The 53,338-nt window shown below is 29.4% G+C and carries 50 protein-coding genes and 1 other RNA gene; 43 read left to right on the top strand and 8 right to left on the bottom strand.

The window, feature by feature from the left end:
• Positions 1-867: cell wall-binding repeat-containing protein (locus C0982_RS06575; RefSeq protein WP_145994503.1), on the top strand; the 867-nt coding region annotated here is incomplete at its 5' end.
• 141 nt (positions 868-1,008) lie between these two features.
• Here C0982_RS06575 and C0982_RS06570 read toward each other — a convergent pair.
• The gene (locus C0982_RS06570; RefSeq protein ID WP_180946894.1) at positions 1,009-3,204 is read right to left on the bottom strand and encodes a cell wall-binding repeat-containing protein; all 2,196 of its coding nucleotides are present in this window, start codon (positions 3,202-3,204) and stop codon (positions 1,009-1,011) included.
• Between the two features lie 505 nt (positions 3,205-3,709).
• On the opposite strand from C0982_RS06570, the gene C0982_RS06565 reads away from it, so the two are divergent.
• The 10 genes from C0982_RS06565 to C0982_RS06525 all read left to right on the top strand — a co-directional run bounded on the left by C0982_RS06565 (position 3,710) and on the right by C0982_RS06525 (position 12,865).
• Positions 3,710-4,450: a CPBP family intramembrane glutamic endopeptidase gene (locus tag C0982_RS06565; protein ID WP_101773424.1), complete on the top strand. Its 741-nt coding sequence runs from the start codon at positions 3,710-3,712 to the stop codon at positions 4,448-4,450.
• Between the two features lie 104 nt (positions 4,451-4,554).
• Positions 4,555-5,229, top strand: coding sequence for a CPBP family intramembrane glutamic endopeptidase (locus tag C0982_RS06560; protein ID WP_180946893.1), 675 nt, complete (start codon positions 4,555-4,557; stop codon positions 5,227-5,229).
• Positions 5,230-5,495: 266 nt separating this feature from the next.
• Positions 5,496-5,672 (top strand): hypothetical protein, encoded by a 177-nt coding sequence (locus C0982_RS10535; RefSeq protein WP_180946898.1) that lies wholly within the window; start codon positions 5,496-5,498, stop codon positions 5,670-5,672.
• A gap of 265 nt (positions 5,673-5,937) precedes the next feature.
• Positions 5,938-6,807 (top strand): SPL family radical SAM protein, encoded by an 870-nt coding sequence (locus tag C0982_RS06555; RefSeq protein WP_101773422.1) that lies wholly within the window; start codon positions 5,938-5,940, stop codon positions 6,805-6,807.
• Between the two features lie 261 nt (positions 6,808-7,068).
• Positions 7,069-7,935 carry a GNAT family N-acetyltransferase gene (locus tag C0982_RS06550; RefSeq protein WP_101773421.1) on the top strand — a complete coding sequence of 289 codons (867 nt, stop codon included), beginning with the start codon at positions 7,069-7,071 and terminating at the stop codon, positions 7,933-7,935.
• A 286-nt stretch (positions 7,936-8,221) separates the two neighbouring features.
• A complete protein-coding gene (locus tag C0982_RS06545) occupies positions 8,222-8,716 on the top strand; it encodes an FUSC family protein (protein WP_101773420.1) in 495 nt (164 codons plus the stop codon).
• Positions 8,717-8,935: 219 nt separating this feature from the next.
• The gene (locus C0982_RS06540; protein WP_101773419.1) at positions 8,936-9,169 is read left to right on the top strand and encodes a hypothetical protein; all 234 of its coding nucleotides are present in this window, start codon (positions 8,936-8,938) and stop codon (positions 9,167-9,169) included.
• 718 nt (positions 9,170-9,887) lie between these two features.
• Positions 9,888-11,441 (top strand): hypothetical protein, encoded by a 1,554-nt coding sequence (locus C0982_RS06535; protein ID WP_101773418.1) that lies wholly within the window; start codon positions 9,888-9,890, stop codon positions 11,439-11,441.
• 42 nt (positions 11,442-11,483) lie between these two features.
• On the top strand, positions 11,484-11,939 hold the full coding sequence (locus tag C0982_RS06530; RefSeq protein WP_101773417.1) for a cell wall-binding repeat-containing protein: 456 nt from the start codon (positions 11,484-11,486) through the stop codon (positions 11,937-11,939).
• Complete coding sequence (locus tag C0982_RS06525; RefSeq protein WP_101773416.1) at positions 11,882-12,865, top strand: cell wall-binding repeat-containing protein; 984 nt, start codon at positions 11,882-11,884, stop codon at positions 12,863-12,865. The genes C0982_RS06530 and C0982_RS06525 overlap by 58 nt, the downstream gene beginning before the upstream one ends.
• Before the next feature lie 111 nt (positions 12,866-12,976).
• Here the strand turns inward: C0982_RS06525 and ppk1 are convergent, their stop codons facing one another.
• Positions 12,977-15,106 carry a polyphosphate kinase 1 gene (gene ppk1, locus C0982_RS06520; RefSeq protein ID WP_207653236.1) on the bottom strand — a complete coding sequence of 710 codons (2,130 nt, stop codon included), beginning with the start codon at positions 15,104-15,106 and terminating at the stop codon, positions 12,977-12,979.
• A gap of 44 nt (positions 15,107-15,150) precedes the next feature.
• A complete protein-coding gene (locus C0982_RS06515) occupies positions 15,151-16,104 on the bottom strand; it encodes a Ppx/GppA phosphatase family protein (protein WP_145994502.1) in 954 nt (317 codons plus the stop codon).
• A gap of 293 nt (positions 16,105-16,397) precedes the next feature.
• Here C0982_RS06515 and C0982_RS06510 point away from each other — a divergent pair, with 293 nt between their 5' ends.
• The gene (locus C0982_RS06510) at positions 16,398-17,003 is read left to right on the top strand and encodes a hypothetical protein (RefSeq protein ID WP_101773369.1); all 606 of its coding nucleotides are present in this window, start codon (positions 16,398-16,400) and stop codon (positions 17,001-17,003) included.
• Between the two features lie 53 nt (positions 17,004-17,056).
• Here C0982_RS06510 and C0982_RS06505 read toward each other — a convergent pair whose 3' ends face one another.
• From C0982_RS06505 to C0982_RS06495, 3 genes are read right to left on the bottom strand one after another with little or no spacing between them, the layout of a single operon-like run.
• Positions 17,057-17,560 carry a hypothetical protein gene (locus tag C0982_RS06505; RefSeq protein WP_101773368.1) on the bottom strand — a complete coding sequence of 168 codons (504 nt, stop codon included), beginning with the start codon at positions 17,558-17,560 and terminating at the stop codon, positions 17,057-17,059.
• Between the two features lie 15 nt (positions 17,561-17,575).
• Positions 17,576-17,986 (bottom strand): tetratricopeptide repeat protein, encoded by a 411-nt coding sequence (locus tag C0982_RS06500; protein ID WP_101773367.1) that lies wholly within the window; start codon positions 17,984-17,986, stop codon positions 17,576-17,578.
• Between the two features lie 56 nt (positions 17,987-18,042).
• Positions 18,043-18,780: an HAD family hydrolase gene (locus C0982_RS06495; protein WP_101773366.1), complete on the bottom strand. Its 738-nt coding sequence runs from the start codon at positions 18,778-18,780 to the stop codon at positions 18,043-18,045.
• Positions 18,781-19,049: 269 nt separating this feature from the next.
• On the opposite strand from C0982_RS06495, the gene C0982_RS06490 reads away from it, so the two are divergent.
• The 6 genes from C0982_RS06490 (at position 19,050) to C0982_RS06465 (ending at position 25,811) form a co-directional block, all read left to right on the top strand.
• Positions 19,050-20,186 (top strand): hypothetical protein, encoded by a 1,137-nt coding sequence (locus tag C0982_RS06490; RefSeq protein WP_101773415.1) that lies wholly within the window; start codon positions 19,050-19,052, stop codon positions 20,184-20,186.
• Positions 20,187-20,520: 334 nt separating this feature from the next.
• Positions 20,521-22,308, top strand: coding sequence for an indolepyruvate ferredoxin oxidoreductase subunit alpha (iorA, locus tag C0982_RS06485; RefSeq protein ID WP_101773364.1), 1,788 nt, complete (start codon positions 20,521-20,523; stop codon positions 22,306-22,308).
• 1 nt (position 22,309) lies between these two features.
• On the top strand, positions 22,310-22,882 hold the full coding sequence (locus tag C0982_RS06480; RefSeq protein WP_101773363.1) for an indolepyruvate oxidoreductase subunit beta: 573 nt from the start codon (positions 22,310-22,312) through the stop codon (positions 22,880-22,882).
• Positions 22,883-23,041: 159 nt separating this feature from the next.
• Positions 23,042-23,938 carry a bifunctional enoyl-CoA hydratase/phosphate acetyltransferase gene (locus C0982_RS06475; RefSeq protein WP_101773362.1) on the top strand — a complete coding sequence of 299 codons (897 nt, stop codon included), beginning with the start codon at positions 23,042-23,044 and terminating at the stop codon, positions 23,936-23,938.
• Positions 23,939-23,974: 36 nt separating this feature from the next.
• Positions 23,975-25,030 (top strand): butyrate kinase, encoded by a 1,056-nt coding sequence (gene buk / locus C0982_RS06470; RefSeq protein ID WP_101773361.1) that lies wholly within the window; start codon positions 23,975-23,977, stop codon positions 25,028-25,030.
• Positions 25,031-25,145: 115 nt separating this feature from the next.
• The gene (locus C0982_RS06465) at positions 25,146-25,811 is read left to right on the top strand and encodes a helix-turn-helix transcriptional regulator (protein WP_101773360.1); all 666 of its coding nucleotides are present in this window, start codon (positions 25,146-25,148) and stop codon (positions 25,809-25,811) included.
• 150 nt (positions 25,812-25,961) lie between these two features.
• On the opposite strand, the gene C0982_RS06460 is transcribed toward C0982_RS06465, so the two are convergent.
• A complete protein-coding gene (locus tag C0982_RS06460) occupies positions 25,962-26,213 on the bottom strand; it encodes a hypothetical protein (protein WP_101773359.1) in 252 nt (83 codons plus the stop codon).
• 158 nt (positions 26,214-26,371) lie between these two features.
• Here C0982_RS06460 and C0982_RS06455 point away from each other — a divergent pair, with 158 nt between their 5' ends.
• The 3 genes from C0982_RS06455 (at position 26,372) to C0982_RS06445 (ending at position 28,716) form a co-directional block, all read left to right on the top strand.
• Positions 26,372-27,334: an MBL fold metallo-hydrolase gene (locus tag C0982_RS06455; RefSeq protein WP_101773358.1), complete on the top strand. Its 963-nt coding sequence runs from the start codon at positions 26,372-26,374 to the stop codon at positions 27,332-27,334.
• Between the two features lie 26 nt (positions 27,335-27,360).
• The gene (locus C0982_RS06450; RefSeq protein ID WP_101773357.1) at positions 27,361-28,059 is read left to right on the top strand and encodes a metallophosphoesterase; all 699 of its coding nucleotides are present in this window, start codon (positions 27,361-27,363) and stop codon (positions 28,057-28,059) included.
• A 99-nt stretch (positions 28,060-28,158) separates the two neighbouring features.
• Complete coding sequence (locus C0982_RS06445; protein ID WP_242961517.1) at positions 28,159-28,716, top strand: 5' nucleotidase, NT5C type; 558 nt, start codon at positions 28,159-28,161, stop codon at positions 28,714-28,716.
• A 44-nt stretch (positions 28,717-28,760) separates the two neighbouring features.
• On the opposite strand, the gene fba is transcribed toward C0982_RS06445, so the two are convergent.
• Complete coding sequence (gene fba / locus C0982_RS06440; protein ID WP_101773355.1) at positions 28,761-29,684, bottom strand: class II fructose-1,6-bisphosphate aldolase; 924 nt, start codon at positions 29,682-29,684, stop codon at positions 28,761-28,763.
• A gap of 274 nt (positions 29,685-29,958) precedes the next feature.
• On the opposite strand from fba, the gene C0982_RS06435 reads away from it, so the two are divergent.
• The 22 genes from C0982_RS06435 (at position 29,959) to C0982_RS06330 (ending at position 53,315) form a co-directional block, all read left to right on the top strand.
• Complete coding sequence (locus C0982_RS06435) at positions 29,959-31,062, top strand: MGDG synthase family glycosyltransferase (RefSeq protein WP_101773354.1); 1,104 nt, start codon at positions 29,959-29,961, stop codon at positions 31,060-31,062.
• Between the two features lie 278 nt (positions 31,063-31,340).
• The gene (locus C0982_RS06430; RefSeq protein WP_101773353.1) at positions 31,341-32,033 is read left to right on the top strand and encodes a polysaccharide deacetylase family protein; all 693 of its coding nucleotides are present in this window, start codon (positions 31,341-31,343) and stop codon (positions 32,031-32,033) included.
• Between the two features lie 43 nt (positions 32,034-32,076).
• Complete coding sequence (locus C0982_RS06425; protein WP_101773352.1) at positions 32,077-33,144, top strand: lysylphosphatidylglycerol synthase transmembrane domain-containing protein; 1,068 nt, start codon at positions 32,077-32,079, stop codon at positions 33,142-33,144.
• Positions 33,145-33,186: 42 nt separating this feature from the next.
• Positions 33,187-34,530, top strand: coding sequence for an RNA polymerase factor sigma-54 (gene rpoN, locus C0982_RS06420; protein ID WP_101773351.1), 1,344 nt, complete (start codon positions 33,187-33,189; stop codon positions 34,528-34,530).
• A 231-nt stretch (positions 34,531-34,761) separates the two neighbouring features.
• Positions 34,762-35,790 (top strand): sugar-binding transcriptional regulator, encoded by a 1,029-nt coding sequence (locus C0982_RS06415; protein ID WP_101773350.1) that lies wholly within the window; start codon positions 34,762-34,764, stop codon positions 35,788-35,790.
• A gap of 77 nt (positions 35,791-35,867) precedes the next feature.
• Positions 35,868-36,875 (top strand): type I glyceraldehyde-3-phosphate dehydrogenase, encoded by a 1,008-nt coding sequence (gene gap, locus C0982_RS06410; protein WP_101773349.1) that lies wholly within the window; start codon positions 35,868-35,870, stop codon positions 36,873-36,875.
• Between the two features lie 333 nt (positions 36,876-37,208).
• Positions 37,209-38,408, top strand: coding sequence for a phosphoglycerate kinase (locus C0982_RS06405; protein ID WP_101773348.1), 1,200 nt, complete (start codon positions 37,209-37,211; stop codon positions 38,406-38,408).
• Between the two features lie 19 nt (positions 38,409-38,427).
• The gene (gene tpiA / locus C0982_RS06400) at positions 38,428-39,168 is read left to right on the top strand and encodes a triose-phosphate isomerase (protein ID WP_101773347.1); all 741 of its coding nucleotides are present in this window, start codon (positions 38,428-38,430) and stop codon (positions 39,166-39,168) included.
• 19 nt (positions 39,169-39,187) lie between these two features.
• Positions 39,188-40,717: a 2,3-bisphosphoglycerate-independent phosphoglycerate mutase gene (gpmI, locus tag C0982_RS06395; protein WP_101773346.1), complete on the top strand. Its 1,530-nt coding sequence runs from the start codon at positions 39,188-39,190 to the stop codon at positions 40,715-40,717.
• A 115-nt stretch (positions 40,718-40,832) separates the two neighbouring features.
• Positions 40,833-42,125, top strand: coding sequence for a phosphopyruvate hydratase (gene eno, locus C0982_RS06390; protein ID WP_101773345.1), 1,293 nt, complete (start codon positions 40,833-40,835; stop codon positions 42,123-42,125).
• A 224-nt stretch (positions 42,126-42,349) separates the two neighbouring features.
• Positions 42,350-42,580, top strand: coding sequence for a preprotein translocase subunit SecG (gene secG, locus C0982_RS06385; RefSeq protein WP_101773344.1), 231 nt, complete (start codon positions 42,350-42,352; stop codon positions 42,578-42,580).
• A gap of 178 nt (positions 42,581-42,758) precedes the next feature.
• Positions 42,759-44,879, top strand: coding sequence for a ribonuclease R (gene rnr / locus C0982_RS06380; protein ID WP_101773343.1), 2,121 nt, complete (start codon positions 42,759-42,761; stop codon positions 44,877-44,879).
• Positions 44,880-44,899: 20 nt separating this feature from the next.
• Complete coding sequence (locus C0982_RS06375; RefSeq protein WP_101773342.1) at positions 44,900-47,509, top strand: YfhO family protein; 2,610 nt, start codon at positions 44,900-44,902, stop codon at positions 47,507-47,509.
• Positions 47,510-47,965: an SsrA-binding protein SmpB gene (gene smpB, locus C0982_RS06370; RefSeq protein WP_101773341.1), complete on the top strand. Its 456-nt coding sequence runs from the start codon at positions 47,510-47,512 to the stop codon at positions 47,963-47,965.
• 118 nt (positions 47,966-48,083) lie between these two features.
• Positions 48,084-48,438, top strand: a transfer-messenger RNA (tmRNA) gene (ssrA, locus tag C0982_RS06365).
• 143 nt (positions 48,439-48,581) lie between these two features.
• Complete coding sequence (locus C0982_RS06360) at positions 48,582-48,956, top strand: hypothetical protein (protein ID WP_101773340.1); 375 nt, start codon at positions 48,582-48,584, stop codon at positions 48,954-48,956.
• A gap of 191 nt (positions 48,957-49,147) precedes the next feature.
• On the top strand, positions 49,148-49,900 hold the full coding sequence (locus tag C0982_RS06355; protein WP_101773414.1) for a CPBP family intramembrane glutamic endopeptidase: 753 nt from the start codon (positions 49,148-49,150) through the stop codon (positions 49,898-49,900).
• A gap of 93 nt (positions 49,901-49,993) precedes the next feature.
• On the top strand, positions 49,994-50,578 hold the full coding sequence (locus C0982_RS06350) for a hypothetical protein (protein WP_101773338.1): 585 nt from the start codon (positions 49,994-49,996) through the stop codon (positions 50,576-50,578).
• A 333-nt stretch (positions 50,579-50,911) separates the two neighbouring features.
• Positions 50,912-51,166 (top strand): hypothetical protein, encoded by a 255-nt coding sequence (locus C0982_RS06345; RefSeq protein WP_101773337.1) that lies wholly within the window; start codon positions 50,912-50,914, stop codon positions 51,164-51,166.
• Positions 51,167-51,175: 9 nt separating this feature from the next.
• Positions 51,176-51,568: a hypothetical protein gene (locus C0982_RS06340; protein ID WP_101773336.1), complete on the top strand. Its 393-nt coding sequence runs from the start codon at positions 51,176-51,178 to the stop codon at positions 51,566-51,568.
• A gap of 456 nt (positions 51,569-52,024) precedes the next feature.
• Positions 52,025-52,411, top strand: a complete 387-nt coding sequence (locus tag C0982_RS06335) for a hypothetical protein (RefSeq protein ID WP_101773335.1) — start codon at positions 52,025-52,027, stop codon at positions 52,409-52,411.
• 385 nt (positions 52,412-52,796) lie between these two features.
• On the top strand, positions 52,797-53,315 hold the full coding sequence (locus C0982_RS06330; protein ID WP_101773334.1) for a GNAT family N-acetyltransferase: 519 nt from the start codon (positions 52,797-52,799) through the stop codon (positions 53,313-53,315).
• Positions 53,316-53,338: the final 23 nt, after the last annotated feature.

Below are 53,338 nucleotides of genomic sequence, written 5' to 3'. Positions count from 1 at the left end.
ACAGTACTTGCAAATGAAAGAAACTGCCCAATTCTACTAACTGGAACAGATAGTATATCTACGGAAACACTAAACGAATTAAAAAGACGTGGAACAGGAGATATAATAATATCTGGTGGTGTGGATTCAGTGTCTAAAAAAGTAGAAGAACAATTAAAAGACTTCAATATTATTAGATATGCAGGAAATGATAGATACGAAACTGCAAAAGAAATTGGAAAAGCAATAAGATCTTTGACTGGAAAGACTGAGGGAGCATTTTTGGTGGATGGTACTAACTTCCCTGATGTAATCACAATATCATCATTAGCAGTAAACAAGAGACTTCCAATACTTCTTACTAATCCTAAAAAACTAACAGCAACTACTGAAAAGACGATAAAAGACTGGAATATAAAAAATATAACAATAGGTGGTCAAGATAATTCAGTAGGAAATAATATTGAAACAAAATTAAAAAATGAAATAAAAATATCTACCTCAAGAATAGGTGGAGCAGATAGATATGAGACAGCTTCACTAATAGGAAAAGAAGTAAGAGAATCTACAGGAAATACTAAAGATATGATACTAGTAGATGGAACAAACTTCCCTGATGGAATCACAATCAACTCTCTAGCAGCGAAGTTCAAAGCTCCAATACATTTAACAAGACCATCTAGTCTAACTGATATTACAGCAAATGATATATCAGACTGGAAAATAGAGAATATAATTGTAGGTGGAGGGGAAAATTCAGTTTCTAAATCAATCTATGACGGACTGAAAGTCGCTAACAAGGAAAGAATATCAGGTGCTGATAGATATTCTACAGCAGTTAAGATATCTCAAAGACTTGATAGAATTTCAACACCTATAGGGAAATAAGTTAATACAATTGAGTTATATAGATACAATTACACAACTCAATTGTATTTGGAAATAATTTAAAATAATAGAACGCTGATACAACAAAGAATTAAAAAGCACCCAAACTATTGTTTGGGCGCTTTTTTGTAATTATATTTTTTACTTAGAAAACTTTTCTTCAGAGTATTTTTGAGATATTTTAACTGCTGTGTCATATCTATCGTCTCCAGATACTCTCTCTTTGTTTTTAATCTTTAGGCTATCTTCTATAGTTTTAGATACTGAATTATATCCTCCACCTATAAGTATGTTTTCAATTGTCCAGTTATTTACTGCATTTTCTGTTGTTTTATTTAGGTTAGTTGGCGTTGTTAAAAGAATAGGAGCTTTAAATTTAGAAGCTACCGAACTAATTGTGATTCCATCAGGGAAGTTTGTTCCATCTACTAATATCATGTTAGTCTTATTATTAGTGATATTTCTAAATTTTTCTGCTACCTTATATGCAGTTTCATACCTATCTGCTCCACCAATTCTTTCTACACTTGTTAGAGTTGTTTTTAATTCGTTTTCTATTTCATTAGAAACTGAATTATTTTCTCCACCTATTGTTACGTTTTTTATATTCCAATCTTTTAAAGCTTTGTTAGTAGTGCTATTAAGCTTGCTAGGGTTAGTTAAAATTATTGGAGCTCTTTTTTCATTTGCTATAGTAGAAAGGGTGATTACGTCAGGGAAGTTAGTTCCATCAACTAAAATAGCATCAGTCTTATTATTAGTAGAAAGTCTTACTTCTTCGCCTATTTTTTTAGCAGTTTCGTATCTATCTTGTCCGTAAATTCTTCTAACTTTATAACCTTCTTTTTCTAATTGTTTTACAACTTCTTCAGATACTGAATCTGGACCACCAGAGATTATTACTTCATCAGCACTAAGTCGTTTAATTTCATTTAAAGTATTTTTAGATACTAAATCTTTACTTGAAAGAAGAATAGGACTATTTTTCTCATTCCCAAGAACCGTAGCAGTTAGTACGTCCGTATACTTGTTACCACTCGCCAAGATAATACTTTTTTTGGATTCAGTTCCGTTTCCACTGTTATTTCCGTTTTCACTTCCGCCGGTGTTACCGCCTTCGCCATCACCGCCAGTGGAGTCATTGTCTAAAAATATATCAACGATTTTATCGTATTCCTTATCTTGAGGGTTATAGTAAAATTCTTTATTGGTACCATCTTTGTTCATGACGGCATATGCAGTATATACATAAGGTTTAAAACTAATCTTTTTTCCTTTATAATCATCAGGAATTTTATATTCTATTTGTTGCTGTAAACTTTCTCCTTGCTTTAAATTTATGTTTTTATTATCAGAAGTAGTTTTTATTTCTTGGTTTCCAATCTTATTTCCTTGTTCATCTAAAATGTCATATCCCATTACTAAAAAAGAGTTCGGAATATTTTTAGATGTGTTTTTAAGGTCTAAATTTAGGTTTATAGATTCGCCAGGTTTTATATTTTCAGCTTTATTAGGAGTTATTTCTAATGTAGAAGTTTCATAATAAAGGTCTTTAGTTTTTAATGAAAGAGTTGTCCTGTCATTAGTATCTTTTGTATACCAACTGAGATCACCTTGAAGTCTATGTATTCCCCAATTTTCATAAGTAGGATTATCAATAGCCGTATAGTGATATTCTAATGGTCTTTCCATTTCAAATTTGGTTGTCCCAGCATAATATAATTCTTTTTTATTTTTGTCTAAGCTAGTAAAGTATAGGCTGAATGTATGAGGCATTTCAGCTGTTTCTGGGTCTACTCCTCTTCTAATTAATTCTTCATCAATTTCTTTTCTCGTAAATACAATATCTTCTTTTGATGAATTTATGTCATAATCAAAGTCTTTTTCTAAAGTAAATTTAAAGCTTCCATCAAAACCTACTAGTGTTATTCTAACCCCATATAATTCTTCATAAGTATCATCTTTTAATTTATTTTCTATTTGAGTCCATGGAACAACAAGCTTTTCAAATCTAGCAGCCTTATCATATGCTTCCCAAATGTCAATACTAAGCATGTAATTACGCAATCCTAAAGGATTTCCACCGGATTCATCATAGTTTTCAAAGTTTAATCCATCCACATAATGTATTATTTCTTTGCCTATCCTAGATGTTTTGTAGTTTAGGGAATCTTTTATGTCTGGATATTCCGGAAGATTGCTTTCAGATTTCACATTTTGTTTAATTTGATAATTAGTTTCACTTATAGAGTCATAAGCAAAAGCAGGGATAAAATTTGACGAGATTAAGCTTAAAGTTAAACTTAACAAAGCAATTTTTTTAATTTTTGTATTCATATTTACCTCCATGTTATTTATAGAATTTATTTTTCATTATTCGGTTGCCTGCTGTAATTTATTTTGTTACATTTAGGTTGTCTATTACTTATAAAAAATAGGTCATTCAAACTAAATATAGAAAATAAAAAGGTTTTCCTTGTTTCCATTTTTTATAATATTAGTGGAATTTAATATATAAAAGTGTGAATTACCTAATTATACCCTGCTTTATGTTTAAAAAACATTTTGTGTCTTAAAATAATAAATTTTAAACAGAAAAAAACTATAATAAGTATTTGCTATTATGATTATGATGATTAGTAATACGTATTAAACAATTATAAATTAAAATATATTATATAATATACAAAAAATATACCTTGATAATACTTATTAAAAAATTTATCATTTTATTAGAAGTATTTTTAAAAAATATAACAATTTAAACATATTAATAAGTATAATTTTATAACAATGAGTCGATGCTTGTTAATAAAAATAAAAAGAGGAGTTTAATAAACAAATGAGTGATGGATCAAACAAATTGAAAAAATTTTCGGATGGAATGGATAAGTATTTAGAAAAAACAATTATTACAATTGGGAGAGTATTTATAGGATTATTGGCAATAATGACTTCTTCTTTACCATCATTTATAGAGGAAATAGTTAATTGCATATTTACAGAAATTGGAACATCTGACATATATTCATTTATAGATGTAAATACTCTTATATCCTCGGCAACATATGTAGTGTTTATAATAATATTTGTTTTTATTGCAAGAAAATATAATATAGCAAAACTAAGTTTTAATTTTATAAATAAAAAAAATATACTTATAGTTATTGGAGGATTTGTATTATATAGAATAGTTGTAATAGTAGGGTATATTCTTTTACATATTCAAGGTATAGAAAGTACTGCAAATGATACAGCTATACAAGAATTATTTGAAAATCAAAGTATAGTCTTAATGTTTATAACCATGTCTTTGTATGCACCTATAGTTGAAGAACTTGTATTTAGAGCTTTTTTAATGGGAACATTATTTAAAAACTATAAAGCAGTAGTCGGAATATTAGTGAGTTCAACTTTATTTGGAATTTTCCATGGTCCAGCAGATATAGTTAGCTTTTTGATATATTTCGGCGGAGGCCTTATTTTTGCAATTACATATTACAAGACAAAACGAATTGAGGTTACGATGTGTATTCATTTTATAAATAACTTATTAGCATGGGTCTTTACATATATTCAATAGTAGATATTAAATAAAAATATTAGTTTAATATAAAGTCTTTATGGTATACTATCAAATAAGTATAAAGAGATAGTTATAATTTAATGTATAGAAAGGAAATAAAAATGGAAAACAAAAATTATATTAAAACATTTATAACATTAATAATAATTCCATTGCAATTATTATTAGGAGAATTAATTGTAAAAATACCATCAATAAATTCTGATATGAATATGAGAGGCGTTTTGACTCTAAGCATAGCATTTATAGGATTTTTGATTGTCGTTTTATTGAATAAAAATCTATTGAAAAGGGATTTTAAGGTATTTAAAAAAAGTCTTTGGAAAAATATAGGAATTTCTATTATCTGTGTAATATTAATGCATTTGCTATTATATATAGTTAGATTACCTTTAGATAATTTAAGTGCAAGCAAAGAAATGGATGTAATGTCTCTTCCTTTGATGCTGTCAATTCCTCTTTCATTAATTCCTTTAATGGCACCATTTGTAGAAGAAATAGTGTTTAGACATCACTTGTTTTATAGATTTGAGAAAAAATCAGTTAGAATATTTATGTTTTTTGTATCTGCAATATTGTTTGGATTAATTCATTTCAATAATTTTAATGGAGATATAATACAAACTATTCCATATATGTTTATGGCAATGTTTTTTAACTTGATTTATTTGTACTCAAAAAATATTTGGAACTCTATAACAGTACATTTTATATTCAATGGTATGAATGTATTTATGGGTATTCTTGGGTTAATATTATTAAAGATTGTAGGATAGTGGTATAAATATGTATCAATATGTATGAGTAAAAATATACTGTTAAAAAGGTATTTTTATAGAAATTATAGTAAGTAGTAATAAAATATAGCATATTGAAATGAGAAATATGCAAAATCATAAAAAATAAAATTTAGTACTTGATTTTACTTTTAAATTAGTGTAGAATAGTAGAGTAAATAAAAGGCGTAAAATTGTTCAGCTGAGTTAAGACTTAACTCAGCTGTTTTTTTTTTGCGATAATACTTAAAAGGAGGGAGTTTAGTATGGATTTTTATATGAAGTTACCAAGAAATAAAAAAGAATTTGCGATATTTATGATAATAATTTCTATTATATCAGTTAATATTATAGCACCATTAATAACGTGTTTTGAAATGGGGTTTAGTATTTCGACGTGGGTAAATACTCATACAGTATGCCCATGGAAGACATATTCCTAGTGTTACTATAGTTATAGCCGCTCCTAGTATGTACCATCCCAAAAACTGAAGCAAGCCTCCATCAAAATATGATTTATTCATTTATTACCTCCAAATTAGTTTATTATAAAAGAATGATACCACATCATATTAATATAAAACAATAATATAGAAGTATTTTAACTAATAGAAAATCTACATTAAAAGTTTAAAACTTAAAATAAAATATGACACGATGTTTCAAGTTAATTTTGGTATAATATAAGGAAAGAAGAGGGGTGGGAAGATGCATTATGTAAAATCAAAAGGGATTTTGTCTTCTAGAAATGGTATGAACTTATATAGAGGATGTTCACATGGATGCATATACTGTGATTCAAGGAGTCATTGTTATCAAATGGAACATGATTTTGAAGATATAGAAGTTAAAGAAAATGCAATCGAGCTATTAGAAAATATTCTCAGTCGAAAGCGCAAAAAGTGTATGCTTGGCACAGGATCAATGACAGATCCATATATTCCTATTGAAAAAGACTTGAAATATGTGAAAAAAGCATTGTTATTATCATGTAAATACGGATTTGGTTTTACTTTAATAACAAAATCAAACCTAATATTGAGAGATTTAGATATATTAGAAAAAATAAATAAAAAAACTAAATGTGTAGTTCAAATGACTCTGACAACACATGATGAAAAACTTTGTAAGATAATTGAACCTAATGTATGCACAACTAAAGAAAGGGTAGCAGTTTTAAAAAAGTTAAATGAAAGAGGGATACCAACTGCAGTATGGATTTCACCAATTCTCCCATTTATAAATGATACAAAAGAAAACTTAAATGGAATCTTGGATGAGTGCATAGAAGCGAACGTTTTTGGAATTATATGTTTTGGAATGGGATTGACACTTAGGGAAGGAAATCGTGAATATTTTTATAAACAATTAGATGAAAAATTTCCAGGAGTTAAAGAAAAGTACATACAGAATTATGGAAATAAATATATTATAAATAGTCCGAAAAATAATGAATTGATGGATTTTTTTCATAAAAAGTGTGAGGAAAATGGAATTTTGCACAATAATGATATGATATTTGAATATTTAAGTACATTTGAAAATAAAGACGAAGGGATTCAATTGAGTTTATTTTAGAATTTTTTTTGCAAATTGTGAGATGTATTAAAAAAATAAATATTTTAATAATAGATATAATATTATATGCAAAAAAATAGTATATAAAAAGTATTATGTAGAAAAATTATTATTAAAAAATAGTATATAAAAAGTATTATGTAGAAAAATTATTATTAAAAAATAGTATATAAAAAAGTTATATACATAAATTGTGTATAAAAAAAGAGATAGAGGTGTCTACATATAAATAATATTAATGTAAAAAGAAAGTAGGATAATATGAGTAAAATAATAAAAAATGTGAGAGAGAATGATATTTTAAGAGAGAGCTTTTTTAAATTGGCAAAAGAAACATATGGAATACCTTTTAAAGAGTGGTATGAGCAGGGGTATTGGACTGATAAATACATGCCATATGCAATTGTCGAGGGAAATGAAATCGTAGCAAATGCTTCTGTAAATAGAATAAAATTTAATCATAATGGCAAAATAAAAAACTGTGTACAAGTAGGAACTGTAATGACAAAGCCATCACACAGAAACAAAGGACTTTCTAGAATGTTAATGAAAGAAATAATAGCTGATTGGCGTGATAAATCTGATTTGATATACCTTTTTGCAAATGATTCAGTTGTTGAATTTTATCCTAAATTTGGATTTGAAAAGAGAATAGAAGAGCAGTATTTATTTTCTGTTGATACACAAAAAAGTGATTTTATAAAATTGGATGTTGACAATGAAATTGATAAAAAATGTTTATTTGAATGCTATAAAAAAGGGAATCCATTTTCAAAATTTGAAATGATAGATAATATTGAACTAGTGATGTTTTATTGCAGTTCAGTTATGAAAGAAAGTATATATTATTCTAAGAAACATAATACAGCTGTAATAGGAGTCCAAGAAAATGAAGAATTTATTTGCTATGATGTTTTCGGTGACTCAAAAGCTTCGTTGACTGACTTATTAGCAGAGGTGGTAAATTCAAATGTTAAAAGGGTGGTTTTAGGATTTACTCCAAAAGATATAACAGGAATGGAATCATCTATTTTTGAGATGGAAGATACAACTCTATTTGAACTAAAAAATGATAGCTCGTCAAAATTTAAAGAAAATGAAATGTTTCCGCTTTTATCTTATGCATAGTAGAAGAAAATATGATTTTAAATAAAAATATCTTTTTTAATTAATCTATAAATGGAATATCTATAATATTATTAATTTTGTTGTATTGAACAAACCTTGAAATAAAGTGGCTCTTGATATAAAATACAATAAAACAAGGGATATATTATTGGTCATGATCTGATGCTTATTTTAAGTAATATTATATAAAAAAACATCTTAAATAAACACAGATAACTGAAACAGATATATGACGGATTGAATAGAATACACAAAAGTAATGTAATCATTGGAGATGAAAATAATTATGGCAAAAAAATTTACGAAAGTAGGTCTTAGAACAAAAAAGACTGCTTTAGCAGTTTTTATATGCTTTATGATTGAGAGTATCGTAAAAACTGGAAGTCCATTTTATGCAGCTATAGCCACCATTTTATGTATACAAAATGATATGAGTAATAGCTTTAGAGTTGCAAAAAATAGAGAAATTGCTACAATTGTAGGAGCAATTTGGGGTGTAGTATTTATTTATTTTGAACAACGATTTATGGGAGATTATTCGGAAATAATAAGGTATTTGGTATTATCACTTATGTTAGTGCCGATAATACAGAGTTCACTTATAATAAAAAAACAAGAATGTACATATTTAATGTGCGTGGTATTTTTATGTATTACAATAATGCATGGAGCGGATGAAAATCCTATGATATTTGCCTGGTGTAGAGTATTAGAAACGTCTATAGGTATAATAGTTTCATTAGCAGTTAACAGTATACCATTTCACAGGTTGACAGAATAAAAAATAGAACAAAAAATAAAAGGAGACTCTATATCTAATAGCAATTGCGACTAGGTATAGAGTCTTTACTTGTTTTTTGATAGATGAAAACTTTATAATCTTTGTTAGTGATAATATTGAAATTTAACGATACATTATGAAATATTTTTGTAAAAATAATACTGTTAAGGGGAAATTTAGAAATATATGCGATTATATGTATCAAGGAGGGGATATCAAATGTTAGAAAAAACTTATAGAATGATCATAAACAAAGAAAAAAAAGGGTATCATGTCTATATCCCGGATTTTGGAGTAGAAAGTACTACAGAAAGCTTGAAGAATGCAGTAAAAGTAGGTAAAAGTATGATAAAGCGTATGATAAAGCATTATAACTTTTATGGAATTTCTTTTCCAAAACCGTGTTCCAGAGATTATATGTCCGGTGATTACAATATAGTTATACCGGTTTAATAAAATTAAGAAGGCTAACTTACTACTAGTTAGTCTTTTTAGTATAAAAAGTGATATTAGAATAAAAATTATACAAAAATAATATAATAATAAAAATAATAATGATGTTTAAAATAAAATATATGTAAGCTTGTGTAATATTAATATAATATTAATTAATTCAAATCTTGTTAATATTATTAAAGTTATGTAAATTGAATTGATTATAAATATAATTAGTCTATAATGTAATTAGGACATAAAATAAATGCTCTAAAAGAGGATGTGACTCAAAATGCATATACCTCTAAAAAATGGAAATAGCAATTAAAGCGCTATGACCAATTAACCCTGAGTACTGATTAAAAAGTTCGGGTTAAAAAACTACTATCAATGCTAACTTAGTATAAGTTAGTTTTTTTTTATGTTAGCATAGGTACATTAAAATTTTAAGCACATACTTTCAAATAGAATAGATTTTATAATTACTTATTATAAATAAAAAAAATATAAAAGATGAAAAATAAAACTTTAAAAAATGAAAATACATTCATAAAATATTTAAGAAAAACAAGAAAAATAACATTTATAATGTTTTTTTCTTACGAATATTTTAATTATAAAAACATAGTTTTTTTATAATTGTTTTTAAGTGAAAACTTTGGTTATAAAAACATAATTTGTGGGTATAGAGTCGATTATATACCCAAAAACAAAATAAGAAGAAAAGGAGCAAGAAATGAAGATGAAAGCAAAAAAAATAAAAAATTTAAGAAGGAGAATTCCTTTAAAGCTATGTCTTTCGGTGACATTGCTGATATTGTTAGGAAATATATCAGATGGAGCTACAAAAGAAGTACATAATGTAACTGAATTGCAAAGTTCTATAGAAAATTCAAGTGAAGGTGATGAAATAGTAATTGCAAACGATTTTACATATGGAGATTTAATTATTAAAATGCCTACCTCTTCTGTAACGATTGATGGGAATAACAACGTCTGGAATAAAGGTTCAATTACTATAGAAGGTGGAAGTAATGCGAAACTTACGATTAAAAATTTAAATATCGATGGTAGTAGTATAAATAAGGAACTTATTACAAATTATGCTGCAAAAGGAAGACTAGTTTTAGACAATGTTAAACTATATAATGCAAGATTTACCCCTTTGAATATACTTACAGATGGAGAGTTTAAGACTGAAATAAAAAATAGTAAAATATATAATAATAAGGCGAATAATTCAGCACCTGCTATATGGTTGGGAACTGCGGCTTTTGTAGATATTAATTATTCTACAATTGAAAGCAACGAAGGCACTGGTGGTGGATATGAAACGGGTGCTATATCTTCAAAACATTATGAAGCAGAGTTAAATATAAATAATTCTGTATTTAGAAAAAATAAAAATAGCAGCGTCAATACCGGAATCTTTGGTGGAGGCGGAGGTGCTATGGCAATGCACTATTTTAAAGGAATTATAAATATAAGTGAGTCAATATTTGATCAGAATCAGACTAGCGGAGAAGGTACAGAAGTAAATAGCACTTACGATGGTGGAGCAATATATATTTTTGATGGAAGAGACGGAGCTGTATTTAATATAGATAGAAGTACTTTTTCGAATAACTTAGCATATGATGATGGTGGAGCAATATTATTACAAGGAACTGGTAATCCAGGACTTACGACTAGTATAACAAACTCTACATTTTTTAATAACAAAGCATATGGATTAGATGGAGCAGGTTATTCAGGAGGCGCAATTCAGTATTTTAAAAATGGTGGATCTTCAAAAATGACGAATAATATACTTAGCTCGACATTTGTAGGAAATCAATCTGGAAATGAAAGTACAACTGCTGAACAGAAGGGTGGAGCGATAGGTCTTTCTGGAGCAGGATTATTTGCTACTGCAACTGTAACTAGAAATGACTCTCTATTTATAGGGAATCAGGTATATGGAGCAGATGGTAAAATAAATGAAGTGTCTAATTATAAAGACCTATCAAATTACGCGACGGCTCAAGCGGGAACTACAAATGTTATTAATGTAGACAAAGGAGAAACACCTGCATATACACTAAAGGATGTTCTTGGCATTAAAAATGTGATGCTATCAAAGAATTTATCAGAAGTTCAAGCAGGAGTAGATAAGGAGTATGTAAAAACAATTCCTATAAAACCTGAAGGTATAGCAGATAATACTTACAGTGGGACTACGACGATACCAAATATAGATCAGAGAAATCACAGCAGATATAAAGATCAAGGTGCAGTTGAAATATCTTGAGTAAAATATGATGCTAATGGAGGAGTATTTGATATAGCAGAGATGACTGCCTATGATGGAACAGAGTATTACGAATTGGATGAAAGTGGTAAAATAACTACATATTTCGACATAGGTAAAAATAAGGGGTCTAAGCTTATTGTTGATGGAGGATCAAAGTTAAACGCTACATTGGAAGGAAAAGAATTTAAAGGGTGGTCGACTAATAAAGACGCAACTACGCCAGACGAAAACTATGCAGTTGGTAAAAATATTAATTTTACAGAGGATAATATGACTTTATATGCTATATGGGGTGAAAAAGAAGACACTCCAGGTGGTGGATCAGGTAGCGGAGGAAATGGAGGAGGAACTCCATCTAAAAAAGCTACAGCAGTACTAGCAAACGGGAAAAAATACACTGATGTATTGACAGCCACAGTACTAGCAAATGAAAGAAATTGTCCGATACTTCTAACTGGAACAGATTCAATCTCCACAGAAACACAAACGAATTAAAAAGACGTGGAACAGGAGATGTAATAATATCTGGTGGTCTAGACTCAGTATCTAAGAAAGTTGAAGAACAGTTAAAAGACTTTAATATAATTAGATATGCTGGAGCTGACAGATATGAAACTGCAAGAGAGATAGGTAAGGCTGTAAGATCACTTACTGGAAAGACTGATGGATCAATGTTAGTAGATGGAACTAACTTCCCTGACGTAATTACAATATCAGCCTTTGCAACTCAGAAAAGAGTGCCTATATTACTTACAAATCCTAATAAACTTACTTCTACTACTGAAAGTGTAATAAAAGACTGGAAACTAAGCAATATAGTAATCGGTGGAAGTACAAATTCAGTAGCAAAGAACATACAAGATAGGTTAAATGCTGATTTAAAGATATCCTCTGTATCTAGAATAGGTGGAGCAGACAGATATGAAACAGCTTCACTAATAGGAAAAGAAGTAAGAGCACTTACAGGAAATATGACTGATATGATACTAGTAGATGGAANTAGGTTAAACGCTGATTTAAAGATATCCTCTGTATCTAGAATAGGTGGAGCAGACAGATATGAAACAGCTTCACTAATAGGAAAAGAAGTAAGAGCACTTACAGGAAATATGACTGATATGATACTAGTAGATGGAACAGACTTCCCAGACGGAATTACAATCAACTCACTAGCAGCTAAGTTTAAGTGCCCAATTCACTTAACAAGACCAGATAAACTAACTGACATTACAGCAAAAGATATAGCTGACTGGAAGGTAGATAGTATACTTGTAGGTGGAGGAGAAAATTCAGTATCTAAATCAATATATGACGGACTGAAAGTTACTAACAAAGAAAGAATATCAGGAGCTGATAGGTACTCTACAGCAGTGAAGATATCTCAAAGACTTGATAGAATATCAACACCTATAGGAAAATAAATTTAACAAACTATAAAAAACTCCTCTAATGATTATGTTTAGAGGAGTTTTTTATAGTTTGTTTACTGATTAATAAAAAATATTTAATTTCAATTAAGTATTTATAACTAGTTATTTTTTGAAAAAACTTCTTAGTTTATCCATAGAAAATATTTTTTTATTTTCATTTAAATTGCTCTTGTCAAGTTGGATATTTCTTTTTTCAACAGCTTGTTGTATGAAATAATCTTGTGAAGAAAACTTATCATTATTATCTACGACAAATTCGAACTCACCATTAGAATTCATTATTCTACCTTTTACGTTATCATGTAATTGTTTTGAAATATAATTTTGTATTACTTTTTGTATATCTTCATCCAGTACTGGACAGGCTATTTCAACCCTTTGTTCAGTGTTTCTTGTCATTAAATCTGCTGATCCAATATATAGTTTAGCATCATTTCCTTTTCCAAACTGGAATACTCTTGCATGTTCAAGAAATCTTCCTACAATAGATCGAACCTCTACATTATCAGTATATCCTTTAACATTAGGCAAAATACAACAAATTCCACGTATTATTAAATATACTTTAACACCATTTTGAGAGGCCTCAGATATTTTTTGTATAAAGTCTTTATCTGTAAAAGAATTCATTTTGAAAAATAAGAATCCATCATCTCCTTTTTTTATCTCTTCATCAATCAATTTTAAAAATTTGTCTTTTAAAGAAGATGGAGATTGAACAAGATGTTCGTATTTTCCATTTAGGTTGCCTACAGACATATGATTAAAAAAGTCTAGAGTATCTAGTCCGATTTCCCTATTTCCGGTAATTAGTGAAAAATCAGCATATATTTCTGAAGTAGATTCATTGTAATTACCTGTACCAATTTGAGTTATGTACATATATTCATCTCGCTTGTTTTTATATGTAATTTGCAGAACTTTTGAGTGAACTTTAAAGCGTTCAAATCCGTATATTATCTTACATCCAGCTTGGTATAAAATATTAGCATAGTTGATATTATTCTCTTCATCAAATCTAGCTTTTAGCTCCATAAAGACAGTTACATCTTTTCCATTTTCGGCAGCTCTACTAAGATATTTTGCTATCTGCGAGTTTTTTGCAAGCCTGTAAATTGTTATTTTTATTGATAAAACTCTGCTGTCATAAGCAGCTTCTTTTAATAAATCTATAAAAGTTTGCATATCATCATATGGATATGACAACAGAAGATCTTTTTTTTCAAATTTATCTATAAGGCTATTGCTCTTTGGAAAGTTGAGGTAGTAAGGGTAGAACTTAGGATACAATATTTTTTCTTTTTTAGCAGAAGGAATTATATCTAATAGTTCATGTACATACTTCATCTTTAAAGGTGAGTCTACAAAAAAGTAAGATTCATTACTTAATTCTAAGTTTTCAAGTAAGAAATTTTTCATATTTTTTGTAAGCTTTTGATTTGACTCAAGTCTTACAGCAGCCTGTCTTTTTCTTTTCTTTAAAACCATCTTCATCTTATCTTTATAATCTTCAAGCTCATCTTCAAATTCTGCATCTGCATCTAAATCAAAATTTCTTGTAACACAAATGATGGCTTTTGACTTTACGCTATAGCCTTCAAATAAGTTATCTACGTAATGATATATTATTTTTTCTGGTAGTATAAAGTCTATCGATTCTCCAGGAAAAAGAAGGAATTTTTTAATAGTATCTGGAATCGGAACAACTCCAAAGTATGTTTTTTCTTCTCTTTCAAATTCAATAAAAATTTTTAAAGCAAGATTTTCCAGAAAAGGAAATGGATGCTGTTTATCAATTATTTGAGGAGACAAAATTGGTTTTATATTTTCAAGATAATAGTCGTGTACGTATTTTTTTTGTTTTGAGTTTAATTGTAAAAAATTGTATTCATTTATATTATATGTGCTTAATTCTCTGGTGATTTTTTTGTATAACTCATCTTTTCTGCTATACATTTTTGGTAGCATATTTAGAACTTCGTTTATCTGTTCTTGTGGCAACATGCCTGTTTTTGAGTCAGGATGTGGCTTTTTTAAAAGTGATAAGTCATGCAAACTACCAATTCTAATCATAAAGAATTCATCGAGGTTGCTGGTAAATATACTTACAAATTTGTATCGCTCATACACTTCAACATCTTCTTGGTCGGCTTCAGCTAGAACTCTGTCATTAAATCGAAGCCAGGAAACTTCTCTATTTTGCATATATTCTGGTTTTATTTTTTCAGACATATTCAACAACCTCCATTTTTAAGTAATTTACTTTATTGTAAAATTTATTTATCGCATTCATTCAACTGATTTATTACATAACCTTCTCTCAATCCGTAGCTTGAAGCATTCACTTGCTTGATATCGAATAATTCACAAATTCTTTTTAAAATTACAAGACCACAAAGTAATGTATGGGATCTATCAGGAACCACTTTCAATAAAGCGTCATATGCTTCAGAATCTTTTTCTAAAAGCATATGGTATAATTTATTCATGGATACAATATCGTAGCATCTTTTGTTATCAGCTAGATCTAATTCTTTTAGTACTTTTCCAACGGATCGTATAGTACCACCTATTCCAGAAATGGTATCTATTTCTCCTGTACTATCTCCAAATCCCCATGTTTTATCTTCAATATAAGATGTCATTTTCAAGATCTCGTCTTTTTCAGGTATTACACCATTACAAAACTTTTTATGGAGAGAAAGACAACCCTCATCAATACCAAAGACAACTCTGATTTCTTTATCTTTAAAAAGTACTATTTCTGTAGAACCACCACCAATATCAACACTCATTCCGGTTTTAAGGTGATGAAAAGACGTAGATATTCCTAAAAAACCTAGATTTGCTTCTTCTTGAGAATCCAGTAAATCTATTTTTAATTTTAACTCATTTTTCACTTTTTTTATAATTGAAGAAGAGTTTATTACATTTCTAAGTGATGCAGTTGCAAAAACAAAAGTTTGATCAACTGGATAATATGACAAAATATTTTTGTATTTTTCAAGTACAGATATTAATGTTTCGATACCTGCTTTATTTAAATATCCATCATCATTGTAGTTTGCTAGACCAGCAGTTTGCTTTTTATTAAAAAGCAGAACTGGAAGAGATTTATCTATGGCAAAAATACTTAAACGTATTGTATTCGCTCCTATATCTATTACGGCACAGTTCATAAAATCACGTGTAATTTCGATAAAAATAAAACTACACTTACCTCCTATCAATATTTAAATTTATACATAAAATTGTTTATTTTAAATAATACCTTAAGTATTTACTTATATATTTTATGGCAAAATCATATAACAATTCATCTTCTATAAATGTATATATAATAAATTATACAATAAAATATTTTAAAAGAGTATAGTATAGTCAAAAGTTTAATGGAAGTACTTTGAGATTATTTTTTAATTAAAAAAAATTATATTTATCTAAGCTGTGGATAAGAAATAAAAACTGTTGTATAATATAGTAGTGAGTATCTGTTCTAAATTAGTATTAAAGAGGTGTTTTCATGTATAAAAAAGACAAGAAATTATTGGAATTTGAAGAAGATTTAGAAAAGACTAGGGCTATAAAAGACATAGGCAAGAAAGCTATGAAGGAAGACATAGATGAAGAAGATTTCGGGTATGATTTAGATGATTCAGGAATGATTCCAAAGCTTGAAGAATTAAAGGCAGTTGGTAAGGATGAAACTGAAGAAGGTATAAGGAATTTATTAGAAGAAGATTTTTTAGAAGAAACAGATATTTATAATGAATTTGAAGATGAAAATAAAACTAAGGGATATGATTTAGACAGTGATTTTTTTGAGGAAGATTTTTTAGAAGAAAATGAATATGAAAAAGAATTAGATGATCTAGAAGACTATGAGCAAAGTGAAATACCGCTGGGTGATGATTATTTAGATGATGGCTATATGGAAGAAAATGATCAACTTTTAGATAAAAAGAAACTTTTTAAAGAGGATGATTTTCTTGATGATGGCATGGATGAATTGAGCGATTTAAAAGTTAAATTTTACGATGAAGAAGACGATGATTCAAATATAAATGATTCTTTAACTAGAATAGCAGATGCATTAGAACGAATAGCAGATAGCTTAGAAAATAAATAATAAAAAAACATCTTTATTTAGTTAGGATAAAGATGTTTTTTTTGTTTAAATTATTATAATTTAAATCGTTTTTTTAATTTATCATTATAAAAATAAATAAATTGAGTGTACACAAAATCATATACAAAAAAAGCAACTTCAAATGCTAGTATGTATAAAATATTAAAATCAATTTTTATAAACATTATCGCAACATAGTATAACACAAAAAACGCTATACTTGAATATATAAATTTTACTAACAGTTGTAAACTATTTTTGAAATTCATTTCAATAATAGCTTTTACGACTCCATATGTGCCAAAAGTTAGCAGATATGTCAAAAAGTGTAGTTTATTACTCAAAATCAGTAACGCCATTAAAACAGAAGCAATTGTATATATACATCCGTATTTTAATCCAAATTCAATTATCACAATAGCTGCGAAAAAAGAAGCTAAAGCTAGAAAAGCAATTGTATTTGTAGGTATATAATTAACTAATATAAAAACAAGTGTATTTAACGCAAGAAGCATCCCAGATATAGAAACTCTTCTTGCAACTGTATTTCTATTCATAATATTAAGCTCCTGTTAACAACAGCTGATTAAATCGCCACCCATTGATTCACATAGACAGTCACAGCACCATAGTGTACAACAAGTATCACAACAGTTACTTCCACAGCAACAGCAGCCAGGGTTATCTAGTCCATTGCTTCTTCTGTTGTTATAATATTGAGCTCTATTATTGTAGTTATTTCTATAATTTATATATTTATCATATGCATTTTGATACTCTTGATTAGAAGGTTCCATAAATTTTGCTCTTTTTATATAGTCTTCACCTTCTTCATAAAAGCCTAAATTCATTGCAGATACACCTCTAAGGTAATACCATTCAGAATCTTTATCCGTATAATTATTCAATGTATCGTAACATCTTCTAAAATCGCCTTGATTTAGTAAATTTCTAGCATAAGTATAATCATTATAAGTTGACATATTTGTACCCCCCTTTAAGATTTTAATATACTGTTAAAATCTTTATTAAACCATAATTATTTACAGCCTGCTTCAATATGTTCTACGTCAGGATTAACCTGATAAATCACATCTTTTCTTTCAATTATTATCTTAGCTGTAGAACGTAGATAAGAATCTTCTTTAATACGCCTTAGAAACTCTCTAGAAGGATTAATTGCTACTGGATGTCCAACTCTTCTTAACATTGCTAAATCGCCAGCAGTATCTCCATATGCGTAAGATTTCAACATATCTATATCATATTTTTCTACAAAAGAATCAATAGCCTTATCTTTGCTATTAGAATCCCACATTGGAATGACCTCTCCAGTAAGTAAACCATCTTTTACAATATATGAACTCCCTATATTATCAGTGACCTCATATTTTTTAGCCATTCTACTAACCAAAAAATCAGGAGATCCTGATATAAATATTACAGTATGTCCTTGGGACTTATGCCAGTTAATTCTAGATCTAGTGAATTTATATACTCTGTCTGCCTTTAGTTTTATTACTTGGTCGCTTACAAAATCCATATTAGACTTGCTAAGGCCACTAATAGCTTCTAAATACTGATCAGAAATTTCATACAAGTAGTCATCATAGTTTCCTTGTCTTTTATCCCAGTTCATGTATGTAGCCTTTAAGTGATCAGACCACTCTTTTTCGTCTATTATTTCATATTTAATTAATTTTCTAAAATGCTCAATTAGCAAAGAATCTCTATATAGAGTTCCGTCAATATCGAAAAAAGCTGCTATTTTGCTCATAATTCACCACCTTTAAAAACTCTTAACAACATTATATCAAATATATTTAAAATATTCAGCTTTTTTATTGCATATCAGCACAGATAAAAGCACTGTAGGTGTATAACAAGAAATAAATTAGTAGGAAATTCTTGAGTGCTAACTCTAGTTAACATCAAAGTAATATAATTTTTTATTGTATAATTTATATATTATCAAAAAGAAAACCTTTACATAGATAGAAATATTATATAATATTATAATTATATAAAGTTATAGGAGGAAAAACAATGAGATTTAAGAAGTCTTTTTGTACGAACACGAGGCTAATGGGTACAATGATGTTAGCTATAGAGTGGATCAATGATGTTGAAGATGAAATTTATCATGTGTTTATGCTAGATGATGAAGGTCTTGGTATTTCCGATTTCTATCCTTTAGAAAATATTTCGAGGGAAGAAAAGGAATTATTCTATAAAAAAAAATATGGAGGGCTAGGTGGAAGTAAGATTGCTTTAGATGAAGAAGAAGCAATTTTTATGGTAAATTGTTACCTAGAGAAAAATGAATATTATAATAAACCAGTTCCAGAAAATTTAAAAGAAGAAGACTTAGAAATTTATAAAAAAAACAAAAATGAAAATATAAGTATATATAATTTAATGGACAAGCTTTGCAAGGAAATTGACACAGAAAATGAATTTGTAAATTATATGGTTATGAGATTTATTGCAAGGGATAAAAAAGCATTACTATATTTTTCTGGAAGCGAAGAAGTGGCAAATCAGCATATTACAAAGATAAATGGAGCTCTCCTATATAATGAAATTGAAAAAAAGAGTGAAGATAGATTTATTTGTAATTGTGTTTATGAAGATATAGATGGATATTATGAAGGTAAAATAGTAGTAAATATAGAAAAGTTTGAGTTGGAAGATGATGGCCTTGCATATGATGATGCATATGACTTTAGGCTTAGATCTATATTTATAATAAGTACTAATGCAATATATGATTTTGAGGTATTTGATATAATTTCAAAAAGGGAAGTTCTAGATATATATAAATTAAATAGTGAAACAAAAATAGACGACTTAGAAAAACTCATCTTTAATACTTATCCAATGATACAAAAAGTAAAATATGAAAATGGAAACCTATATACACAGTATTTCTTTGATAATTCACACGTAGATAGAGATATATATGTTATAAATAATGACATTATGTTTAATATATATGTAAATGAAAATAATATGTTTTTAGCGACATATGATTTAGAATCTCGCAACTTTATAGAATCTACTGTTCAGTCATTTATACCAAAGTTTATTGAAAAAGAACATGTATATGAATTTGAACAAAATGTGTTGTTTGATTTTATCGAATCGGGAAATGACGATTTTTATGATTTTATTGATGAATAAGATGTGAAAATTTGATTAATATTTTTAAGTGAATTGTCTTTTCAATTAAAAAAATGACTATAAAAATTTATAGTCATTTTTTTTTATTAGTTTATTATATCTAATAGTCAGTATTTATTAAACCTAAACTATAATTGTAAAAATTATAATAAATAATAATCAGAAAATTTAAACATATTATTAAATGTTTAAAAAAATGATGAATTATACAATATGTTGACATACAAAACATAAGTGATATAATTAGGTTAATGAAGGTAAATCATTAAAATTGTAGTTAGTCTATAGAGTGAATTATTTTAAGTAATTTATATGTATCTAGGAGGTTTTAAACATGAAAAAACTTATGACAGGCGATGAAGCAATCGCTAGAGGTGTTTTTGAAGCCGGCGTTAAATTTGCCGCTGCATACCCAGGAACTCCAAGTACGGAAATACTAGAAAATCTATCAGAATACGATAGAAAAGATTTAGTAGCAGAGTGGGCACCAAATGAAAAAGTTGCATTAGAATCATCCATCGGTGCGTCTGTTGCTGGTGCCAGATCTTTTGCATCTATGAAGCACGTTGGATTAAACGTAGCTGCGGATCCATTTTTCACAGCTGCCTATTCAGGCGTAAATGGTGGGTTAGTTCTTGTAACTGCCGATGAGCCTGGACAGTTCTCTTCACAAAATGAGCAGGATAATAGAAACTTAGCTAAGGCTGCATTTGTTCCAGTATTCGAACCAGCAGATAGCCAGGAATGTAAGGCTATGGTAGTTGAAGCCTACGATTTGAGTGAAAAACATGATACTCCAATAATTATAAGAATGACTACTCGTGTCTGTCACTCTAAGGGTCTAGTTGAAATCGAAGATAGAAATGAAGTTGGTATTAAAAAATGGGAAAAACAACCACAAAAATATGTAATGGTACCAGCTAATGCAAAGGTTAGAAAGCAATTTATATTCAAGAGAATGGACGACTTATATGAATACTCAAATAATTGCAAATGGAACTTTGCTGAATATAATGACACAAAAATAGGGGTAATTACATCTGGAGATTGTTATCTTTACGCTCAAGAAGTTTTTGGTAAAGATGCATCTTACTTAAAGATAGGATTTAGTAATCCAATGCCAGATGAATTAATTAGAGAATTTGCTTCTAAGGTAGATAAAATCTACATAATAGAAGAAAACGATCCAGTTATGGAAACTCATATAAAAGCTATGGGTATCGAATGTCACGGAAAGGACGTATTCCCAAGATATGGTGAAATGATACCAGAAGTAATTAGAAACTCGGTATTTGGTACAGAAATTGCAATCGATCAAGATGCCAAAGATGTAATGATTAACAGAGCACCAACTTTCTGTGCAGGATGTCCACATAGAGGATTTTTCTACACATTAGGAAAGAAAAAGAATATAATGATTTCTGGAGATATAGGATGTTACACTCTAGGATTTGGACCTCCATACAACGCAATGGATATGACTTTATGTATGGGTGCCAGCGTGAGTATGGGACATGGTGCTGCACAAGTGTTCTCAATGGATGAAAATCAGGATACAAAGGTTGTATCTGTACTAGGAGATTCTACTTTCTTCCATTCAGGAATAAACTCATTACTTGATGTAGTATATAATAACAGTAGTACACTTACTTGCATACTAGATAACAGAATCACAGGTATGACTGGACAGCAGGAAAACCCAGGAACAGGATTAACTGCTCAGGGTGTTGAGAGTAACGAAGTTGATATTGAAACTGTTGTAAGAGCTATAGGTGTAAAAAATATTAGAAGAATAAATCCAAATGATTTGAAGGAAGTTGAAGAAGCTCTTGAATGGGGGCTATCACTTGATGAACCAGCTGTTATAATTACTTGGTGGCCATGTGCATTGAAGAAACAATCTGAAGAAGATAAGGCTAATTTCCCTAACTCTTTCCAAGATAAGTATACAGTTGATGAAAGCGTATGTATTGGATGTAGAAAGTGTACAAAAACTGGATGTCCAGCAATTTCTTTCCAAACAGAAAAGAAAAAATCTTCAATTGATATAAACAAGTGCGTTGGATGTAGTGTATGTGCACAAGTATGTCCTGTAAAGGCAATTGGAAAGGTGGTAAAGTAATATGACTAAAAATGTACTGTTGACTGGAATAGGTGGTCAGGGAACTATAACTGCTAGTAAATTATTGACAATAGGACTAATGAGTGCTGGATACGATGTTAAGATGAGCGAAGTTCACGGTATGAGTCAAAGAGAGGGCCCTGTACTAACACATTTAAGATATGGAGAAAAAGTATTTTCACCTGTTGTTCCGCTAGGTGAAGCAGATATAATAATGGGATTTGAAGAACTAGAAGTTTTAAGAAATATTGACTATTTAAAGAGTGATGGCGTAGTTGTATTAAATACTGCTAGATTTAATCCTATAGGTGTGTTGAGTGGTAAGGATAAATATCCAGAAAACACAAAAGAATTAATTGAAGCTAGAGCAGGAAAGTTATTCTCTTTTGATGCTACAGCTGAAGCTGAAAAACTAGGTAATCCAAGAGTTATGAATATAATTTTACTTGGAACAATAGTTAAGAGTATGAATCTTGAAGAAATAGACTGGGATAAGATTATTGAAGAAAACGTAAAGCCACAGTTTGTTGAACTTAACAAAAAAGCTTTAAGAGTCGGAATGGAACTATTGTAAAAAAATACAATAATCCTGATTAATTTGTTATAATAAAATTAAATATTAAATAAGATATTTAATTGAATTATATTCAAACAAAATCTTTTAAAAAGAAGAAGGTGAAGATATTGTGAGGATATCTTTACCTTCTTTTGTATTAAATTAATGGAGGCAAACATGATTAGAAGTTTTGATGAAGTTATAGAAAGAGTAAAAGCATTTCCAGATATGAAGCGTTGTGGTGTATGTATGGCAGACCACGCAGCGATTGGTGGAGCTCTAGAAGCAGAGAATATTGGACTTGCAAAACCTGTATTTATAGGGTTTGAAGATGAAATAAAAGAAGTGTTAAATGAATTAGGAGCAAAAAAAGAGTATCCTATTATAAATGTAGCTTCGCCTGAAGAAGCTGCAGAAAAGGTAGTTGAGTTAGTTAGAGAAGGTGAAGTTGACTTTATACTAAAAGGTCATATAGAAACTGCTGTTTTGATGAGAGCCGTAGTTGATAAAGAAAAGGGACTTAGAACTGACAGATTAATGTCCCATATGTCATTTGAAGAAGTACCTACATACCATAAATTGATTACAATTACAGATGGTGGTATGTGTACCTATCCAGATGTAGAAGAAAAACAAAAAATAATAGAAAACGCTGTAGAAATTTATCACAAGTTAGGATATGAAAAACCAAAAATAGCGTGTCTTTCAGCAATAGAAAAGGTAAATCCTAAAATGCAGTGTACAGTAGATGCAGGTGAGTTGAAAGCTAGAAATCAAAGAGGAGAAATAACAGGATGTATAGTTGAAGGTCCTATATCTTTTGATTTAGCTTATAGCAAAAAGGCATCCGAAGTAAAAGAATACAAGAGCGAAGTAGCTGGTGATCCAGATATATTACTTGCTCCAGATATACATGCTGGGAATATATTGGATAAGACATTCAATTTTGCAGCTGGAGGAAAAATGGCAGGATTTATAGTAGGGGCTAAGTGTTTGATTGTATTGACATCTCGTAGTGCATCTGCTGAAGAAAAATACTTGTCAATCGCTATGGCTGCACTAGCACAGCATTAATTAAATCAAGTGAATTTATGTGGAGGAACACAAAATATGAAAATACTTATTATAAACCCAGGATCGACTTCTACAAAAGTTGGAATATATGAAGATTTAGAAGAAAAAATAATAGAGAATATAACTATAGATGCGGATGTTTTAAAGCAATATAAAGGTCTATATGATCAGACTGATATGAGATTAAAACAAGTGTATGACTTTTTAGATAAAAACTCAATTTCCCCTAGTGAAATTGATGTAATTGTATCTAGAGGTGGGATGTTGCCACCAGTTCATACAGGTGCGTACGTTATTGACGATGAATTATGTGATATAGCAAGAAACCATCCAGCTCAATTGCATGCATCGAACTTAGGTGCTTTGGTAGCAAGAGAAATATCAAAGAAAAATGATATTCCAGCGTATATATACGATGCAGTATCAGTTGATGAATTGACTGATTTATCAAGATTATCAGGTGTTAAAAAATATCCAAGAAGAAGTTTTTCCCACGCTCTAAACACAAGAGCTGTAGCGATGAGATATTGTGAAGAAAATGGACTTGATTACAAAAATTCATCAATAATCGTTGCTCATTTGGGTGGTGGAATATCTTTAAATATTCAAAAAAATGGTCACCTAATTGATATTACATCTTCTGATGAAGGCCCTTTTTCAACAAATAGAGCAGGTTTTATACCAATTTACAGTTGTATAAATATTGTTAAAGAAGAAGGTGGAGATGCTCTTCAGAAATATGAAGACAGCGTAGGTGGATTAGTTTCACATCTAGGAACAAATGATGCTAGAGAAGTAGAAAAAATGATAGCAAATGGAGATGAAAATGCAAAGCATGTGTATGAAGCTATGGCATATCAAATTTCAAAGTCTATAGGAGCATTATCTGTAGTAGAAAATGGGAAGATAGATGCGATATTATTGACAGGTGGAATGTCACATTCTAAAATGTTGACAGACTGGATAATAGAAAGAGTATCTTTCATTGCTCCAGTAAAGTTGTATCCAGGAGAATTTGAAATGAAAGCATTAGCTGCTGGTGGATATAGAATTATGAAAGGTCAAGAAAAAGCTGACAAGCTTAGATTATAAAACTATATTAAACAAATTCTGCACCGAAATAAAATCATTATAACTCAAAGACGATGTAATGAAATCTAAGGGATAGGAGGAATACAACAAAGAAATTCTGTTGTATGAATGATTTATGAATATTGATAAATATGAAGGTGTAGTAGAGGACTTCGGCTCTTTTATGTCATTTATAGACACATTGGCAATGATTATATCAGAAATGTTTGGAAACAACTGTGAAGTCGTTATATCTGATCTGGATAATCCAGAAAAGTCAATATTGGCGATATATAATGGCCATGTGACTGGAAGAGAAGTTGGAGATGCACTGACAACTAGATCTGAAGAGTTGATAGAAAGAAGTAAGGGCGGACATACTATAAACTATAAAAAAGCGAGTAAAAAGGTAAAAAAAGAAATAAAGTCATCAACCATTGTTACAAAGGCATTTGGAAAAAACTTATCATTTTGTATTAATTATGATTGTGATGATTTAGTAGGTTTAGATATGAAAATCAAGAGCTTTTTGTCAATGGGATCAGAAGTATATGATGAGTTTGACACTTATGATAGCGGGGAGTTAGTTCAGAGAAAATTTTTGGCTGAAGTGGAAAAAATGAAAAAACCAATAGTGGGTATGAACAAGCAAGATAGGATATTGTTGATTAAAAATTTGAAAAATGCAGGAGTTTTTAATATACAAAAATCAGTTCCATATATAGCTGAACAGATTGGTGTATCAAGGTATACTATATATAACTACCTTAATGAAATTGAAAAAAATGAAAAAAATAAATAAAACTTTTGAAAATTATGTTTAAAAAGCATTAAAATGTGATAAATATATAGTGTAACGTAATTTAGAATACTCAATCTCCCCTAATGAGAATCTTATCCCCCTAAGATTCTCATTTTTTTTGATTCAAATTTTAATTTATATGGAAGACTATTATCTTTTTTTATTTATAAAAGAAGAACCTAAATATTTTTTTATATCTTCATATGAAGAAAAATCGTCAATTAGAATTTCTTTACCAGTATCTTCAAATACTACTAAAACTTCACAGTTACCTTGTAAGAAGAACTTTCTTACAGTTTCTTCTTTTACTTCTCTAACTTTTATAATATTTTTTTTATCTTTTTCGAAGTCTTTAGTATAATAACTTCCCATGATATTTATTATTTTTGTGTATCTATTCATAGCTATTACTCCTTAAAATTTAAATTAATTTATGTATATTATACAATGTAATATATTTAGGTTCAAGGTGATTGCTCAATAAAAGGATTCTGACTGATGATATACTTTCTTAAATATGATAAAATATAGTGTAGATTACTAAGTACAGGTGGTGTGAGATGAAATTAAATCAGATAAAAGGTAATACTTATTGGATACGAGGTGGAACTAACACCGGAGTATATATATTCGAAGATAATACTGTACTTCTAATAGATACTGGTATTGGCGGAAGTAGAATAAATAAAATGGTTGAAATTTTACAAGAAAATAAAATGGATGTTAAATATATAATGACTACACATGAACACGAAGATCACTGTGGAGGGAATTATCAGATAAGAGAAATATATCCAGATGTTATAATATATGCACCTAAGAGAGCAAAGATATACATGGAAAATCCTGATGTATATGTAGATTTTTTAATAGGTGGAAGACATTCACAAAATATAAAAAGCGAAATCGAAAAGCACTTTCAAGGATCAACAAAAGTAGATAATACTGTATATCCAGGCGAAAAAATAAATATTAAGAATCATATATTTGAAATAGTGGATTGCTCTGGGCATACAAGCGATGGAGTTGGTATAAAAACGGATGACGATGTTGTATTTTTAGCGGATTTAATGGTAACAAAAAATTCACTGGCTAAGTTTGATTTCTTATTTATGTATGACTATCCGAGTCAAATAAGATCTTTAGAAAATGTAAAAAATATTGATTTTAAATACAGCATATTGGGTCATTCTAGAGGAGTATATTCAAAATCGGAAACTATAGAAATAGCAGACTATAACTACAAGGCTTTGGTTAGATTAGTAGAATTTGTTATGGATACACTAAAAGAGCCAAAGACAATAGACGAAATAATAAAGAATTTTATAGATATAAAAAAATTACCATCATACTATATGGCATATTTAGAGTATAGAAACTCATTAAATGCTACACTGGCATTTTTACATGATCTTAAATTAATTGAAGTTGCCCTTGAAGATAACATACTAAAATATGTAGCAATTGAAAAATATGATGCGGATAAAATTAAAGATGCAATTATGAAAAAACGCGAAAAGTAAAACTATGTAATATTGGAGGTAAAATAATGAAGCTGTTTGCAATAGGTGATTTACACTTATCTGGAGCTGTAGATAAGCCGATGAATATATTTGGTGATAACTGGATAGGACACGACAAGATTATATTTGATGATTGGAAAGAAAAAGTATCAAATGAGGACGTAGTTTTAATCGTAGGAGATATTTCATGGGCTTCAAAACTTCAAGATGCTAGAGTGGACTTGGATAGAATTTCTGAGTGTCCTGGTAAAAAATATTTGATAAGAGGAAATCATGATTATTGGTGGGGTACAGCTACAGCATTAAATAAATTGTACGAAGATGATATGAATTTTATGAATACAAAATATGAAACATTAGGAGAATATGCAATATGTGGTAGCAGAGGGTGGATTTGTCCTAATGAACATTGCTTTGAAGAAAAAGATTTTGAAATATATAAAAGAGAAGCAAATAGATTAAAAATATCTCTAGAAAGTGCAAGAAAAGATGGTTTTGATAAATTTATAGTAATTATGCATTATCCTCCAACTAATGAAAAGTTTGAAAACTCCTTTTTTATGGATATTATAAACGAATACAAACCTGAGCATGTTATATATGGGCACATTCATGGAAAGGAAAACTTTAAGTATGGACTTCAAGGAGAATTAAATGGTGTAAATTTTCATTTGGTATCGTGTGATTATTTAGATTTTAAATTGAAAGAAATTTTTATTAAATAAAATTTAGTATAAATTTAAATGAAAAAATAAATACTAAATTAAAATTTAACAATTTTTGGAACTCAAAATAATTAATAGAAGATGCAGCGGAGGTAGATGGTGAGTAGAAATATATGCATTGATATAGATGGGACAATGATTGATCCATACTTTTTTGTTCCCTATTTAAATAAACTAACGGGCAAAGAAATTACAAATGATCAGTTTATATCTACTAACTGGAATGATGTCTACGGTACTGAATATGATTGGATATATGAAAATTTTGATATAAATTATTCTTATATATACGAAGAGATGAATATATTGGATAATGTCACAAATGTGATAAATCAATTAGAACGTAGTGGTGATAAAGTTTTTTTTGTGACTGCTAGGAGCAGTGAAATCGATGATATAACGAAAAAATGGATATCAAACAATGGACTTGATCCTGATTTGGTATACTCACTTAGCGGAAATGGCGGGAAAGTAAGTATGGCAAAAAAGCTAAGGTGTGATATATTTATTGAAGATGATCCAGAGAATGCAATAAATTTAGATAAAGCTGGAATAAAAGTTATTTTATTAGATTGTGCATATAATCAAAATATAGACGGTCAAAATATAATAAGGGTAAAAAACTGGAAAGAAATTCAAAAAATATTACTTAAATAAAAAATCTCCTCAGTAAGAGGAGATTTTTTATTTAAGTATGTGGATTAAAGAGAATCTTTAGATCCTAAAACAATGTCTATTTTTTCTGATACAACTGCCTGTATAGCATCTCTTCCAGCACCTAGATATTTTCTAGGGTCAAACTGTGATGGGTTTTCAGCCATGAACTTTCTCATAGAAGCAGTCATTGCTAGTCTTAAATCTGTATCCATGTTGATTTTGCAAACAGCCATTGATGATGCTTTTCTAAGCATTTCAACTGGAATACCCTTAGCTCCGGCGATATCTCCACCAAATTTATTAGCAGTAGCAACAATTTCCTGATCTACAGCAGACGCTCCGTGAAGAACGATTGGGTAGTTTGGAAGCTTTGCCTGAATTGATTCAAGTATGTCAAATCTTAACTTAGCTTCTCCCTTGAACTTGAATGCTCCGTGAGAAGTACCTATAGCTATAGCAAGTGAATCAACGCCTGTTCTGTTTACAAAGTCAACTGCCTGATCAGGATCAGTAAACTTGTGTACATCAGAAGTAACATCATCTTCTGTTCCAGCTAGAACACCTAATTCAGCTTCTACTGATACATTTTTAGAGTGTGCATATTCTACAACTTCCTTAGTAATAGCAACATTTTCTTCGTAATCAAGATGAGAACCATCAATCATAACTGATGTAAATCCAGCATCTATACACTTCTTAGCCATTTCAAAATTTGGACCATGGTCAAGGTGTAGAGCACAATCTACTCCTATTTCATCTGATGCAGCCTTTACCATAGCTACTAATGTATTTATGCCTGCATATTCAATAGCTGACTTTGAAGCCTGAATAATAACTGCAGAATTTTTTTCCTTACAAGCTCTAAGAACTCCTTGTAGTTGTTCTAAATCACTTATATTAAAAGCTCCAATTGAGTATCCACCCTTGTATGCTTTTTCGAACATTTTTTTAGTGTTTATTAACGACATAATATCCTCCTTACAAATATATAATTATATTAGACAAAAATTTAAATTTTTATTATTGTCAAGTCCTATTATATCAAAAAAAAAAAAAAATGATAGCTAAAATAATAATAATTTTTTTAAACTTGCGTAAATTTCATTGTGTAAACTATTTAATATTATATTTTAATACAGAAAATCTTAAAGAAAAATTAAGAAATATATGCACTTTTATTTTAGTTTTAGATCGTATAATGAATATAAAGAAAGATAAGAGGCTATAAGGAGGTGGCATAAAATGAAAATAGTTATTTTGACAGCAAAATATGGTATGGGGCATGTGTCAGCAGCCAATTCTATAAAACAGGATATATTAAAATTTAATAGTGAAGCAGATGTTGAAATAATTGACTATTTTGAGTATACTATGCCGACACTATCAAAATTCCTATACAAAGCATTTAATGTCACACTAAAATATGCTAAGGAATTATATAGTCTGTACTATTTAAGAAATGATAGAAAAACAAGCGGAAGAGATGTATTTACTAGAAGATTTGCAAACATGGCTGAAAAGTTGATATTAGAAAAACAAGCAGATGTAATTGTATCTACTTTCCCACTAATATCTCAAGGTATTGGGCTTTATAAAAAAGAAAGCGGATCTAAAATATCTTTAGTAACTTGTATTACAGATGTAAGCAGTCACTATGAATGGATAAATGATTATACAAATAGATATTTAGTTCCTTCTGATTCAATAATGAATGAATTAGTAGAAAAGGGAGTAAAAAAAGATATAATAATATCTTCAGGAATACCAGTTTCTATGAATTTTAGAAAGATATCTATGAATAATACTTTTGGTAAGAATAAAACTATAAAGATAAATAAAAATAAAGAACTCTTAATAATGGGAGGTGGATTTGGTATACTTCCTGAAGAAGATTCTTTTTATAAAAAATTAAACTCATTGAATAATATACATACTACAATAGTAACAGGTAATAATAAAAAGGCATATGAAATGCTACATGGTAAGTATGATAATATAACAGTAGTTGGATTTACAAATAAAGTTTATGAACTACTAGAAAAAGCAGATTGTATTATCACTAAGCCAGGTGGAATAACAGTGTTTGAGTCGATTTATTCGTTGACACCAATTATTTCACTACCTACTACTTTACCAAATGAAGTTAAAAATGTGGATTTTATATATTCTAATAATTTTGGATTCATGCTTGATGGAACATCTGAAAAAGATTTAGATATAGTCGAAAGATTATTGAATGATAATGCTAGTATGTCTAAAATTAAAAAGTCGATGTCAAGATTTGTTGATGGGTTAAATAAAAATTACTATAATGCATCTTGTATGGATGCAGAGTCAATAATATAATTTCAGAAGAATTGACAATTATAACAAAGAGATAATGTTTAATTAAATAATAAATGATTAGTAATAAGTGATAAGAATAAGGTTGTCTCGGTAAGATAAGGCAGCCTTATTTTTATTTATAAATTGATTAAAAGGCTAATTCACTTTTCAAGTGGATTAGCCTGTATTTAAAGATATAACGACAACAAAAAAATAGAAAAAAGGATATAGGCTAGTAAAAAATATTATGCTTAGTTATAATTAAAATATACATAAATATTACATACTAGGAGGTAGAGATGATATTGATAAAGATTTTACTTGTATTGGTATTAGTATTTATAGTTCATTCTATAATACCAACATACTACAATAAGATATTTAATAAAAATGCAATAAGAAAAACGGATACGGATAATAATATAATGCTGACATTTGATGATGGTCCAGATAAAAGATATATTAATCAGTTGTTAGCGGTACTAGAAAAAAATGATGTGAAAGCTATATTTTTTATGGTTGCCAAAAATGCACAAAATAATTCAGAAATAGTGAAAAAAATAGAAAATAAAGGTCATAAAATAGCTCTTCATTCTTGGGAACACAAAAATGCAATGCTTTATAGCTATTTTTATACAAAGAAGGATTTTGAAAATAGCAAGCAAATAATGAGTAGTTTAGGAGTTAAAGACTTTATATATAGACCACCATGGGGTCATACCAATATATTTTCTAATCACTTTGTTAAAAAGCACAATATGAAACTGATGTATTGGGATGTAATGGCAGAAGATTGGAGTGCAAGTAGTACACCGGAGTCTATTAGTGAAAAATTATTAAAAAGGACAACTAAAAACAGTATTATTTGCTTACATGATGCAGGAGAAAACTCTGGAGGAGCAAAAGATGCACCACTTAATACTATAGAAGGTCTTGATATAGCAATACCTAAGTTAAAAGAGAAGGGGTATAATTTTGTATTGCCACAGTAATAAATAAAATAATTTTAAAATTATATACCGAAAAGGAGTGAAAATGGAAGGATTAAAGAGTAAAAAGAGCCAGTTTCTAGGAATTGGTATAATGGTAGTGATAATGGTTGGATACATCGCATATGTATTGAAAGATGAATCTCCAACAGAAATAATAAATGCTATAAAAAATGTGAAGCCTACATTCATGCTAATTGCATTGGGACTTATGGCTTTTTATATAATCTGTGAAGGAATAAATATATGGATAATGATGAAAGCCCTTAATAAAAAAACAAATATAAAAAATTGCTTGGGGTATGGATTTGTAGGATTTTATTTTAGTTCAATAACGCCATCAGCTTCAGGAGGGCAACCTGCTCAAATTTTCTTTATGAAAAGGGATGGAATATCTATGACATCATCTTCACTTGGATTGATGGTAGTGTTTGTAGCACATCAGCTAGTTGTAATTGCTTACGGAATAGCGGCTTTTTTTTCACCAATAAGTGATAATATAACTCAAATGACTGGGGTTAAATTGCTTTTGCTGTACGGATTTTTATCAAATGCAGTGATCTTGTTAGCTATTGCACTTTTAATTTTTTCACCTAAGACTGTGTTTAAAATTTTAAATGTATCGGTTTTATTTCTTTACAAGATAAAATTGGTAAAGAACTTAGATAAAATGAAAAATAAGATATCAGTATCTATACAGGAGTATGAAGCGGGTGCGATTTATATGAAAAATAATCCTAAAGTTATATTACATGTAACACTTGTAACTATGATTCAAATTGCAGCTTTATTTATAATTCCATATTTTATATATAAGGGGTTTGGATTAAGTGGATTCTCTATGTGGGATTTGATGTTTGCTCAAGCAATATTAAATATTGCTGTATCAGCACTTCCGTTGCCAGGAGCAGTAGGTGCTAGTGAAAGCGTCTTTGTTGGATTATTTAGAATATTTTTCGGAAGTGGTCTTGTTATACCAGCAATGTTGCTTACAAGAATTGCAAATTTCTACTCAGTATTAATAATTAGTGGTATAATATCATTAGTGATGTATATAACAACAACGAAAAATATCAGTGCTAACAAAGAAATTAAAGAAAAAGAAAATGCTTAAAATATAAAGGCTGAGTCAGTATTTAAATAAGGAGGTTGGTTTATGTCCATTCAAAATAAAATAGAACAAAAACAGACCCAAAAAATAATTATTTCAAATAAATTGGTTCAGTCTTTAAATATACTGAATTTAGGTCGACAGGAGTTAGAAAATAAGTTAGAAATTGAATATGAAAGCAATCCAGCATTAGAAGTAAAGATTGAAAAAAACGAAATAGATTGGGAAGAGTATATAAAAAACGACATTAAGACACATAGAGTTGATAGAAATGAAACTGTATTTACGGATACTTCGGATTATGACTTTGAAAATATGACCGTGGATAGAGATACTATTTACGATAAATTGCATGCGCAAATAAACATAATGAAAATTTCTAATAAACATAAAGGAATATGTAACTACTTGATTGATAGCCTTGATAAGGATGGCTATTTAAGAGAGGAAAATGATATTATATCTAAAAAATTAAAGGTAAGTAAAAGCAAAGTTGAAGAATGTATAGAGATAGTTCAGAGTTTAGAGCCTACTGGTATTTGTGCTAGAAATTTAAAGGAATGTATCATTTTACAACTTCGTCAACGAGGTATATTTGATGATGTACTAGAGAAGATGATAAAAGAAAATTTAAACGCCATAGCGAATTCAAATATTAAAATACTATCATCCACATATAAAATAAAAAAAGATGATGTAATTTCATATATTGAATTAATAAAATCATTAAATCCAAAACCAGTAGAAGCCTGTAGTGACGATACAATAGTATATGCGTATCCAGATGTAGTTGTTGAGTTAGAAGAGGGGAGATATATTGCTAAGCCGTATGATGAAAAAAAGGTAAGGATAGGAATAAATGAATATTATAAAAATCTATTTATAAATACTGACGATAAAGAGGTAAAGCTTTTCTTAAAAGAAAAATTAAATTCTGCAAAAAAAATAATGGATGATGTATACGAAAGAAATTCTACGATAGTAAAAATTGCAAACGCTATTATAGAATTACAATACGGTTTTTTTGAAAGTAATGCACAGTTAAAACCAATGACTCTAAACGATATATCAGATATAGTTGGTTGCCATGTATCTACAGTGAGTAGGGGCGTGAATGATAAATATATGTTGACATCTAAAGGATTGTTAGAATTTAAACATTTTTTTTCCAATTCATATGAACTAGACAATGGAAATGTAATTTCTTCATCGGAAATAAAAAAGTGCATAAAAGAAATTATTGATAATGAAGAAAAAAGGAAGCCTTTAAGCGATAAAAAGATAGAGGATATTCTAAAAGAAAAGGGATATGACGTTGCGAGACGAACTATATCAAAGTATAGGGAAGAATTAGGCTTTTTAAATTCGTCTAAGAGAAAAATATTATAAATATATAAGAACAAAGGTACTATCTTGCTATTAGTAACATATCAAGATAGTACCTTTGTCCTTATGCGAGATTAAATTTGTAGAGAATAAAAAAATTAAAAATAAATAAATAAATTTTATAAATTAGATTGATTTTTTTAAAAGGAGGGTATATAATAATCCATGTGGGACAGAAAGTAACATCATAGGACGACAAACAGCCCACTTCTTTTAAAACAGGAGGAAAATAAAATGGACGAGTTGATAGAAGTTCAAAAAAAAATAATTCCTCATGCTATTGAACTGATGGAAAAGAGATATGCGATTTTAAGACAAATCTCAATTAGTCAGCCAATTGGCAGAAGAATGCTATCTGTTCTATTAGACATTAGTGAGAGGACAACTAGAACGGAGATAGATTTCTTGAAGGAACAAAATTTGATAGAAATTGCTGGATCTGGTATGACAATCACTGAAGAAGGCAAAGATGTTTTGAAAAAACTAGACCAAGTAATGATTGAAGTAATGGGAATTTCAGTATTACAGCAAAGTCTAAAGGAAAAGCTAGGAATAAAAAATATAGCAATATCTAAAAATATAAATGAAACAAAAGAAGGCATATCAAAGGGAGTTGCGAAATGTGCAGCTGATTATATACTTAAGGTTTTAAAACCTGAAGATATAGTAGCTATAGCTGGAGGAACTACTATGAGAGATATTGCAGAAAATATCAAGTCAGAAACTCGCTATGGTGAAGTTACAGTATTGCCAACAAGAGGAAGTGTAGGTCTAGATATTGACATTCAGGCAAATAATATAGCAGCTTTACTTGCTAAAAACTTGGGAGCAAAGGTAGAATTTTTATATGTTCCAGATCAAGTTGAAGATAGTGCAAGGGAAACAATTATGAATATACCTGATGTGAAAAATACGATAGAAGACTTAAAATTAGCTGACAAAATGATACTTAGTGTTGGAAGAGCTGATGTAATGGCTAAAAGACGAGCGATGTCTCAAGAAGATATCAAAAAACTAAAAGACGGAGGCGCAATTGCTGAAGCTTTTGGATATTATTTCGATAAAGATGGAAATATAGTTATGAAGTTAAATACTATTGGAATAGACATAGAAATGTATAAAAACTCAAAAAACCCAATAGTCGTGTTTTCAGGTCAAGACAAAGTAGATTCATTCTTGGCAATGTATAAAATAAACAAAAACTTAACTTTAATAACTGATGAAAACAGCGCAAGAGAAATATTGAATAAAATAAGTAATTAATCTATAAACTTAGTTTAAATATAGATAATATAAATTGAAAAATAAAAGAACCCTATGAAATAGGTTGGAGGTAAAAAATGGTTAAAGTAGCAATTAATGGATTTGGTAGAATAGGTAGATTAGCATTAAGACAGATGGTTGAACAGTCAGATAAGTTTGAAGTAGTAGCAATAAATGATTTAACAGATTCTCACATGTTAGCTCATCTTTTTAAATATGATACAGCACAGGGCAGATTCAATGGAGAAATAATTGAAGAAAAAGATGCTTTTATTGTAAATGGAAAAGAAATAAAGATATTATCAGAAAGAAATCCTGAAAATCTTACTTGGAAGGAAATGGATGTTGATATAGTTTTAGAATGTACTGGATTTTTCACTTCAAAGGAAAAAGCAGAAGCGCACATAAAGGCAGGAGCAAAGAAAGTTCTAATTTCTGCACCAGCTACAGGTGATGTAAAGACAATAGTATACAATGTAAACTCAGATATATTAGATGGTAGTGAAACAGTAGTTTCAGGAGCATCTTGTACAACAAACTGCCTTGCACCAATGGCTAAGGTATTACAGGATAAGTTTGGAATAGTAGAAGGATTAATGACTACTATACATGCATATACAAATGACCAAAATACTCTTGATGCACCTCATGCAAAGGGAGATTTAAGAAGAGCTAGAGCTGCTTCAGAAAATATTGTACCTAACACAACAGGTGCAGCAAAGGCTATAGGTCTTGTAATACCAGAATTAGTTGGTAAGCTTGATGGAGCTGCACAGAGAGTTCCAGTAGCAACAGGATCAATTACTGAATTAGTTTGTGTACTTGAAAAGAACACATCAGTAGAAGAAGTAAATGCTGCTATGAAGGCTGCTTCAAATGAATCTTTTGGATACACTGAAGATGAAATAGTATCAAGTGATATAATAGGAATACATTACGGATCATTATTTGATGCGACTCTAACAAAGGTAATGGATGTAAACGGACATCAGTTAGTTAAGACTGTATCTTGGTATGATAATGAAATGTCTTATGTATCACAGTTAATTAGAACACTATCTTTAGTAGGAAGCATGACAAAATAATAAAAAATAAACTGGTTTTGAAGAAAAGTCTTTAATAGGCCTCGAAGGCGCCAGAAATTTAAAGTCCGAGGGTAAGTTTCTTTAACCCTCGGACTTTTATTATGTGATTCTCAATGAATTGTATATAATAATTATTTTGTTTTAGTAAATTAAATTTAGCAAAATATCATAATATAGTATATATTATATTCAAAAAAAACTTTAATATGTGATATAATTATGGGGTAATATTGAATTATGGACGGAAAAAAATTTATAAACTAATAGAGTATACTACATTTAGTGTACTAAAATTAGTGCAAAAAAGTACAATGAGATAAAAGGAGAATTTTTATGACAATGCTTAGTAAAAAAACTATTGAAGATATCGAGGTAAAGGGAAGAAGATGTTTAGTAAGATGCGATTTCAATGTGCCTTTAAAAGATGGTGAAATTACAGATGATAACAGATTAGTTGGAGCTTTACCTACAATAAAATACTTAATAGAAAATGGTGCGAAAGTAATTTTATGCTCACACCTTGGAAAGCCAAAAGGAGAAGCAAAGCCAGAACTTTCATTAGAGCCAGTAGCAAATAAATTGTCTGAAATGTTAAATAAAAATGTGGTTTTTGCAGCTGATGATAATGTTGTCGGTGATAATGCAAAAAAAGCAGTTTCTAATATGAATGATGGAGATGTAGTACTACTTCAGAATACTAGATATAGAATAGAAGAAACAAAAAATGAAAAGAATTTTTCACAAGAACTAGCTTCACTTGCAGATGTATTTGTGAATGATGCCTTTGGAACAGCTCATAGAGCACACTGCTCAACAGTAGGGGGAGGAGAATTTCTTGAAGAAAGAGTTTGTGGATATTTAATACAAAAAGAACTTGATTTCCTTGGAAAATCAGTAGAAAATCCTGACAGACCACTTCTTGCAATATTAGGTGGTGCTAAAGTCAGCGATAAATTAGGTGTAATAAATAATCTTTTAGAAAAAGTGGATACACTTATAATAGGTGGAGGAATGGCATACACTTTTATTAAGTCTATGGGTCATGAAATAGGAACATCTCTTTTAGAAGAAGATAAAATGGATTATGCAAAAGAAATGATGGAAAAGGCAAAAGAAAATGGAGTAAAATTATTACTTCCTTTAGATTTTATATATGCAGATAGATTTGCGGAAGATGCTGAGCCTCATGTAACAGAAGGAAGGGATATACCAGCTGATTGCATGGGTCTAGATATTGGACCAAAGACAATAGCTCTATTTACAGAAGCTGTTGAAAACTCTAAAACTATTGTTTGGAATGGACCTATGGGTGTCTTTGAATTTGAAAACTTTGCTAAGGGAACAAGAGCTATAGCAAAAGCTATGTCAGAAGTTGATGCGATTACAATAATAGGTGGAGGAGACTCTGCAGCAGCTGTAAATCAAATGGGGTATGGAGATAAAATGAGCCATATTTCAACAGGTGGAGGGGCTTCACTTGAATTTTTAGAAGGTAAAGAATTACCTGGAATAGCTGCACTTGACAATAAATAATAAATTAAGGAGATATACAATGAGAAAGCCTATAATAGCAGGAAATTGGAAAATGAATAAGACTATAAAAGAAGGTCTTGAATTTGTTGAAAGTATAAAGGGAAAAACTGACGATAACGTAGAAACTTTAATTTGCGCTCCTTTCACTTTGCTAAAAGATTTAAAGGAAGCGACAAAGGGAACTAATATAAAAATTGGTGCTCAGAATATGCATTTTGAAAACTCTGGAGCATTTACAGGAGAAGTAGCACCTGCAAACCTAGTAGAAATTGAAATGGATTATGTAATAATAGGACATTCAGAAAGAAGAGAAATGTTCAATGAAACAGATGAATCTTGTAATAAAAAGGTTCTAAAAGCAATAGAAGTTGGAATCAACCCAATTCTTTGTTGTGGAGAAACTCTTGAAGAAAGAGAAGCAAATGAAACTATGAAAAAAGTTGAATCACAAGTTAGCAAAGGTCTTTTAAATGTAGATCCAAAAGATTTAGAAAAGGTAGTAATAGCTTATGAACCTATTTGGGCTATAGGAACTGGAAAGACTGCAACTGCACAGCAAGCTAATGAAGTGATATCTTATATAAGATCAGTAGTAAGAAATATGTTTGGCGATTTAGCAGATAGTGTAAGAATTCAATATGGTGGAAGTGTAAAGCCTGCCAATGTTGCAGAAATAATGGGTCAGTCTGATATAGACGGTGCATTAGTTGGAGGAGCATCATTGAAGGCAGATGATTTCTTAGGATTATTAAAATTTTAGTTCAAAAGGATGTGCTTATATGAAAAAACCAGTCGTATTGACGATAATGGATGGATTTGGTTATAACCCAAATACAAAGGGTAATGCAGTAGCAAAAGCAGGAACTCCAAATATAGATAGACTTATGAAAAATTATCCACACGAGCTAATTAACGCTAGTGGATTAGATGTAGGACTTCCTACAGGACAGATGGGAAACTCTGAAGTTGGGCATACTAATATAGGGGCCGGAAGAATTGTATATCAAGATTTAACAAGGATAACAAAGGCAATAGAAGATGGAAATTTCTTTGAAAATAAAGACCTTCTATCAGCTATGTCAAATGCAAAAGAAAAGAGTCTTCATATATTAGGGTTACTTTCTGATGGTGGAGTTCACTCACATATAGATCATTTGAAAGCTGTAATAAAAATGGCTAAAGAAAATGACGTAAAAAACGTATTTGTACATGCATTTACAGATGGAAGAGATACAGATCCACAAAGTGCTATAAATTACGTTGCAGAAATTGAAGAATATATGAAAGAAATTGGAGCTGGAAAATTTGCAACTGTTTCTGGAAGATATTATGCAATGGACAGAGATAAGAGATGGGATAGAGTTCAAAAAGCGTATGAAGCAATTGTGGATTCAAAGGGTGAATTTGCCAATTCAGCTAAAGAATGCATAGAAAATTCATATAAAGCTGATATAAATGATGAATTTGTAGTTCCAACTGTTATCACAGAAAATAATAAGCCAGTAGCTCATATTGAAAGTGGAGATTCAGTTGTATTTTTCAACTTTAGACCTGACAGAGCAAGAGAAATTACAAGAGCTATTGTAGATGAAAAATTTGATGGATTTGAAAGAGCTTATATACCTACTGAGTATATTTGCATGACAACATATGATGCAACAATCTCTAATGTAAGTGTAGCATTTGGTCCAGAAAAAATAGTAAATTCATTAGGTGAATATCTTGCTAAAAATGACAAAAATCAGTTAAGAGCAGCAGAAACTGAAAAATATGCACATGTAACATTCTTCTTTAATGGAGGAGTTGAAGAACCATTTAAGGGAGAGGATAGACTTCTTATACCTTCACCAAAGGTAGCAACTTATGACTTAAAACCTGAAATGTCTGCATATGAACTTTTAGAAAAACTTTTAAATGCTCTTGATGAAGATAAGTATGACTTTATAGCAGTAAACTTTGCAAACCCTGATATGGTAGGTCATTCTGGAAATATGGATGCAACTATAAAAGCTGTAAAAGTAGTGGACGAGTGTGTAGGAAAATTATTCGATAAAGTATTAGAGCTTGGTGGAAGCGGAATCATAACGGCTGATCACGGAAATGCTGAACTAATGCTTGATTTGGATACGAATAGACCTATCACAGCTCACTCAACAAATCCTGTTCCATTCATAGTAGTAGGAGAACAATACAGAGGAAAGACGTTATTAGATGATGGAAGACTGTCAGATATAGCTCCTACTGTATTGGATATGATGGATATGAAGCAGCCTGAGGAAATGACAGGCCATTCGCTAATAAAAAAGTAAGTAACAAAAATAACACATAATATAATTATTGATATGATCATATTTATGACTTATCGATAGTACAATATGATATAATAAATTATAAAAAAAATGTTTTTTTGAGAGGAGAAATAAAATGTCGACTATTGAATTAGTATACGCAAGAGAAGTATTGGACTCAAGAGGTAATCCTACAGTAGAGGTAGAAATAGTTCTTGAAAGTGGAGCAAATGGTAGAGCTATTGTTCCTTCTGGAGCATCTACAGGAGCTTTTGAAGCTGTAGAACTTAGAGATGGAGATAAGAGCAGATACCTAGGAAAGGGAGTTCAAAATGCAGTTGACAATGTTAACGAAATAATAGCACCTGAGATTGAAGGTCTTGATGCATTTGATCAGCCTGGTATAGATGGATTAATGATAGAATTAGATGGAACTGAAAATAAAGGGAAATTAGGAGCAAATGCAATCCTAGGAGTTTCTTTAGCGGTTGCTAGAGCAGCAGCAGATGAAATAGGTCTTCCATTATTCCAGTATATTGGTGGAGTAAATGCAAAGCAGTTACCAGTTCCAATGATGAATATTCTAAATGGTGGAGAACATGCAGATAATAACGTAGACGTTCAAGAATTTATGATTCTTCCTGTTGGTGCTGATTCATTTGCAGAAGCTTTAAGAATGGGTGCAGAAGTATTCCACTCACTTAAGAAAGTTCTTGGAGAAAGAGGACTTGCATCAGGTGTAGGTGATGAAGGTGGTTTCGCTCCAAACCTAAAATCAAATAGAGAAGCTCTAGAATTGATAATTGATGCAATTAAGTTGGCTGGATTGACTCCTGGTGAAGATATTATGCTTGGACTAGATGTTGCTGCTACAGAAATGTATGACAAAGAAACAAAGAAGTATGAATTAAAGGGCGAAGGAAAGACTCTTACTTCAGACGAAATGATAGACTTATTCGCTGAGTGGGTAGCTGAATTCCCTATCATCACAATAGAAGATGCTCTTGATGAAGAAGATTGGGATGGATGGAAAGCTCTTACTGAAAAATTAGGTGACAAGGTTCAGTTAGTAGGAGATGATTTATTCGTTACTAACACAACTAGATTAGCAAGAGGAATCGAAAATGGAGTAGCAAACTCAATACTAATAAAGGTAAATCAGATAGGAACACTTACAGAAACTCTAGACGCTATTGAAATGGCAAAGAGAGTAGGATACACTGCTGTAATATCTCATAGATCAGGTGAAACTGAAGATACTACAATAGCTGATATAGCAGTTGCAGTAAATGCTGGTCAAATAAAGACTGGTGCTCCTTCAAGAACTGATAGAGTTGCTAAGTATAACCAGTTATTGAGAATAGAAGAAATAGTTGGTGACTACGCTAGATATGAAAAATTAAATTCTTTCTACAATATTAAAAAGTAGAAATTGAAAGAAATTACTTTTTAAATTGAATATTAAAATTTTAGACTAAATAAGAGATTATTTGTGGTAAAATTAATACCATAGATAATCTCTTATTTAATATTTATTAAAATAAAAAAAAGTTAAATTCTATGCAATAAAATACGATTTTCTTGTGAAATCAGTTGAAATATGGTATAATACAATTTGGATTTGTAGAGACGTCGTTTAAAAGGGAGGATACCATGATAGTTAATATATTTATGGCAATACAAGTAATATTAAGTATTCTAATGATAATAGTTGTTTTACCACAGCAGAGTAAAAAAAGCCAGCCTCAAATTTTTATAGAAGACTCGTCTTCTCAGGCATACTTTAAGCCTAAGGGGAAAGAGGCAGTATTAAATAAGATTACAAAGGTAGTTGCTATACTGTTTTTCATAAATGCGCTTGCTCTTGTAATGGTAATAAAGTAACGAATAGAAAATTTAAAGAATAAATTACTATACACCACTTAATAGTGGTGTTTTTTATTTTTGAAAATAGATATAATAAAATCATTGAATAAAATTAGCATATTTATATTATATTTTCCTAACTAATTGAAATAGACGTCAATTATAGATATAATTAAAAGTATCAGGAGGTGAGCCTATGCTACCAGAAAATATAAAAGAAAAGATATTAGGGCTGTTAGAAGAAGAATTTTACAAGCCGATACCAAAAGAAGATTTTATGAAAATCTTTGTTGAAGATAAAGATGATGAAAATGAATTTTTAAAAATAATAGAAGAACTTTCTGAAAATGGAGATATATTCTTAAATAAAAAGGATAAAGTTGGAAGTTTAAATCATTATTCAATGAAAAAAGGTAAATATTCTTCTACAAAAAGAGGATTTGGATTTATTATTTTAGAAAAAGGTGAACAGGATATATTCGTCAGAGAAAGCGATAAAAATGGAGCTTTTAATGGTGATATTGTATTGGTAAAACTGACTAAACCATCAGATGGGATAAGAAGACCAGAAGGTGTTGTCGTAAAAATAGTAAAAAGAGGAAACTCAGAAATTATAGGGACATTCCAAGAAAATAAAAGTTTTGGTTTTGTAGTATCAGATGATAAAAACTTCAACCAAGATATTTTTATACCAAAAAAATATTTTAGTGGAGCAAAAAATAATGATAAAGTAGTATGTAAAGTAACTTTGTGGCCTGATGATGATAAAAAGCCAGAAGGCAAAATAATTGAAGTTATAGGTAAAAAGGGTGATAGATACGTAGAAATAGATTCAATCGTAAGATCTCATGGGCTACCAGATTCTTTCCCAGAAAAAGTTGTACGTCAAGTAGAAACAATACCTGATCATGTAAGTGAAGACGAAATGATTGGAAGAGTTGATTTAAGAGATGAAATAATATACACAATTGATGGAGATGATTCAAAAGACTTTGATGATGCTGTAGGTGTTGAAATATTAGAAAACGGAAATTATAGACTAGGAGTGCATATAGCCGATGTTACTCATTATATAGCAGAGAACTCTGCTTTAGATAGAGAAGCGCTAAAAAGAGCGACATCAGTATATCTAGTGGATAAAGTAATTCCTATGTTACCAAAAGAACTATCAAATGGAATTTGTTCACTAAATCCTAATGTAGATAGACTTACGTTATCTTGTATTATGGAAGTTTCTCCTGAAAATGGAAAGGTTGTAAAACATGAAATTCATAAATCTGTTATAAGATCTAAGGCAAGAATGACTTATCATAAGGTGAGTGAAATATTAGAAAATGAAGATAAACAACTGATAGAGGAATATGTACCATTTTTAGAAAACTTTAGAAATGCTTGGTCACTAGCAAAAATACTTAGAGAAAAAAGAATAAAAAGAGGAGCTATCGATTTTGATTTCCCAGAAGCTAAAATAGTGCTAGATGATAAGGGTTATCCTATAGATATAACTGCATATGAAAGAAGAAGTTCAAATAAATTGATAGAAGAATTTATGCTACTAGCTAATGAAACAATAGCAGAACATTTTTATTGGCTAAAGTGTCCTTTTGTGTATAGAGTCCATGAAGAGCCAGATGATGAAAAGATTATGAGTTTGAAAAACTTTGTAAATGAGCTAGGATATAAAATGGATTACAGTAGAACAGGTATAAAACCAAGTAATCTTCAAAAACTATTAGATGGAATAGATGATAAAGAATCAAAACACGCAATAGGAACTATAATGTTGAGGTCTTTAAGACAGGCTAGATATTCGCCTGAATCATTAGGACACTTCGGATTAGCAGCAAAGTTTTACTCTCATTTCACTTCTCCTATTAGAAGATATCCAGATCTCCAAATACATAGAATAATAAAGGAAAATTTAGAAAATAAATTTACTGAAAAGAGAAAAGCTCACTATGAGAGCATTTTGGACTATGTATGTGATCAATCTTCAACACAGGAAAGAGAAGCTGATTTAGCAGAGAGAGATGTAGATGATTACTACAAGACAGTATATATGCAAGATAAGGTTGGAGAACAATACGACGGATTTATATCTGGTGTGACATCTTTTGGAATATTTGTTGAGTTGCCAAATGCTGTAGAAGGCATGATAAGATTATATTCTCTTACAGAAGCATTTAAATATAATGAAAAATCACATACACTTGTAGGAACTAGGTCAAATAAAGTATATAGACTAGGTCAAAAAGTAAGAGTGGAAGTAGAAAATGTAAATGTAGACGGTAAAGAAATTGATTTTAAATTTGTATAAAAAGATAAGGGAGAAGGCTTATGAATATTAAAAAAAATAAAAAATTTAGAGTTTATGCACTCTATACGATAGGTTTTTTTATATTGATGAGCATAATGTTATTAAACATACGCATAAACAAACTCAGTTTTGTTTATAATGCTGATGCATTGGTACAACACTATCCCACACAATTTTTTATCACAGAATACTTGAGTGATTTTATAGCAAATATAGGAGATGGAATAAAGTTATTTAATTTTAATATAGGATTGGGACAAGATATATTAGGTACATACCATTATTATGGAATAACAGATCCGTTAAATATTATTTTGTTGTTAGGGAAAGATATAAATGCTAATGCCATGTATGATTTACAGATTATATTAAGAATGTTTTTATCGGGATTAGCATTTGTATATATGTGTATTCATTTTGATAATAAAAGAGGCTTAATACCACTAGGAGCATTAATCTATGTGTTTTCAAACTATGCACTTACTCCAGGTATTATGCATCCTTATTTTATAAATGTGATGTATCTTTTTCCACTGATGATTGTAGGTGTAAATAAACTAATAACGGAAAATAATGTTATATTTTTTATTTTGGTATCCGTATTATCAATAATAACAAATTTTTACTTTGCTTACATGTTGGCTATATTTACCTTTGTATATGCTTTGGTAAAAATAATTATGCGAATCAAAAAATTTAAAATAAAGAGCAACTTGATAGTTTTATTTAGAGGAATAATTTGCTATTTGCTGGCGGTAATGCTATCTTCTATAGTGTTGATTCCAGTGATTCGTTCATATTTAGATAGTTATAGAAGTGGACCAAGAGAGATAAATCTAAATTTATTTATGTCAGTAGAAGAGGCTCTAGATTATGTTTTGAACTTATTTGTGACTCCTAATATAGAAAATTTTGCTGTTGTAGGAATATCTATTATTACTTTATTTGCATTAATAAGTCTATTTATAAATAGAGGTAATATGCAGTTAAAGATTTTGTCAATATTAACAGTTTTTTTAGTATTAATGCCAAAGCTACACAGTTTTGTAAATGGATTTTCGTATGATAATTACAGATGGTATTATGTAGTCACATTATTATTGTCTTATATATTGGTGAATCAATATGAAAATATTCTAGAAATGAGTTTTGCAAAAAAAATAATAATGGTATTAGTCGTGATTACTTATTTAGGAACGTACATATATCAAAACTTTGGACATTTACTATATGAACTTTCCATTAAAGACATACTGATAAAACCTATAAATTTACTTCCAGTGATTACTGCAATATTAATATTAATGATATTATTATTAAAGGATAGATCAACTAAAAAGTGGTCAATTCAAATGATTGTGTCAATATCATTATGCATAAATGTGTTCCTATATATTAATAATGCATGTTCAAGTGGTGTCTTAGCAAATAGAGATGATATAAGAATGATGAGCAATAATAGTTCATTATCTTATGTATCTGGAAAATCTAAACATTCATTTGAAAGAGTAAATAACTTAAAATCTATTTCTTTCAATTATTCAGATATATATAATTATCCATCAATATCTGAATATTACAGTATTGAAAATGCTTATTTATCAAAATTTAATTTGGAATATAAAAATAATGGAGCAGTACCATTGACAAGGATGCAGGGCGTTGATGAAAGGTCAGCTCTGGTAAATATTTTATCAGTAAAATATCATGTAGGTGAGCATAAAGTACCATATGGATTTAAGCAATATGCTTTTCAAGATATGTATATGAATGAAAACTATATACCTTTTGGATTTATGTATAATAATTATGTAAAAGAGTCGGACTTAGAAGATTATTCAGCTTTAGAAAAACAAGAAATACTATTAAAAGCTTGTATAATAGAAGATAATATTCTTGGAGTAGAAAAACTAGCTCAGCAAGAATTAGATGAAATAAAGCTTAGACAAAACAAGGTGGATTATATTTCTTCTGAAAACAAGGTGGTTAATAATAAAAAAGAACATATAGTAAATTTGAATTTTAACCTTAAATATAGTGGAGAGCTATATTTGAAAATAAAGGATATGGACACATTTAAAAACAATGACTACATTGTTGTTGAATCTGGAACAGGTCAAAAGGCAATTGAATTTATTAAGAGAGATTCCAACTGGTATCTAGGAGAGAAAGATGTAATTGCGAATTTAGGATACCATAATAAAGGGACTCGCAGCATAATGATAAACATACCAGAAAGCGGTAGTTTTAACATGGATGATATAGAACTAGAATGTATTCCTGCGAGTGATATATCAGAAAACTCTAGGAAATTAGCTCAAAGACATTTAGAAGGTGTTGAAATTTCAAACAATGGGTTTAAAGGAAGTATAAACAATACTGAAAATGGATTGATGTTTGTGTCAATACCATATAGCGAAGGATGGAAAGCCGTTGTAGATGGTAAAGACACAAAGATACACACAGCAAATACAGGATTTATGGCAATAAATATTAAACCTGGAAAACATAAAGTAGTGTTTGAATATAATAGACCTTGGCAAAATTACGGAATATATGTTTCTGTACTAGGGGTATTGTTATTAATTGCATATCTAGTATTGAGAAGATTTATAGGAGGGGATATATAGATGTCAGCTATAAAAATTTTAGCTACAAACAAGAAAGCTAGACATGACTATTTTATAGATGAAGTGTACGAGTGCGGAATAGAACTCAAAGGCACAGAAGTAAAATCAATTAGAATGGGAAGAATAAACCTAAAGGAAGGATATGCTTCAGTAGATAACAGTGAGGTATTTTTGAAGCAAGTAAATATCAGTTCGTATGAACAAGGTAATAGATACAATGTAGATCCACTAAGGGTTAGAAAACTTCTATTACATAAATCGGAAATACGAAAGTTGATTGGTGCGACAACAATCAAGGGATATTCATTAATTCCTTTAAAAATGTATCTAAAAAAAGGCAAGGTAAAAGTTGAAATTGGACTTGCAAAAGGTAAGAAGTTATATGATAAAAGACAAGACCTTGCAAAAAAAGATGCACAAAGAAGAATTGAAAGAGAAGTTAGGGAAAAATACTAGGAAAAATAAATAATATAAGTTAGCCTGTTGGAAATATTGATTTTATAAGATTCTTATGTTAGAATTAATGTAGGTAAATACTCTTATAAACATGGTTTCTAATAGGCTACTTTTATATGGGGGTGTACTGGTTTCGACGTGGGTTTTGAACTTGGGGCTGCATGTCGTGTTACTCTGGGTCACGTAAAAACTGGGGAAATTTTAAAACAAACGCAAACGAAGATAATTTATTAGCTGCCGCTTAATGGCGCTCGTCCCTTTTAGTCCTCCTGCCGACTAAGAGCTGACGCAATTTATGCAGGGAACTCCTTTAGGGTTGTCTTGACCTAAAGGTAGTCTAATTAAGACTAGATGAATTTGAAACCTGTCACTCGGTGTCAAAGAATTCGAAATTTAAAAAGAGCTGACTAAGCATGTAGGCGCAACAGGGAATTGGCTTGCGGACAGGGGTTCGATTCCCCTCACCTCCACCAATTAAAATGAAAAATCAGTAAAGAGATTGAAAACACTAGGCTTTATAGTTTGGTGTTTTATTTTTTGTATTGAAATAACACAACTATAACACAACTGTTCTTTAATAGAATAAAATTATTACATTTTAAAAGGAGAATTACTTATGAAAAAATATATAAAGTTATATATTGTAGTGTTGTTATTATATATTACGAATACTATCTATTTTATTATACATCTTAAATCAGATCCAGCAAATGCACTTGGACTTATCATGTTATTTCCAGTTTATTTTATCTTTTCATTTATATTCGGGGTGCTTAGCAGCAGAATTATCAGGGACTTCGTTATAAGTACTATTATGAATGTGATATTTGCCTCTTTAATAATAATTGGTAGCTTCTCAGAAATTTATAACTATAATTCTGTATTTGAATTATTGATATCTTGGAATTCTCTTATTCGAATAACAACCATATGTGGAATGGTAGGCTATTCATTTGGTGCAATAACTAATAAAATAAAAAATCATAACTAGAAATAATGACACGTCTATAAAATATAGAATTATAATAATTCACGTTTAGATAAATTAATAAAAACTAGAAAAAATAGGATAAAAAAGTTTATACGAAAAGTATACCTTGATAAATATAAATAAGGATTATACTATAATTATTAGAGATAATAAAATACATTATCAAATATAATTATTAAAGGAGAGGTATAGTGAGTGAAATTGCAGATAAGTTTGAGAAGATAAGGAATAGAGCAGATAAACTTGGAGAAAAATTATCTAACGTGATGGATAAGGTAGTAATTATACTTGGAAAATGTATACTTGGATTTTTTGCTTTAACATCAATGTTTCTTATTTTTTCAATACCTGAAACTGTAGGAGAGTATGTATCTTATGTCGTTAATGGGAAATCAGATATAATAACGCTTACAGGAATAAATACTATTATTCCAATGATGTCATATATATTAGTAATGATACTTTTTGTGTATTTGGCAAAGAAGTTAAATATTGCAAAATTCAACTTGTCATTTATAAATAAAAAGAATGTACTTATAATTTTTATTATAGTTATAATTGATCAAGTAAGTGCTGCTTTATTTTATGGAATAATCCAAAGTAATGGCATGGGAGTTAGAACAGTTGATTATTACATAGATAATGAGAATATTAGTTGGTACTTAGATTTTATAACTGGATTTATTTATGCTCCAATTGTCGAAGAAATAATATTTAGGGGATATATAATAGGTAGGCTGTTTGTGAATAATCCTATAATAGGCATTTTGATAAGTACATTGTTATTTGGAATAGGGCATCTTCCAGAAAATCCTATTAGTTTTATGCTGTTTGCTTCTTCAGGATTACTGTTTTCAATTGCATACTACAAAACCAAAAGATTAGAAGTACCAATAATAATACACAGTATGGGAAATATACTGATAACACTAGGTACATTTTAGTAATTACCTTAGATAATTTCACATCGATTTCAATAAAAATAAATAAAAAAATTGAAAATTTGTTGAAAAATTTAATGCGAAAGGAGTTTGCATATGTATAAAAATATTAAAAAGATAAGCGTTTTATTTTGTACTTTTATTTTCATGTTTTCATTAGTAGGATGTACAAAGGAAAATAAAGATAAAAATCTTGATAAAATTGTAAGTAGTAGTGAACTATGGAAGAAAAATCCTATTGAAGTAGTATCTAGATACGTGAATAGTCTTAATACAGAAGATTGCTATAAGTATGTTTACGCTGATATGAATGAAAAAGATAAAATATATTCTATAGGAGAAGATTATTTAGGAAATGATGGATTTTATCACTTAGGTAGATTCATAGATAAGGAAACTATAAAAAAGGAAATTGAGCATAACAATAAAATTATAAAAAGCTATAAATTTATTGGAGCAAAACCAACTTTACAACAAGAAGTAATTAAAAATCCTATAAAAATCAAAGATAAGAATGGAAAAGTTAAAGAGTATAGAAATCCCATAGTTATTGAAGTTTGGTTTGAAGTCAAACATCAAGGTGGAAAGGGAATCATATACGAAGAGGGGGAAAATATGACCCACTATACATTAATACAAGATTTAAATGGTGATTTTAAAATATTATCAATTGGAATGTAAAATATTTTTGAAACCTATATTACCTCCACCAATTAAAATTAAAAATCAGTAAACAAATTTAAAACACTAGGCTTTACAACTTGGTGTTTTTTTATTTTATAAACAAATGCTTATAGGATTTAATAGAAAAATTAAAAAATATTATTATTAAATATAATAATATACACTACTTAGTATACTTTTTAATATATCGCAATATTTTCATAATAACTAAAAAAATATTTATAAAATCTTTAGAAACTTTTTTAAAAAAAGTATTGACTGTTTATAACAGCATTGTTAATATGGAAAATACATTGTAATATTTATAGTCTAATATTAAAGGAGTAAGAGATGATTGAGAGATTTAAGGATAAAAATAGAGTTATTCAATTTGTTAGAAGCTTGATTTTTGCTGCTGTATCTTTAGCTAATGTCAGTGATAATTGGATTGAAATGAGTTATACAACTAAAGATATTATTAGAGTTATTTCCATTATAGCAATGGTAGGTATATGTTGCACAGAAAAATCATTTGGAAAAATAAGTAAAGCAATACTTATTTTAATGCTTGTTCTAGCATTATTGATGCATTTTAATTTTATATAGGGGGTACTTATGAAAAAAGAAATAAAGTTGTATGTTGTGATGTTATTGTTAAATATTTTGAATGCCACCTATTTTATTTTACATCTCAAAGCAGATCCAGCAAATGGGCTTGGACTTATCATGTTACTTCCAGTTTATTTTATACTTTCATTTATATTTGGATTATTTAGTGGTAGAATTATTAGGAACTTCGTTATAAGTGTAATTCTAAATGTTATATTTACTGCCTTAATATTAATTGGTTCAGGAGATAGTTATAAATTAAGCACTGCAATTGACCTATTAATACTGTGGGGTGATTTTATTTCATCAATAATTATATATGGAATAGTGGGATATTCAATAGGTGCAGTAATTAATAAAACAAAAAATAAGACAGCAAATAGCAAAGAAAAAGCATAATACAAGTAATTTAGAAGTTGTTTTTAAATAGCTCCTTTTTTTTGAAGAAAAATATGACTACATAGAAGTTGTAAAAAAAGCAAAAAAAAGATGTAAAAGAGAGGTTATTTCCTCTCTTTAGCTTAATTATATGTTATTTTTACGGCTATTTTTTAGTTCAGTCCATAAGTTTTCAGTACTAATTCCAATAAATAGGTCTAAATATATCACGGCAATAATATAAATAAGACACACTTTAATAAATGAACCACCTTCAACCAATTTACATAATTTTTTGTTAATTGTATTTATAGAATTCATGATGTCACTTCCTTTTCAATTAGATATTACTATAAGTATAGAATATTAGAATGATTTATTCAATTAAATATTTATTTGTGTTTACACACAACGATATAAATGCTAAAGTAAAATTATAACAAAGATTCTTATTAATGTTATAGATTGGAGGTAGTTATGAAAAAAGAAAGAATGTTGTACCTAATTATATTAATTTTATACTTGTTGGGTTGTGCTTGTTTGTTTTTAATAGGACAAGACCCTTATAGAGGTTTAGGAATAGCAATATTACTAATTCCAATATTCGTGATTACAGCACTTATTTTCGGATTACTAAGCAAGCGAATTTTTTTAAATTTTTTTATAAATATACTACTTGTACTGATTTGTTCAGGTTCTCTATCTATGCTTATGGGAATAGAAAATATATCCTCAGTTGTTAAATCAATAATTAGCGGAGGATCTCTTTTAAATACAACTTTGATATATGGAATTATTGGATATTTAATAGGTGGAATATTAAATATTATAAAAAGGTTATATGATAAGTGGTATGAAAAGTAGCATTTATGTGAGATTCAAATGGTGATTATAAATTATTGTTTATTGTAAGAGATAAGATATAGTATTTAGGAAAACAAAGGAAAATATAAATTGACTTTTATGAAAAGTAATGGTATAATAGAGCTTAAGACATGATACAGAAATGTTACATGTACCAATTAAAATACGGGAATGAGATTCTTGCTATGCGTGACCGTTTAACCCTGAGAAAATTTGTAATTAGTTAGTATTTGGGTTATAAAACTATAAATAACAACCAACCTGTTGACAGGTTGGTTTTTTTAATGCTAAATTTACAATATATGTATGGATGATAAAGTAAAACTATAAGTATATAAAGCTACTATATGCATGAATTGTTGAAGATAAACTACATGAGATTATTATGAGTAAAGATAAAAAATTATATAAAATAAAAAAAGGGGGGCTTTTAGTGGAAAATCAAACCATAAGGGAATTGACGGTTGAAGAAATTGAAAAGGCAATGAACTTAGTTTCAATAGTTTTTGATGAGTATGTAGCACCAACATATAGCAAAGAAGGAGTACAATTTTTCAAAGAAATCATAAAAACAGAATCATATATAAGATATGTCGAAGATGAAGGATATGTTTTATGGGGATGCTTTTACGGGGATAAAATTGTTGGAGTAATAGGAGTTCGAGCTCCTTTTCATATCAGTCTTTTATTTGTGGATAAAGATTTTCACAAAAGAGGGATTGCAAAGAAACTATTTGTACATGTATTGAATTTTTATAAAGTGTCAGAAAACGTAAATAAAGTAACAGTAAATTCATCTCCTTATGCTATTAGTATGTATCATCGTTTAGGATTTACGGATACGGGAAGAGAACAGGTAACAAATGGAATTAGATTTACACCTATGGAGTATGTAATAGAATAGTTATTACAATGGTGAAAAGTTGA

It is taken from the genome of Peptostreptococcus faecalis (genome assembly GCF_900240845.1).
Lineage (GTDB): Bacteria > Bacillota > Clostridia > Peptostreptococcales > Peptostreptococcaceae > Peptostreptococcus > Peptostreptococcus faecalis.
The sequence above is the reverse complement of the archived record's forward strand: the minus strand, read 5'-3'. Positions and strand labels throughout refer to the sequence as shown.

Excerpts from the sequence above, each read along its gene's own strand:
- C0982_RS06570 (WP_180946894.1), bottom strand. The coding sequence starts at position 3,204 with ATGAATACAAAAATTAAAAAAATTGCTTTGTTAAGTTTAACTTTAAGC.
- C0982_RS06565 (WP_101773424.1), top strand. The coding sequence starts at position 3,710 with ATGAGTGATGGATCAAACAAATTGAAAAAATTTTCGGATGGAATGGAT.
- C0982_RS06560 (WP_180946893.1), top strand. The coding sequence starts at position 4,555 with ATGGAAAACAAAAATTATATTAAAACATTTATAACATTAATAATAATT.
- C0982_RS10535 (WP_180946898.1), top strand. The coding sequence starts at position 5,496 with ATGGATTTTTATATGAAGTTACCAAGAAATAAAAAAGAATTTGCGATA.
- C0982_RS06555 (WP_101773422.1), top strand. The coding sequence starts at position 5,938 with ATGCATTATGTAAAATCAAAAGGGATTTTGTCTTCTAGAAATGGTATG.
- C0982_RS06550 (WP_101773421.1), top strand. The coding sequence starts at position 7,069 with ATGAGTAAAATAATAAAAAATGTGAGAGAGAATGATATTTTAAGAGAG.
- C0982_RS06545 (WP_101773420.1), top strand. The coding sequence starts at position 8,222 with ATGGCAAAAAAATTTACGAAAGTAGGTCTTAGAACAAAAAAGACTGCT.
- C0982_RS06540 (WP_101773419.1), top strand. The coding sequence starts at position 8,936 with ATGTTAGAAAAAACTTATAGAATGATCATAAACAAAGAAAAAAAAGGG.
- C0982_RS06535 (WP_101773418.1), top strand. The coding sequence starts at position 9,888 with ATGAAGATGAAAGCAAAAAAAATAAAAAATTTAAGAAGGAGAATTCCT.
- C0982_RS06530 (WP_101773417.1), top strand. The coding sequence starts at position 11,484 with ATGACTGCCTATGATGGAACAGAGTATTACGAATTGGATGAAAGTGGT.
- ppk1 (WP_207653236.1), bottom strand. The coding sequence starts at position 15,106 with ATGTCTGAAAAAATAAAACCAGAATATATGCAAAATAGAGAAGTTTCC.
- C0982_RS06510 (WP_101773369.1), top strand. The coding sequence starts at position 16,398 with ATGTATAAAAAAGACAAGAAATTATTGGAATTTGAAGAAGATTTAGAA.
- C0982_RS06505 (WP_101773368.1), bottom strand. The coding sequence starts at position 17,560 with ATGAATAGAAATACAGTTGCAAGAAGAGTTTCTATATCTGGGATGCTT.
- C0982_RS06500 (WP_101773367.1), bottom strand. The coding sequence starts at position 17,986 with ATGTCAACTTATAATGATTATACTTATGCTAGAAATTTACTAAATCAA.
- C0982_RS06495 (WP_101773366.1), bottom strand. The coding sequence starts at position 18,780 with ATGAGCAAAATAGCAGCTTTTTTCGATATTGACGGAACTCTATATAGA.
- C0982_RS06490 (WP_101773415.1), top strand. The coding sequence starts at position 19,050 with ATGAGATTTAAGAAGTCTTTTTGTACGAACACGAGGCTAATGGGTACA.
- iorA (WP_101773364.1), top strand. The coding sequence starts at position 20,521 with ATGAAAAAACTTATGACAGGCGATGAAGCAATCGCTAGAGGTGTTTTT.
- C0982_RS06480 (WP_101773363.1), top strand. The coding sequence starts at position 22,310 with ATGACTAAAAATGTACTGTTGACTGGAATAGGTGGTCAGGGAACTATA.
- C0982_RS06475 (WP_101773362.1), top strand. The coding sequence starts at position 23,042 with ATGATTAGAAGTTTTGATGAAGTTATAGAAAGAGTAAAAGCATTTCCA.
- buk (WP_101773361.1), top strand. The coding sequence starts at position 23,975 with ATGAAAATACTTATTATAAACCCAGGATCGACTTCTACAAAAGTTGGA.
- C0982_RS06465 (WP_101773360.1), top strand. The coding sequence starts at position 25,146 with ATGAATATTGATAAATATGAAGGTGTAGTAGAGGACTTCGGCTCTTTT.
- C0982_RS06460 (WP_101773359.1), bottom strand. The coding sequence starts at position 26,213 with ATGAATAGATACACAAAAATAATAAATATCATGGGAAGTTATTATACT.
- C0982_RS06455 (WP_101773358.1), top strand. The coding sequence starts at position 26,372 with ATGAAATTAAATCAGATAAAAGGTAATACTTATTGGATACGAGGTGGA.
- C0982_RS06450 (WP_101773357.1), top strand. The coding sequence starts at position 27,361 with ATGAAGCTGTTTGCAATAGGTGATTTACACTTATCTGGAGCTGTAGAT.
- fba (WP_101773355.1), bottom strand. The coding sequence starts at position 29,684 with ATGTCGTTAATAAACACTAAAAAAATGTTCGAAAAAGCATACAAGGGT.
- C0982_RS06435 (WP_101773354.1), top strand. The coding sequence starts at position 29,959 with ATGAAAATAGTTATTTTGACAGCAAAATATGGTATGGGGCATGTGTCA.
- C0982_RS06430 (WP_101773353.1), top strand. The coding sequence starts at position 31,341 with ATGATATTGATAAAGATTTTACTTGTATTGGTATTAGTATTTATAGTT.
- C0982_RS06425 (WP_101773352.1), top strand. The coding sequence starts at position 32,077 with ATGGAAGGATTAAAGAGTAAAAAGAGCCAGTTTCTAGGAATTGGTATA.
- rpoN (WP_101773351.1), top strand. The coding sequence starts at position 33,187 with ATGTCCATTCAAAATAAAATAGAACAAAAACAGACCCAAAAAATAATT.
- C0982_RS06415 (WP_101773350.1), top strand. The coding sequence starts at position 34,762 with ATGGACGAGTTGATAGAAGTTCAAAAAAAAATAATTCCTCATGCTATT.
- gap (WP_101773349.1), top strand. The coding sequence starts at position 35,868 with ATGGTTAAAGTAGCAATTAATGGATTTGGTAGAATAGGTAGATTAGCA.
- C0982_RS06405 (WP_101773348.1), top strand. The coding sequence starts at position 37,209 with ATGACAATGCTTAGTAAAAAAACTATTGAAGATATCGAGGTAAAGGGA.
- tpiA (WP_101773347.1), top strand. The coding sequence starts at position 38,428 with ATGAGAAAGCCTATAATAGCAGGAAATTGGAAAATGAATAAGACTATA.
- gpmI (WP_101773346.1), top strand. The coding sequence starts at position 39,188 with ATGAAAAAACCAGTCGTATTGACGATAATGGATGGATTTGGTTATAAC.
- eno (WP_101773345.1), top strand. The coding sequence starts at position 40,833 with ATGTCGACTATTGAATTAGTATACGCAAGAGAAGTATTGGACTCAAGA.
- secG (WP_101773344.1), top strand. The coding sequence starts at position 42,350 with ATGATAGTTAATATATTTATGGCAATACAAGTAATATTAAGTATTCTA.
- rnr (WP_101773343.1), top strand. The coding sequence starts at position 42,759 with ATGCTACCAGAAAATATAAAAGAAAAGATATTAGGGCTGTTAGAAGAA.
- C0982_RS06375 (WP_101773342.1), top strand. The coding sequence starts at position 44,900 with ATGAATATTAAAAAAAATAAAAAATTTAGAGTTTATGCACTCTATACG.
- smpB (WP_101773341.1), top strand. The coding sequence starts at position 47,510 with ATGTCAGCTATAAAAATTTTAGCTACAAACAAGAAAGCTAGACATGAC.
- C0982_RS06360 (WP_101773340.1), top strand. The coding sequence starts at position 48,582 with ATGAAAAAATATATAAAGTTATATATTGTAGTGTTGTTATTATATATT.
- C0982_RS06350 (WP_101773338.1), top strand. The coding sequence starts at position 49,994 with ATGTATAAAAATATTAAAAAGATAAGCGTTTTATTTTGTACTTTTATT.
- C0982_RS06345 (WP_101773337.1), top strand. The coding sequence starts at position 50,912 with ATGATTGAGAGATTTAAGGATAAAAATAGAGTTATTCAATTTGTTAGA.
- C0982_RS06340 (WP_101773336.1), top strand. The coding sequence starts at position 51,176 with ATGAAAAAAGAAATAAAGTTGTATGTTGTGATGTTATTGTTAAATATT.
- C0982_RS06335 (WP_101773335.1), top strand. The coding sequence starts at position 52,025 with ATGAAAAAAGAAAGAATGTTGTACCTAATTATATTAATTTTATACTTG.
- C0982_RS06330 (WP_101773334.1), top strand. The coding sequence starts at position 52,797 with ATGAGTAAAGATAAAAAATTATATAAAATAAAAAAAGGGGGGCTTTTA.